At 68.3% G+C, this 56,680-nt stretch carries 53 protein-coding genes, 7 tRNA genes and 1 pseudogene (1 of these 61 cut by a window edge); 39 read left to right on the top strand and 22 right to left on the bottom strand.

Going from position 1 to position 56,680, the window contains the following annotated elements; translation table 11 throughout:
* Window positions 1-834, top strand: an 834-nt coding sequence (locus tag B9Y70_RS11050; protein WP_085550334.1) for an HNH endonuclease signature motif containing protein, incomplete at its 5' end; no start/stop codon positions are given.
* On the opposite strand, the gene B9Y70_RS11055 is transcribed toward B9Y70_RS11050, so the two are convergent.
* Together B9Y70_RS11055 and B9Y70_RS11060 are read right to left on the bottom strand one after the other, a co-directional pair.
* The gene (locus tag B9Y70_RS11055) at window positions 831-2,033 is read right to left on the bottom strand and encodes an HRDC domain-containing protein (RefSeq protein WP_085550335.1); all 1,203 of its coding nucleotides are present in this window, start codon (window positions 2,031-2,033) and stop codon (window positions 831-833) included. The two genes, B9Y70_RS11050 and B9Y70_RS11055, sit on opposite strands and share 4 nt — an antisense overlap.
* A 22-nt stretch (window positions 2,034-2,055) precedes the next feature.
* Entirely contained in the window at window positions 2,056-2,655 is a 600-nt protein-coding gene (locus B9Y70_RS11060) for a DUF3000 domain-containing protein (RefSeq protein WP_240309249.1), read from the bottom strand.
* Between the two features lie 81 nt (window positions 2,656-2,736).
* On the opposite strand from B9Y70_RS11060, the gene hemQ reads away from it, so the two are divergent.
* Window positions 2,737-3,477, top strand: coding sequence for a hydrogen peroxide-dependent heme synthase (hemQ, locus tag B9Y70_RS11065; RefSeq protein WP_085550402.1), 741 nt, complete (start codon window positions 2,737-2,739; stop codon window positions 3,475-3,477).
* A gap of 35 nt (window positions 3,478-3,512) precedes the next feature.
* Here hemQ and msrB read toward each other — a convergent pair whose 3' ends face one another.
* From msrB to B9Y70_RS11080, 3 genes are read right to left on the bottom strand one after another with little or no spacing between them, the layout of a single operon-like run.
* Window positions 3,513-3,914 carry a peptide-methionine (R)-S-oxide reductase MsrB gene (gene msrB, locus B9Y70_RS11070; protein ID WP_085550336.1) on the bottom strand — a complete coding sequence of 134 codons (402 nt, stop codon included), beginning with the start codon at window positions 3,912-3,914 and terminating at the stop codon, window positions 3,513-3,515.
* Window positions 3,859-5,118 (bottom strand): glycosyltransferase family 87 protein, encoded by a 1,260-nt coding sequence (locus B9Y70_RS11075; protein WP_240309254.1) that lies wholly within the window; start codon window positions 5,116-5,118, stop codon window positions 3,859-3,861. The genes msrB and B9Y70_RS11075 overlap by 56 nt, the downstream gene beginning before the upstream one ends.
* 10 nt (window positions 5,119-5,128) lie before the next feature.
* Entirely contained in the window at window positions 5,129-5,863 is a 735-nt protein-coding gene (locus tag B9Y70_RS11080) for a pyrimidine reductase family protein (RefSeq protein ID WP_085550404.1), read from the bottom strand.
* A gap of 24 nt (window positions 5,864-5,887) precedes the next feature.
* Between B9Y70_RS11080 and B9Y70_RS11085 the strand changes: the two genes are divergently transcribed.
* Window positions 5,888-6,961 (top strand): tetratricopeptide repeat protein, encoded by a 1,074-nt coding sequence (locus tag B9Y70_RS11085; protein WP_143337625.1) that lies wholly within the window; start codon window positions 5,888-5,890, stop codon window positions 6,959-6,961.
* A gap of 4 nt (window positions 6,962-6,965) precedes the next feature.
* The gene (locus tag B9Y70_RS11090; protein ID WP_159449817.1) at window positions 6,966-7,907 is read left to right on the top strand and encodes an asparagine synthase C-terminal domain-containing protein; all 942 of its coding nucleotides are present in this window, start codon (window positions 6,966-6,968) and stop codon (window positions 7,905-7,907) included.
* Window positions 7,908-7,942: 35 nt separating this feature from the next.
* On the opposite strand, the gene B9Y70_RS11095 is transcribed toward B9Y70_RS11090, so the two are convergent.
* The 6 genes from B9Y70_RS11095 to B9Y70_RS11120 form a co-directional block, all read right to left on the bottom strand.
* Window positions 7,943-8,018 (bottom strand) — tRNA-Gly (locus B9Y70_RS11095).
* Between the two features lie 18 nt (window positions 8,019-8,036).
* Window positions 8,037-8,111, bottom strand: a tRNA-Val gene (locus tag B9Y70_RS11100).
* Window positions 8,112-8,135: 24 nt separating this feature from the next.
* Window positions 8,136-8,206 (bottom strand) — tRNA-Cys (locus tag B9Y70_RS11105).
* Between the two features lie 43 nt (window positions 8,207-8,249).
* A tRNA-Gly gene (locus B9Y70_RS11110) sits at window positions 8,250-8,322 on the bottom strand.
* A gap of 23 nt (window positions 8,323-8,345) precedes the next feature.
* Window positions 8,346-8,417, bottom strand: a tRNA-Val gene (locus B9Y70_RS11115).
* Window positions 8,418-8,453: 36 nt separating this feature from the next.
* A tRNA-Gly gene (locus B9Y70_RS11120) sits at window positions 8,454-8,526 on the bottom strand.
* A gap of 214 nt (window positions 8,527-8,740) precedes the next feature.
* On the opposite strand from B9Y70_RS11120, the gene B9Y70_RS11125 reads away from it, so the two are divergent.
* From B9Y70_RS11125 to pdxS, 12 genes are all read left to right on the top strand, one after another.
* Window positions 8,741-8,812 (top strand) — tRNA-Val (locus tag B9Y70_RS11125).
* 332 nt (window positions 8,813-9,144) lie between these two features.
* A complete protein-coding gene (locus tag B9Y70_RS11130) occupies window positions 9,145-9,729 on the top strand; it encodes a copper resistance CopC family protein (protein WP_085550339.1) in 585 nt (194 codons plus the stop codon).
* Between the two features lie 2 nt (window positions 9,730-9,731).
* Window positions 9,732-10,358, top strand: coding sequence for a copper chaperone PCu(A)C (locus B9Y70_RS11135; protein WP_085550340.1), 627 nt, complete (start codon window positions 9,732-9,734; stop codon window positions 10,356-10,358).
* 39 nt (window positions 10,359-10,397) lie between these two features.
* The gene (locus tag B9Y70_RS11140) at window positions 10,398-11,663 is read left to right on the top strand and encodes a Dyp-type peroxidase (protein ID WP_085550341.1); all 1,266 of its coding nucleotides are present in this window, start codon (window positions 10,398-10,400) and stop codon (window positions 11,661-11,663) included.
* A gap of 245 nt (window positions 11,664-11,908) precedes the next feature.
* On the top strand, window positions 11,909-13,966 hold the full coding sequence (thrS, locus tag B9Y70_RS11145; RefSeq protein WP_143337627.1) for a threonine--tRNA ligase: 2,058 nt from the start codon (window positions 11,909-11,911) through the stop codon (window positions 13,964-13,966).
* Entirely contained in the window at window positions 13,947-14,507 is a 561-nt protein-coding gene (locus B9Y70_RS11150; protein WP_240309250.1) for an ATP adenylyltransferase, read from the top strand. The genes thrS and B9Y70_RS11150 overlap by 20 nt, the downstream gene beginning before the upstream one ends.
* Window positions 14,500-15,168, top strand: coding sequence for a phosphatidylinositol phosphate synthase (gene pgsA, locus B9Y70_RS11155; RefSeq protein WP_085550342.1), 669 nt, complete (start codon window positions 14,500-14,502; stop codon window positions 15,166-15,168). Before B9Y70_RS11150 ends, pgsA begins: the two co-directional genes overlap by 8 nt.
* Window positions 15,165-16,031, top strand: a complete 867-nt coding sequence (locus B9Y70_RS11160) for a phosphatidylinositol mannoside acyltransferase (RefSeq protein WP_085550343.1) — start codon at window positions 15,165-15,167, stop codon at window positions 16,029-16,031. The genes pgsA and B9Y70_RS11160 overlap by 4 nt, the downstream gene beginning before the upstream one ends.
* Window positions 16,028-17,098, top strand: a complete 1,071-nt coding sequence (locus B9Y70_RS11165; RefSeq protein ID WP_085550407.1) for a glycosyltransferase family 4 protein — start codon at window positions 16,028-16,030, stop codon at window positions 17,096-17,098. The genes B9Y70_RS11160 and B9Y70_RS11165 overlap by 4 nt, the downstream gene beginning before the upstream one ends.
* Window positions 17,098-17,538, top strand: a complete 441-nt coding sequence (locus B9Y70_RS11170; protein ID WP_420838458.1) for a LemA family protein — start codon at window positions 17,098-17,100, stop codon at window positions 17,536-17,538. The genes B9Y70_RS11165 and B9Y70_RS11170 overlap by 1 nt, the downstream gene beginning before the upstream one ends.
* Before the next feature lie 39 nt (window positions 17,539-17,577).
* Window positions 17,578-18,084 carry a hypothetical protein gene (locus tag B9Y70_RS13095; protein ID WP_085550408.1) on the top strand — a complete coding sequence of 169 codons (507 nt, stop codon included), beginning with the start codon at window positions 17,578-17,580 and terminating at the stop codon, window positions 18,082-18,084.
* Between the two features lie 1,239 nt (window positions 18,085-19,323).
* Window positions 19,324-20,208: a pyridoxal 5'-phosphate synthase lyase subunit PdxS gene (pdxS, locus tag B9Y70_RS11180; RefSeq protein WP_085550345.1), complete on the top strand. Its 885-nt coding sequence runs from the start codon at window positions 19,324-19,326 to the stop codon at window positions 20,206-20,208.
* Between the two features lie 68 nt (window positions 20,209-20,276).
* On the opposite strand, the gene B9Y70_RS11185 is transcribed toward pdxS, so the two are convergent.
* Window positions 20,277-20,789, bottom strand: a complete 513-nt coding sequence (locus B9Y70_RS11185) for a DUF3817 domain-containing protein (RefSeq protein ID WP_085550346.1) — start codon at window positions 20,787-20,789, stop codon at window positions 20,277-20,279.
* An 88-nt stretch (window positions 20,790-20,877) separates the two neighbouring features.
* On the opposite strand from B9Y70_RS11185, the gene B9Y70_RS11190 reads away from it, so the two are divergent.
* Window positions 20,878-21,735, top strand: coding sequence for an acyl-CoA thioesterase (locus tag B9Y70_RS11190; RefSeq protein ID WP_085550347.1), 858 nt, complete (start codon window positions 20,878-20,880; stop codon window positions 21,733-21,735).
* 248 nt (window positions 21,736-21,983) lie between these two features.
* Here the strand turns inward: B9Y70_RS11190 and B9Y70_RS12685 are convergent, their stop codons facing one another.
* Window positions 21,984-22,328: a hypothetical protein gene (locus B9Y70_RS12685; protein ID WP_143337630.1), complete on the bottom strand. Its 345-nt coding sequence runs from the start codon at window positions 22,326-22,328 to the stop codon at window positions 21,984-21,986.
* A gap of 212 nt (window positions 22,329-22,540) precedes the next feature.
* Window positions 22,541-23,858: pseudogene (locus B9Y70_RS11195) on the bottom strand (ISL3 family transposase).
* A 362-nt stretch (window positions 23,859-24,220) separates the two neighbouring features.
* Here B9Y70_RS11195 and B9Y70_RS11200 point away from each other — a divergent pair.
* The 11 genes from B9Y70_RS11200 (at window position 24,221) to B9Y70_RS11250 (ending at window position 36,189) form a co-directional block, all read left to right on the top strand.
* Window positions 24,221-24,973 (top strand): YebC/PmpR family DNA-binding transcriptional regulator, encoded by a 753-nt coding sequence (locus B9Y70_RS11200; protein ID WP_085550348.1) that lies wholly within the window; start codon window positions 24,221-24,223, stop codon window positions 24,971-24,973.
* 55 nt (window positions 24,974-25,028) lie between these two features.
* On the top strand, window positions 25,029-25,562 hold the full coding sequence (ruvC, locus tag B9Y70_RS11205) for a crossover junction endodeoxyribonuclease RuvC (RefSeq protein WP_085550349.1): 534 nt from the start codon (window positions 25,029-25,031) through the stop codon (window positions 25,560-25,562).
* Window positions 25,559-26,170: a Holliday junction branch migration protein RuvA gene (ruvA, locus tag B9Y70_RS11210; protein ID WP_085550350.1), complete on the top strand. Its 612-nt coding sequence runs from the start codon at window positions 25,559-25,561 to the stop codon at window positions 26,168-26,170. Before ruvC ends, ruvA begins: the two co-directional genes overlap by 4 nt.
* Before the next feature lie 11 nt (window positions 26,171-26,181).
* Entirely contained in the window at window positions 26,182-27,243 is a 1,062-nt protein-coding gene (gene ruvB / locus B9Y70_RS11215) for a Holliday junction branch migration DNA helicase RuvB (protein WP_085550351.1), read from the top strand.
* 133 nt (window positions 27,244-27,376) lie between these two features.
* Window positions 27,377-27,820, top strand: coding sequence for a preprotein translocase subunit YajC (gene yajC / locus B9Y70_RS11220; RefSeq protein ID WP_085550352.1), 444 nt, complete (start codon window positions 27,377-27,379; stop codon window positions 27,818-27,820).
* 260 nt (window positions 27,821-28,080) lie between these two features.
* Window positions 28,081-29,934: a protein translocase subunit SecD gene (gene secD, locus B9Y70_RS11225; protein WP_085550353.1), complete on the top strand. Its 1,854-nt coding sequence runs from the start codon at window positions 28,081-28,083 to the stop codon at window positions 29,932-29,934.
* Window positions 29,935-31,044 carry a protein translocase subunit SecF gene (secF, locus tag B9Y70_RS11230; RefSeq protein ID WP_085550354.1) on the top strand — a complete coding sequence of 370 codons (1,110 nt, stop codon included), beginning with the start codon at window positions 29,935-29,937 and terminating at the stop codon, window positions 31,042-31,044. It begins immediately after the preceding gene.
* A 101-nt stretch (window positions 31,045-31,145) separates the two neighbouring features.
* Complete coding sequence (locus tag B9Y70_RS11235) at window positions 31,146-32,792, top strand: ABC transporter substrate-binding protein (RefSeq protein WP_085550355.1); 1,647 nt, start codon at window positions 31,146-31,148, stop codon at window positions 32,790-32,792.
* Window positions 32,785-33,321, top strand: a complete 537-nt coding sequence (locus tag B9Y70_RS11240; RefSeq protein WP_085550409.1) for an adenine phosphoribosyltransferase — start codon at window positions 32,785-32,787, stop codon at window positions 33,319-33,321. Before B9Y70_RS11235 ends, B9Y70_RS11240 begins: the two co-directional genes overlap by 8 nt.
* Complete coding sequence (locus B9Y70_RS11245) at window positions 33,318-35,603, top strand: RelA/SpoT family protein (protein WP_085550356.1); 2,286 nt, start codon at window positions 33,318-33,320, stop codon at window positions 35,601-35,603. The genes B9Y70_RS11240 and B9Y70_RS11245 overlap by 4 nt, the downstream gene beginning before the upstream one ends.
* Window positions 35,604-35,664: 61 nt before the next feature.
* A complete protein-coding gene (locus B9Y70_RS11250; RefSeq protein WP_240309251.1) occupies window positions 35,665-36,189 on the top strand; it encodes a DUF421 domain-containing protein in 525 nt (174 codons plus the stop codon).
* An 86-nt stretch (window positions 36,190-36,275) separates the two neighbouring features.
* On the opposite strand, the gene B9Y70_RS11255 is transcribed toward B9Y70_RS11250, so the two are convergent.
* The gene (locus tag B9Y70_RS11255) at window positions 36,276-36,575 is read right to left on the bottom strand and encodes a hypothetical protein (protein WP_085550357.1); all 300 of its coding nucleotides are present in this window, start codon (window positions 36,573-36,575) and stop codon (window positions 36,276-36,278) included.
* Between the two features lie 146 nt (window positions 36,576-36,721).
* On the bottom strand, window positions 36,722-37,567 hold the full coding sequence (locus tag B9Y70_RS11260) for a peptidylprolyl isomerase (protein ID WP_085550358.1): 846 nt from the start codon (window positions 37,565-37,567) through the stop codon (window positions 36,722-36,724).
* 121 nt (window positions 37,568-37,688) lie between these two features.
* Between B9Y70_RS11260 and tpx the strand changes: the two genes are divergently transcribed.
* The 8 genes from tpx (at window position 37,689) to B9Y70_RS11300 (ending at window position 45,408) form a co-directional block, all read left to right on the top strand.
* Window positions 37,689-38,186 carry a thiol peroxidase gene (tpx, locus tag B9Y70_RS11265; protein ID WP_085550359.1) on the top strand — a complete coding sequence of 166 codons (498 nt, stop codon included), beginning with the start codon at window positions 37,689-37,691 and terminating at the stop codon, window positions 38,184-38,186.
* A gap of 71 nt (window positions 38,187-38,257) precedes the next feature.
* Window positions 38,258-38,842 (top strand): hypothetical protein, encoded by a 585-nt coding sequence (locus B9Y70_RS11270; protein ID WP_085550360.1) that lies wholly within the window; start codon window positions 38,258-38,260, stop codon window positions 38,840-38,842.
* Between the two features lie 10 nt (window positions 38,843-38,852).
* Window positions 38,853-39,491 carry an MBL fold metallo-hydrolase gene (locus B9Y70_RS11275; protein WP_085550361.1) on the top strand — a complete coding sequence of 213 codons (639 nt, stop codon included), beginning with the start codon at window positions 38,853-38,855 and terminating at the stop codon, window positions 39,489-39,491.
* Between the two features lie 15 nt (window positions 39,492-39,506).
* Window positions 39,507-40,790, top strand: coding sequence for a histidine--tRNA ligase (gene hisS, locus B9Y70_RS11280; protein WP_085550362.1), 1,284 nt, complete (start codon window positions 39,507-39,509; stop codon window positions 40,788-40,790).
* Window positions 40,791-40,905: 115 nt separating this feature from the next.
* Entirely contained in the window at window positions 40,906-42,447 is a 1,542-nt protein-coding gene (locus B9Y70_RS11285) for a xylulokinase (protein WP_085550363.1), read from the top strand.
* A gap of 10 nt (window positions 42,448-42,457) precedes the next feature.
* Complete coding sequence (locus B9Y70_RS11290) at window positions 42,458-43,033, top strand: 1,2-dihydroxy-3-keto-5-methylthiopentene dioxygenase (RefSeq protein ID WP_085550364.1); 576 nt, start codon at window positions 42,458-42,460, stop codon at window positions 43,031-43,033.
* 6 nt (window positions 43,034-43,039) lie between these two features.
* Window positions 43,040-43,747 (top strand): acireductone synthase, encoded by a 708-nt coding sequence (mtnC, locus tag B9Y70_RS11295; protein WP_085550412.1) that lies wholly within the window; start codon window positions 43,040-43,042, stop codon window positions 43,745-43,747.
* Complete coding sequence (locus B9Y70_RS11300; RefSeq protein ID WP_240309252.1) at window positions 43,744-45,408, top strand: glycerol-3-phosphate dehydrogenase/oxidase; 1,665 nt, start codon at window positions 43,744-43,746, stop codon at window positions 45,406-45,408. The genes mtnC and B9Y70_RS11300 overlap by 4 nt, the downstream gene beginning before the upstream one ends.
* Here B9Y70_RS11300 and B9Y70_RS11305 read toward each other — a convergent pair.
* The 5 genes from B9Y70_RS11305 to B9Y70_RS11325 all read right to left on the bottom strand — a co-directional run bounded on the left by B9Y70_RS11305 (window position 45,405) and on the right by B9Y70_RS11325 (window position 50,008).
* Window positions 45,405-45,977: a transglutaminase-like domain-containing protein gene (locus B9Y70_RS11305; RefSeq protein ID WP_085550365.1), complete on the bottom strand. Its 573-nt coding sequence runs from the start codon at window positions 45,975-45,977 to the stop codon at window positions 45,405-45,407. The two genes, B9Y70_RS11300 and B9Y70_RS11305, sit on opposite strands and share 4 nt — an antisense overlap.
* A gap of 127 nt (window positions 45,978-46,104) precedes the next feature.
* Window positions 46,105-47,394 carry an L-serine ammonia-lyase gene (locus B9Y70_RS11310; RefSeq protein WP_085550366.1) on the bottom strand — a complete coding sequence of 430 codons (1,290 nt, stop codon included), beginning with the start codon at window positions 47,392-47,394 and terminating at the stop codon, window positions 46,105-46,107.
* 20 nt (window positions 47,395-47,414) lie between these two features.
* Window positions 47,415-48,077 carry an FMN reductase gene (locus B9Y70_RS11315; RefSeq protein WP_085550367.1) on the bottom strand — a complete coding sequence of 221 codons (663 nt, stop codon included), beginning with the start codon at window positions 48,075-48,077 and terminating at the stop codon, window positions 47,415-47,417.
* Window positions 48,077-49,195 (bottom strand): LLM class flavin-dependent oxidoreductase, encoded by a 1,119-nt coding sequence (locus tag B9Y70_RS11320; protein WP_085550368.1) that lies wholly within the window; start codon window positions 49,193-49,195, stop codon window positions 48,077-48,079. Before B9Y70_RS11320 ends, B9Y70_RS11315 begins: the two co-directional genes overlap by 1 nt.
* 78 nt (window positions 49,196-49,273) lie before the next feature.
* Window positions 49,274-50,008 carry a CBS domain-containing protein gene (locus B9Y70_RS11325; protein WP_085550369.1) on the bottom strand — a complete coding sequence of 245 codons (735 nt, stop codon included), beginning with the start codon at window positions 50,006-50,008 and terminating at the stop codon, window positions 49,274-49,276.
* 30 nt (window positions 50,009-50,038) lie between these two features.
* Between B9Y70_RS11325 and B9Y70_RS11330 the strand changes: the two genes are divergently transcribed.
* Together B9Y70_RS11330 and B9Y70_RS11335 are read left to right on the top strand one after the other, a co-directional pair.
* Complete coding sequence (locus B9Y70_RS11330) at window positions 50,039-52,657, top strand: DEAD/DEAH box helicase (RefSeq protein WP_085550370.1); 2,619 nt, start codon at window positions 50,039-50,041, stop codon at window positions 52,655-52,657.
* A gap of 281 nt (window positions 52,658-52,938) precedes the next feature.
* Window positions 52,939-53,931, top strand: coding sequence for a rhodanese-like domain-containing protein (locus B9Y70_RS11335; protein WP_085550371.1), 993 nt, complete (start codon window positions 52,939-52,941; stop codon window positions 53,929-53,931).
* A gap of 159 nt (window positions 53,932-54,090) precedes the next feature.
* Here B9Y70_RS11335 and ypfJ read toward each other — a convergent pair whose 3' ends face one another.
* On the bottom strand, window positions 54,091-54,966 hold the full coding sequence (gene ypfJ, locus B9Y70_RS11340) for a KPN_02809 family neutral zinc metallopeptidase (RefSeq protein ID WP_085550372.1): 876 nt from the start codon (window positions 54,964-54,966) through the stop codon (window positions 54,091-54,093).
* Between the two features lie 133 nt (window positions 54,967-55,099).
* Between ypfJ and aspS the strand changes: the two genes are divergently transcribed.
* Window positions 55,100-56,680: the 5' portion of an aspartate--tRNA ligase gene (aspS, locus tag B9Y70_RS11345; RefSeq protein ID WP_085550373.1), read on the top strand. The gene runs 231 nt beyond the window's last position; only the first 1,581 of its 1,812 coding nucleotides appear in the window; it begins with the start codon at window positions 55,100-55,102; its stop codon lies off the right edge, out of view.

Below are 56,680 nucleotides of genomic sequence, written 5' to 3' on the forward strand. Positions count from 1 at the left end.
GGCACGGTGGGTGAGATTGATCGGGCGGCCGCCGCCCGGGTGCGTGACCACAACCGCACGGTCAAGGATGCGGCGGCGAAGGCCTACGGCAAACGAGCCCTACGCGGGGGTAAGAACACCGACGCCCTCGGCATGCGCACCCTGACCCTCACTCTGCCGGAACGCCAGATCTCCCACATCATCGCCACCCTGCTGCCTGCCGCGGACCAGGCCCGGGCCGCGGATCCCCGCCTGGGGTACGAACCGGCGATGGCTGATGCCGCCTACCAGCACCTCACAAGTGGTGTGGCAGGCGGTTCAACCCCGCCGGTGGTGCCGCTGGTGGTCATGGCACTACCCGACTACGCGGCTGTGCTGCGCCAGGAAGGCGATGAGACGGTGTTCGCCCTGACTGATGGCACCACGGTCACGGGCAAGGAGCTGGTGGAGCATGAGATGGCCTCCCACGGCCTGGTCGGTGTCTACGACCCGGTCGACGGTGGGGTCAACCTCTACCGGGATCAACGCTGCGCGAGCTTCAAGCAGCGGATGTTGTTGGCGGCGGAGACGATCCTGTGCCCCACACCGGGGTGTACGACACCGGCCGATCAGTGCCAGGTACACCACCTGACCCCCTGGAAACACGGCGGGGAAACGAACCTGGACAACCTCACGATGGCGTGTCGGGTACACAACGCCCGCAACGACGACGATCCCGACACCCCACCGAGGCACGGCCGGCTGGCACGAGAACCCGGCGGAGTGGTCCACCACCCACCCGACGGCGGACCACCGAGAACCAACACCCACCCAATCCGGACACTCTCCGCGATGGGGCTGCTCGCCGACGCCTAGAAAAGGGTCTCGGTGAGGATCGGGGCGGTCAGCTCGATCTGCCAGTCGCGGGCCTCGTGCGCGCGGAGCAGATCCGGCACCTCCAGCGTGGAGCGGACCTCCCGGCCGGCGGTCGCCGCCCAGGCGACGGCGCGCAGGGTGGCGGGCCTGAGGATGTTCTCGGTGGGGATCTCCACCTCGGCGGAGAGGTCGTCGATGAGCTCGCGGGCCGTCGAGAAGCGTTCGTAGGACTCCGGGTACTCGTTGGCCCACGCCTGACGCGACGGCAGGCCCCGTGGGGGCCGCTCCCGCTTCGGCCACGTCCGGGGGTCGGATCCGAGCGCCCGGTCGATGACCTCGCCCCAGAACCGCACGGCCGAACGGCGGCGGGCCGGGAACCCCTTCACCCGGGCCAGGTCGCGGCTCGTGCGGGGCAAGGTGCGGGCCACCTCGATGAGGACCTTCGTCGGCAGGATGCGGGACACGGCGCGGTCATCGGCGACGGCGATCGACTCGCGGGTCATCCACAGTTCACGGGCGACGGCCAGCTGTTCGGGGCGGGTGAGCGATGACACGCCCTTCATCGCGCGCCACGTCGACTCCGTCGGCCCGGTGATGGAGGCGTGCCCGCGGCGAATGTACTCGAACTCCTGGGACGCCCAGTCGAGCTTGCCCTGCCCGTCGAGAATCTCGGCCATGGTGTCGCCGAGCTCCAAGAGCAGCTCCACGTCGAGGGCGGCGTAGGCGAGCCAGTCGGCGGGGAGGGGGCGCTGGGACCAGTCTTCGGCGCCGTGGCCTTTGGCGAGGTGGACGTCGAAAAGCATCTCGATCATCGCGGCGAGGTTGACGTGGTCGAATCCGGCGAGGCGCCCCGCCAGCTCCGTGTCGAAGAGGGTGCCGGGGTACAGGCCCAGCCAGGCGAGCGACGGCAGGTCGGAGGGGGCGGCGTGGATGATCCAGTCCTGCCCGTTGAGGACGGGGGCGAGGGCGGCGGTGAACTCGGGGCGGGCGCCTTCGGGGTCGAGGAGGAAGGTGCCGACGTCGCGGCGGCGGATCTGGACGAGGAAGGCGCGGTCGTCGTAACGGAAGCCGGAGGCGCGTTCGGTGTCGATGGCCAGCGGGCCCTGACCGGATGCCAGTGCGGAGGCGGCCGCGGTGAAATCGGCGGGCGTCGACAGGACGCGGGGGATTCCCTCACGGGGCGTGGTCAGGGCCGTCATGGCTACCCAGCTTAAACCAGCCTCAGGTGAGACGGGAGACACCCTCCGGGGGCAGGCCGGCGACGTTGGCGAGGACGCGGGAGAAGGCGACGACGTGCGGCGCGAGGTCGAGGTCGGAGGCGGTCCAGGAGGCGCGCATCTCCAGCTGGTGGGCGCGCGGGGGGCCGCCGATCTCGCCGAAGCGGACGGAGGCGGTGGCGGTGACGGTGCCGCCGAGGTTGGTGTGCGCGGCGCCGGTGCCGGCGAGTCCTTCGGTGAGCCATTCCCAGGCGACGTCGGGGAGCAGCGGGTCGGAGGCGACCTCGTGGTCCATGTCGGCCTGGATGTAGGCGACGAGGCGCATGGCACCCTCCCAGGCCTCTTCGGCGCCGGGGTCGTGGAGGAGGATGAGGCGGCCGAAGGCGTCGCCGTCGGTTTCGGCCTCGTCCCAGGTGCGTTCGACCTCGAGGCCGATGGCGTGGCTGAACGGTGCCAGGCGCTGCGGCGGGCGGATCGTGCCGAGGGTGATCTCGTCGCGGAGCTGCGCGGTGTGCATCGACTCGACGGCCTGTGTGAAGGCGGCCGGGGTTCCGGCGTCGGGGTTCAGCGGCGTCGGGGTCTCGGAAGCGTCTGGGGTGAACACGCTCTCAAAACTAACCAGGCGGGTGCGTGCGGCGGGGGAGGCGCGCCGTGGGTTGCCCCGGGCAGGGGCGTCCAACTTATGATGGATGGCATCGCCTCCCCACTGAAGAAAGAGGATTCCGTGAGCAAACTGAACTTCGATGAGCTCAACAGCATGCAGCGCTACACCCAGTTCGTCACCTTCCGCGCCATTCCGGGTGCGCTGGGTACCGAACGTGAGGAGATCATCACCGAGGCCCGCGCCTTCTTCGACGCGCTCGCGGCCGAGGAGAAGGTTGTGGTCCGTGGCATCTACGACGTGTCGGGCATCAATGCCGAGGCGGATCTGATGATCTGGTGGCATGCGGAGGAGTTCGAGGATCTGCAGGCCGCGTACCAGGGTTTCCGTCGGACGACGGTGCTGGGTCAGCTGCTGGAGTCGACGTGGATCGGCACGGGTCTGCACCGCCCGGCGGAGTTCAACCGTTCGCATCTGCCGTCGTTCATCATGGGTGAGGAGGCGGAGGCGTGGATCACGGTGTACCCGTTCGTCCGTTCCTACGAGTGGTACCTGCTGGATCCGAAGGAGCGTCGTCGTATCCTCGCGGAGCACGGCCAGGCGGCGCGCGATTTCCCGGATGTGCGGGCGAACACGGTGCCGGCCTTCGCGCTGGGTGACTACGAGTGGATGCTGGCCTTCGAGGGCCCGCGCCTGGACCGCATCGTCGATCTGATGCATCAGATGCGCTACACGGACGCCCGCCTGCACGTGCGTGAGGAGACCCCGTTCTTCTCCGGTCGCCGCGTGGCGGACATCGGCGAGGTCGCCGCGATCCTGCCCTAGAATCCCGCTTATCGACGCCCCGTTGTCCCCCGTGGTCAGCGGGGCGTCAGCGTCAGCGAGATCGAGTTGATGCAGTAGCGCAGGTCGGTGGGGGTGTCGTAGCCCTCGCCCTCGAAGACGTGGCCGAGGTGGGATTCGCAGGCGGCGCAGAGGACCTCGACGCGGATCATGCCGTGGGAGGTGTCGCGCCTTTCGATGATGCGGTCGGCGGCGAGGGGGGAGAAGAAGGAGGGCCAGCCGCAGTGGCTGTCGAACTTCTCGGTGGAGCGGAAGAGTTCGGTGCCGCAGGCGCGGCAGGAGTAGACGCCTTCGGTGGTGGTGTCGGTGTATTCACCGACGTGGGGTGGTTCGGTGCCGGCGCGGCGGAGGACGTGGAATTCCTCAGGGGTGAGGCGCTCGCGCCACTGGTCGTCGCTGATCAGCTTGAAGTCGGTCATGCGAGAAGTCTACAGATTCGGTGCGCCACCAGACGACTGTGCAGGTGGTGATGACGACGAGCATGAGGGCCCAGCCGAGGGTGGGGTGGAAGAAGTCGAGCCAGCGGGTGAGGTCGACGGCGCGCCAGGAGTGGAAGGACTCGGGGGTGAGGAAGAGGAAGGCGGCGACCCAGGCGGGCCAGGTGTGGAAGACGCTGGTGCGCTGCAGGACGGTGAACATCATGGGGAACAGCATCATGGAGTAGTACATCTGGCCGAGGGAGGACAGGAAGAACACTCCGGTCATGAGCAGTCCGGTGGTGGTCGTGGCCCACAGGAGGGGGTCGGTGTAGCGCCAGCGGAGGAGGACGATGACGCCGACGGCGACGATGGCGGCGAAGAGCAGCCACAGGGCGTTCTCGAGCAGCGGCGGCATGCCGAAGTAGACGGCGGCACCGGCGAGGGAGGAGTTGGCGTAGTCGCGGACCTCGGAGAGGTAGGGGACGAGCCGGGTGAGATAGTCGGAGGCCCCGGGGACGAGCGGCCAGGCCACCAGGTTGGACACCACGGGGACGGCCAGGCCGCCGGTGACGGCCCGCCAGTCGAGTTTGACGGCGGGGAGGAACAGCAGCGGTGCGAACTGGGGCTTGATGAGGATAGCCAGGCCGATCACCACGCCCGCCGCCCAGCTGCTCCCGCGCAGCAGCAGCCACAGGTAGCCGACGAGGGCGAGCAGCAGCAGGCCGTTGATGTTGGAGAAGATGAGCGTGTTGCGTACGGACTCGGTGAGGAAGGCCAGGGCGATGGACGCCGGCCACACCACCCCGCGCAGGGAGTAACCGAACATCTTCGTAAGCAGCCCGAGGGCGGCGATGACGGCCAGCGCGTTGGCGACGATGAAGGCGGTGCGCGCGGAGTCGTGGTCTGTCAGCCACCCGAGGGGGCTAAGCAGCAAGGTGGCGCCCGGGTTGTAGAGGTAATGCGGGTCGACGTGGTGGTAGATCTCGTTGTAGACGGGCACCCCGTCGAGGGAGCGGCGCACGGCGGACCACACGGTGGTGAAGTCGTCGGTGACGGAGCCGTTGAGCGCGAGGACGAACACGCGGTGGAGGACGAGCACGATGGCGAGGGGCCACGCGACGGCGCGGCCGATGATGTCGACGCGCGTGAGTGGTCGCTCGGTGGGCTCGGTCAGGGGGGTCCGGGCGACCCACAGGCTCGTCACATTCACGCGATCACCGTACCGCACGGTAGCGGAGGAAAAGGGTACCGTCGTCGGTCGCCGCGTGGTGTTCCAGCTGCAGGCGGTGTCGGACGGCGACGTCCCCGGCGAAGAGTGGTTTCTCGACGGGAACCTGCAGCAGCGGGTCCACCGTCAGGTGGAGCAGGTCGACCAGGCCCGCGGCGAACATGAGGGAGTAGATCCCGGGACCGCCCTCGCAGACGATCCGGGTGAGGCCCCGTTGATGCAGTGCCTGCACGATCTCTTCCGCGGACCCGCTGCCGGTCGGGGTCAACTGCGCACCCGCCGCCTTGAGTTGCTCGCGACGCTCGGCCAGTGACGCGTCGGTGAGAGCGGCGTCGGGGACCAGCAGCAGCGGGGGAGTGAACGTGTTCCAGAACAACTGACTGGTGGGGTCGAGATCGAGGGTGCGGGTGACCACCGCGACGGGGGCGACGGGTGACTGTCCGCCGGCGCGGCGTCGAGAAGCGACGGTGTCGTCGGTGCGGACGCCGAAGTAGTTCTCCGTGACGGCCGTGCGACCACCGACCAGGACCACGTCCGCCCAGTTGCGCAGCGCCACGAGAAGGTGATGGTCGGTGGCATTGCCCAGGGGGCGGGAGCTGCCGTCGACCGTGCCGGAACCGGAGACCGTGGTGACCGCCAGGGCGCGGCATTCGGGGACGCCCACATCGAGTACCGGTCCGACGAGGTGGGGCAGGAGGGGTTCCTCGGCTCCATGACGCATGGTCGGCACTCTACACTGACTCCTGTGACTGACAGTGGAGACAAGCAGGCCAACGATCCCCTTGCGGAGCTGAGAACGAGTGCAGAAGCACGGGAGCGGCACGTGCGTGACCACGGTTCCCAATGGGCGCTGAAGGTGTCCCGGTGGGCGGGGGACACGGGCCTGTCGGTGGTGCGGGATTTCGACGTCCTCACCGACCTGGCGTGGGAGGCACGCTGCCAGGGCCTGGGGGCTCCGGTGGTCATCTCGAACGAGCAGTTGGTGGGCTCGGGGGATCCCCATCGCGACGCCGCCCTGGCGGTGCTGGCGCTGCAGGGCTCGCGTTTCGATTTCGATCACCGGAAGATACACCAGATCCTCAGCATCATCGGCCCCCATCTGCTGGAGGAGGGCAATATCGCCGACGCCTTCGAGCTGTTTGCACGACTGGCGGCGGGGGAGCAGGTGCCCGGGGAGGAGGTCCGTGTCGTCGCGGAGGCCACCTCCATCCGCAAGTTACAGCATCTGGTCCTCCACGGTCTGTGGCTCTCGCCGCACGCGTCTTACGGTTCGCTCATGGTGGACCTCGGCAGGCGGATCATCCGGCAGCATCCGAACGACTTCAACGCCTGGATGAGAAGGGCCGACGGACACCGCCGCCTCCACGACTACCAGGCGGCTCTCGACGCCATCGACACCGCCATCTACCACCTGCCCGCCGAACTCCTGTCCATCCACGGTGACTACGCACGTCAGCGCTTCTTCATCACGAACGAGTGGCAGATGCACGACATGATCACCCGCCTCGGGCAGGATCAGCAGAATCAGCTCCGGTCCACCGTGACCGCCTACGGAGACAAACTCCGATCGGAGTACCAGTCGATGCTTTTCCGGGTGATGGAGATCCTAGCGCTGTTCACCGCCCTCATCGGACTGTTGGCCGCCACGGTGGGTGCGACGGTGGCGGGCGACCTGTCCATGTGGGAGAGGATCGGTGTGATCTCCGCGGCCTCGATCTTCCTGATCTTCTTCTTCGTCATGGTCCGACTCCTGTCACGACCGGACCGCCGTACCTACATCGAACTCCCGGAGGTTGACCATGACCCGGCTGGACTGTGAATACGTGGCAGATGTCACGGACACGAGTGTGCCCGGAACCTACGACATCTCGGACCCCGGCGAGGCGTCGAGGATGATCGTCGCCTTCCTGCGGGACCGTCTCGAGGCGGTCTGCGCGGCGTACCCGGCCCCCCAGATCCTCCTGCTGTCCGGCGGGATCGACTCCATCCTCATCGCGGCGGTGGCGGCGACCCTCAATCGCGGTGACGGGGACTTCGTCGCCCTCACCCTGGCACATCCGGGCCACGGTTCGGCGACGGAGGAACTGGAGACCGCCCGGCGGGTGGCGGAGCACCTCGGTATCCCCCATGACGTGGTGGCACCCGATGCCGAGCGGTGGCTCGGGATCACGCGGGACACGGTGCGTCGACTCGACAGTTCCGACCCGTGGGAGGTGCTGGCGGGGGCCACCCTGCTGGCCATTGACCAGCATGCCGCGTCCCGGGGTCTGCGGGGTGCCCTCATCACCGGTGCCGGCGCAGACGCTCTCTTCCTCGGCGGGGCGGACGGCCGGATCGACGTGGAAGCATGGGACGAGGCGGTCCGGTCGAAGGTCGCCGCCAACTTCACCCGGGACCGATTCATCCCCGACTTCTATGAACGGCTCATCGACGATCCCTCGCGGCACATTCAGGTCTGGCAGACCCGTCGGGCCTACGAGCTTGCGTTGCGGATTCACCCAGATGTGGTGCGGGGGCCGAGGGGCGTCGATAAGCATCTGCACCGGCTGACCGCCCGGTCGCTCGGGATACCCCGGGAGCTCGTGCAGGCGAAGAAGCATGCGATGCAGATGTCGAGCGGGGGAGTGGACACCCTCGTCGCGCAGGCGCGGGACGCGCTGAGCCGCGAGGTGCTGGGTACGACCTACAGTGACCCGGCGGAGGAGTCGCTGGAATTCCTCGTTGCCCGCCTGTGGCTGCGCGAACTGGAGCGCGAGCGGAAATGAACAATCCCCCCGGGCGTGAACCCGGGGGGATGTGGTGGAGCGGATGACGAGACTCGAACTCGCGACCCTCACCTTGGCAAGGTGATGCGCTACCAACTGCGCTACATCCGCTTGAAGACCCGAGGGTCTTGGTGCGCGATACTGGGATTGAACCAGTGACCTCTTCCGTGTCAGGGAAGCGCTCTCCCGCTGAGCTAAACGCGCTTGGGTCAGAAAGATCCTGACCAGAGGTGGAAACGGGAATCGAACCCGTGTGCACGGTTTTGCAGACCGTTGCCTCACCACTCGGCCATTCCACCGTGGCGTCTCCGCCTCGAAGGTACCTTGGTGAGAAGGTACCAGAGCGGATGACGAGACTCGAACTCGCGACCCTCACCTTGGCAAGGTGATGCGCTACCAACTGCGCTACATCCGCAAACGAGACCTTGTGGGTCTCTGTGCGCGATACTGGGATTGAACCAGTGACCTCTTCCGTGTCAGGGAAGCGCTCTCCCGCTGAGCTAATCGCGCGGGTTCATTTCATACCGATTGGCCCGGTGAAATGAGAGCGGATGACGAGACTCGAACTCGCGACCCTCACCTTGGCAAGGTGATGCGCTACCAACTGCGCTACATCCGCATCGCACCGTGGCTGTTGCCGTGGTGCGAGTCAAAACTTTATCCTCAACGACGTTCAGAACACAAATCGCCAGGTGGGGGCGGGAAAACGGCGCACTTCCCCGGCCCTGAATGACATCCCTGTCATTCACTGGACCGCGGCCCGGTGGAAGGGGTGGCTGACCTGCGGATTAGGTCGAATCGGGCGGCTGTGTGTAAGGTTTCTTAACGCACACGGTCCTATGGCTCAGTGGAAGAGCGTTCCGTTCACACCGGAAAGGTCGCTGGTTCGAACCCAGCTAGGACCACAACCAGGCCCCATCCCACGTTCGGGATGGGGCCTTCCGCATTTCCGGTCCATCGAAGGATTGAGATGTCAATCATACCCACGTAGGGTATAGGTATCCGTCAGAAGTTGGAGCAACGTGCCTCGGATCACAGTTTCCGCTGGTGGGGAATGAACTCGCTGGCCGCAGCCTTGTATGACGCAGCAACGTTCTGTGGAATTGAATGAAATTCCCGGCCCCGGGAACGGGCCCGGGAACTATGTCCCCCACCACAGCGACAGCTCTATTGATGCCCGCACGGTGCGGGTATCGTATGTCCCTGACAACATTCCCGGATCCGAAGAGAAGCGAAGGTGAATCTCCCCGTGTCGCAGCCCCGCACCCGTGTCACGGCGATCGTAGCAGCGGTCGCCGCCCTGGCGCTGGCGTCCCCGGTGGCCTCGGCCCACGACGTCGTCATCGGCGGTAACCCCGCTAACGAGGAGGTCGTGCAGGAGTTCCCGGAGATCATCGAGCTGGAGTTCTCCGGCTACGTGAAGGAAGACTTCAACACGTTCGCCATCTCGGACATCGACTCCGGGGAGATCCTCTTCTCCGGCCCGCCGACCATCGACGGTCGCATGGTGAGTATCGAGGTCCCGGAGGACGTCGACCCGGGCGCCGGTGATTACCGCATCGGCTTCCAGATCACGTCCTCCGACGGTCACTCCACCCGCGGAATGACCACCTTCACGGTGGCCGGCGAGCGGGAGTCCGGTGCCACCGACTCCGCGCCTGAAACGACGACCGTCGACGACGGGACGTCGCAAAGCGCGGACACGGAGGCCGGAATGCTGCAGGGTCCGCTCGTGTGGATCCTGGCAGGCGTGGGCATACTCGCCATCCTCGGCGTCATCGTCATGATGCTCGCCCGGGGACGACACAACACACAGGAGTAGAAATGTTCACCCGAGGCCGTATCGCACTGTCCGTTCTCGCCGTCTCCGCCCTCACCCTCGTGGGCTGCACCGACAACGGTGATGACGCCACCACCACCGGCACGGCAACCGCCACCGCGACCACCGCCGCAGCCGACGCCACCGACGCCACCGCCGAGGGCGAGAACGCTGAATGGGTCACCTTCACCGAGGGCTTCGTCAAGGCCAAGCCCGCCGAGAAGGACATGACCGGCATCTTCGGCATCTTCACCAACAACAGCGACGAGGACATCAACATCGTCGGCTTCACCTCCAACCTCGACGTCCCGACCTACGAGCTGCACGAGGTCGTCGACGGTGTCATGCAGATGAAGCCGGGCGGCTTCGTCCTGCCCGCCGGCGAGGAGTACGAGCTCAAGCCGGGCGGCGATCACATGATGCTCATGGACTACACCGAGCCGATCGAGGCCGGCGACACCATCGACATTGTCCTCGAGTTCGGTGACGGCTCCACGCAGGAGGTCAAGGACCTGCCGGTCCGCACCATCGCCTCCGGCGAGGAGAGCTACGGTGCCGACGGCTCCCTCCAGGGCCACCAGATGGGTGAGAACCACGGTGGCGCCGACGAGTCCGCCGAGATGCCCCACTAAGCACCCCCGCACCACCCTGAAGGAAGTGACACCAGCGCAATGTTCCCTCTGACCCGCCGTGGATTCCTCACCGGACTGTCGGTGACCGCCGGTGGCGCGGCCCTCGCGGCCTGCTCCACCGGGGAATCCGATCCCGCCGCGACCACCAACCCCATGGCGCAGCAGGAGTCACCGGACCCGGCGGGCGACACCCCCCGGCTCTATGACGCCATCGTCCCCTTCGACGGTGAGCATCAGGCGGGTATCGCCACCCCGGCCCAGGCCAACCTCAACCTCATCGGCTTCAACTTCGTCGACGGGGTGGACCGGGGGGCGGTCTCCCGTCTCATGACGTCCTGGTCGGAGGACTCTCGGCGCCTGTGCACCGGTGAGACCCCGCTGGGCAGCCTGGAGCCGGAGCTGGTGGTCGCGCCCGCGAACCTCACCGTCACGTGCGGCTTCGGGCCGCGCGTGTTCGAGGTGATCGACGCCGTCGACAAGCGGCCGGACTGGCTGCGCCCGCTTCCCGAGTACAAGCTGGACCAGCTCGACGAGAAGTGGGGGCAGACCGACCTGGTCATCCAGGTCTGCTCCGACGACCCGACGATGCTCTCCCATGCCACGCGCCACCTCGTGCGGTCCGGCATGGACTACGCGCGGGTGCACTGGATGCAGCAGGGCTTCCTGCGCGCCGACGGTGCCCACACCCCGGGCGAGACCCCGCGCAACCTCTTCGGCCAGGTCGACGGAACCGTCAACCCCCGCGAGGAGGAGCAATTCGACGAGCAGGTGTGGATCGGGGACGACACCCCGGAGTGGATGCAGGGCTCCACCTCGATGGTCCTGCGCCGCATCAACATGAACATGGACACGTGGGAGATGCTCGACCGTCCCTCCCGCGAGGAGGCCCTGGGCCGCACCCTCGACAACGGTGCCCCGCTGACCGGTGAGAACGAGTTCGACGAGCCCGACTTCGAGGCCACCGACAAGTTCGGCCTGCCGGTCATCGACCACCAGAGCCACGTCTTCCGCGCCAAGCCGGCCGACGGTCACCCGGAGCAGCGCATCCTCCGCCGCCCCTACAACTACGACATCGCCCCAGAGCCGGGCAGCGAGCAGCTGTCCAACTCGGGCCTGGTGTTCATCTGCTACCAGAAGGACCCGGTCACGCAGTACGACCCGATCCAGCAGCGTCTCGACGAGGCCGACCGCATGAACGAGTGGATCACCCACATCGGTTCCGCGGTGTACTGGATGCCGCCGGGCACCAGCGCCGACGGTTCCACCGGCGACGCCTACTGGGGGCAGCGCCTGCTGGAGGCGTGACGACGCCGCGCACACCGGACGCGGCACGGGCACTGTGGTGGTCCCCGTGCCGCGTCGCCCGTCCTCCGACGCTTCCCCGCACCGCCACTGCGGGCCGCGGCCACCCCGCGGGGTAGTATGTTGCGCGAAGCGTCTGCGCCCTGCACACCGGTGGGGGATCGCAGCCGTGCCCGTCAGAGACAAGCAGGCAGCGGCCAGGTATGCCGCCGCCTGCGCGAGCGCAAGTTAAGGAGCGCAGCACACTCATGGTGAACACCACCGCCCCCGCTTTCCCGTCCTTCACGGTCCCGGCCGGCACTCCCGTCGGCACCGCGATGCGGGAGCTGGATCTGCCGAACAAGGGCCCGGACGCGATCGTCGTGGTCCAGGACGCCGAGGGCAACCTCCGCGACCTGTCCCACACCCCGGAGACCGACGCCGAGTTCACGCCCGTCCCGGCCAGCTCCGAGGCCGGCCGCTCCGTGATCCGCCACTCCTGCGCCCACGTGCTGGCCCAGGCCGTCCAGGCCGAGTTCCCGGGCACGAAGCTGGGCATCGGCCCGGCCATCGACAACGGCTTCTACTACGACTTCCAGGTCGCCGAGCCCTTCACCCCGGAGGATCTCAGGAGGATCGAGAAGCGGATGAAGAAGATCATCAAGTCGGGCCAGAAGTTCGAGCGCCGCACCTACGCCTCCACCGAGGCTGCCGCCGAGGAGCTGGCGAACGAGCCCTTCAAGCTGGAGCTCGTCGCCGACAAGGGCAACATCGACCCCGACTCGGACGAGGCCACGGAGATCGGCGCCGGTGCACTGACCGCATACGACAACCTCAACCCGCGCACCGGCGAGGTCGAGTGGTCGGACATGTGCCGTGGCCCGCACGTGCCCACCACCCGCTACATCCCGGCGTTCGCCATCACCCGTTCCTCCGCCGCCTACTGGCGCGGCGACCAGGACAACGCCGGCCTGCAGCGCATCTACGGCACCGCCTGGGAGGACAAGGAGTCCCTCGAGGAGTACCAGCACATGCTGGCCGAGGCGGAGAAGCGCGACCACCGTCGCCTGGGCTCCGAACTCGACCTGTTCTCCTTCCCGGACGAGATCGGCTCCGGTTTCCCGGTGTTCCACCCCAACGGCGGCATCATCCGCCTGGAGATGGAGGAGCACTCCCGCCGCCGCCACATCGAGGCGGGCTACTCCTTCGTCAACACCCCGCACATCACCAAGGGTGACCTGTTCCAGAAGTCCGGCCACCTGGACTTCTACAAGGACGGCATGTTCCCGCCGCTGCAGCTCGACGCTGAGTACGACGAGGACGGCAACGAGACCAAGCCGGGCCAGGACTACTACGCCAAGCCGATGAACTGCCCGATGCACAACCTCATCTTCGCGTCGCGCGGGCGTTCCTACCGTGAGCTGCCGCTGCGTCTGTTCGAGTTCGGCACGGTCTACCGCTACGAGAAGTCCGGCGTCATCCACGGCCTCACCCGCGCCCGCGGCTTCACGCAGGACGACGCCCACATCTACTGCACCGAGGACCAGCTCGAGGTCGAGCTGACCTCCGTCCTGGAGTTCATCATCTCCCTGCTCAAGGACTACGGCCTCGACGACTTCTACCTCGAGCTGTCGACCCGGGATCCGAAGAAGTCGGTCGGTTCGGACGAGATCTGGGAGCGTTCCACCGAGATCCTGCAGCGCGTGGCCGACAACTCCGGCCTGCATCTCGTGCCGGACCCGGAGGGTGCCGCCTTCTACGGCCCGAAGATCTCCGTCCAGGCCCGCGACGCCATCGGCCGCACCTGGCAGATGTCGACCGTCCAGCTGGACTTCAACCTGCCGGAGCGTTTCGACCTCGAGTACACCGCGAACGACGGCACCAAGAAGCGCCCCATCATGATCCACCGCGCGCTCTTCGGCTCCATCGAGCGATTCTTCGGCGTCCTCCTCGAGCACTACGCCGGCGCGTTCCCGGTGTGGCTGGCCCCGCACCAGGTCATGGGTATCCCGGTGGCGGAGGACTTCTCCCCCCACCTGGAGGAGATCACCGCGGAGCTGCGTAAGCGCGGCATCCGCGCCGACGTCGACACCTCGGACGACCGCATGCAGAAGAAGATCCGCAACCACACCACCGGCAAGGTGCCCTTCATGCTGCTGGCCGGTGCGCGCGACGTGGAGGCGGACGCCGTGAGCTTCCGTTTCCTCGACGGCACCCAGGTCAACGGCGTGCCGGTGGCCGAGGCGATCGAGCTCATCGACGCCTGGGTCTCCGACCGTGTCAACGAGCAGCCGAGCGAGGAAGCCCTTGCAGCCCGCCGCAGCTAACACCTGGACCGACACCGGCGTCGGCGAGGAGGACGCGCTCACCCGCCTGTGGGCGCCGTACCGGATGGGCTACATCAGGAATCGCCCGGCCGCCGGTGCGGAGAAGCCCTCCGACCCGTTCGTCGAGGCGCCGAAGATGTCCGACGAGGACGCCCTCATCGTCGCCCGCGGTGAGCTGGTGTACGCGATCCTCAACCTGTACCCGTACAACGCCGGGCACATGATGGTCATCCCGTACCGCCAGACGGCCGACCTCGAGGACCTCTCGCCGGAGGAGATGACGGAGCTCATGGGTTTCGTCACCACCGCGGTGAAGGTGCTCAAGAAGGTGTCCAACCCGGAGGGCATCAACGTCGGGTTCAACCTGGGCAAGGCCTCGGGCGGGTCGGTGGGTGACCACATCCACATGCACATCGTGCCGCGCTGGTCGGGGGACGCGAACTTCCTGACCATCCTCGGGGGCACGAAGGTGCTGCCGCAGCTGCTGCGGGATACCCGTGCGCTGCTCGCCGAGGCCTGGGTGGAGGTCGAGCGTGCTTAGCACCCGCGGACGACGGCACGCGTCGGTGGTCGTGGAGCCGGTGGCGCGGGGTCTCCTGCGCCTCGGTCTGACCCCCAACGTGGTCACCGTCATCGGAGCGGTCATCACGTGCGCCATCGCGGTGCTGCTCATCCCGCAGGGCCACCTGTTCACCGCGGCGGTGGCCTCGGGGCTGTTCGCCGCCTTCGACCTCGTCGACGGCACTATGGCCCGGCTGCGGGGCGGCGGCACGCGTTTCGGCGCGACGCTCGACGCCACGTGCGACCGCATCACCGACGGCGCGCTCTTCGCCGCGATCACGTGGTGGCTCATCTTCTCCTACGACGCCTACCCGGCGCTCGTCGTCGCCTCCTTCGTCGTGCTCATCGCCTCGCAGGTGACCTCGTACGTCAAGGCGCGTGGCGAGGCGAGCGGCTTCACCATCCTCGGCGGTCTCGTCGAACGCCCGGAGCGCCTCATCGTCGGCCTCGTGGGCGTCGGCCTGCAGGGCCTCGGCGTGCCGTACGCCATCGACGTCGCCCTCTGGGCGCTTGCGGCCGGGTCCGTGTACACCGTCGTCCAGCGGCTCCTCACGGCCTCCCGTAACCCGGAGGCGCTCGAGCGCATCGCCCCGCCGCCGGGCACCCGTGACGCCGACCCGCAGGGGGCCGCCAGCCGATGAGCGTCGATCCGGTGGCCCTGGGCTATCTCGCCGGGTGGAAGGTGGTGCGGCACCTGCCGCAACCGGTCGTCGAGAAGCTCTTCGACGCCGCCGCCGACCGCGCCTGCGATGACGGCCGCGGCATGGACATGCTGCGCCGCAACCTCACGCGCGTCGTCGGCGCGGAGAACGTCACGCGCGATCTGGTGCGCGCGTCGATGCGTTCCTACGCGCGGTACTGGCGGGAGGCGTTCCGCCTCCCGTCGATGCTCGACGACCCGCTTCTCGACGCCCGCCTCGCCGCCGGAGTCACCGGCCGCGAGCACCTCGACGCCTCCCTGGCGCGCGGTCGGGGAGTGATCCTCACCCTGCCGCACTCGGGCAACTGGGACATGGCCGGGCTCTACCTCACGCGCATCCACGGGCAGTTCACCACCGTGGCGGAGCGGCTGAGGCCGGAGGTGCTTTACCGGGCGTTCGTCGACTACCGCGAGACCCTCGGCTTCGAGGTGCTGCCGCTCACCGGTGGGCAGCCGCCCTACCCGCGGCTGCAGGAGGTCCTGGAGGCGGGTGGTGTCGTCGCCCTCATGGGGGAGCGCGACCTGCGCGGCACCGGCGTCCCGGTCGAGTTCTTCGGGGAGGAGACCACCTTCCCGCGGGGGTCCGCGCAGCTGGCCCTCGACACCGGCGCGGCGCTGCACGCGGTGCACTGCTGGTTCACCGCCGACGGTTGGGGGCTCAGCGCCTCCCCGGCGCTGGAGGTGGACACTCTCGAGGCGACCACACAGCGCATCGCCGACCAGTTCGCCGCCAACATCGCCGCGCACCCGGAGGACTGGCACATGCTGCAGCCCCAGTGGCCGGCGGACCGGAGGCGCCGATGAGGATCGGCGTCGTCTGCCCCTACTCCTTCGACGAACCCGGCGGGGTTCAAGCCCACATCCTTGATCTTGCGCATGTGCTGCGCGGTCGGGGACACCATGTGGAGGTCCTCGGCCCGGCGTCGGAGGACACGGAGGTGCCGGAGTTCGTCACCCGCGGTGGGCGCAGCGTGCCGATCCGCTACAACGGTTCCGTGGCGCGCCTGAGCTTCGGCCCGGCGGTCCGCGCCAAGGTGCGCGACTTCCTCACCCGGGGGCGTTTCGACGTCCTCCACATCCACGAGCCGAACTCCCCGAGCTACTCCATGGTGGCGCTGTGGATGGCCACCGGGCCCGTCGTGGCCACGTACCACGCCTCCAGCTCCGGGTCCTTCATGCTGCAGCTGGCCCGGCCGCTGCTGCGCCCGGCGCTGGAGAAGATCCGCGGGGGCATCGCCGTCTCCGAGATGGCGCGGCGTTGGCAGGTCGAGCAGCTGGGCGGGGACCCGGTGCTCATCCCCAACGGCGTGGACACCGCGCGGTTCGCCGCCGCCCGCCGCGAGCCGGGGGCGAGGCCGGAGATCGTCTTCCTCGGCCGCCTCGACGAGCCCCGCAAGGGCCTCGACATCCTGCTCGCCGCGCTGGAACAGCTCGACCGGGACGTCCGGGTCACCGTCATCGGCGGCGGCCGCGAGAGGGAGGTCCCCGGCGTCGACTTCGTGGGGCGCGTCTCCGATGAGGAGAAGGCCGCCATCCTCGGCCGCGCCGACATCTACGTCGCCCCCAACACCGGCGGGGAGAGCTTCGGCATCGTCCTCGTCGAGGCGATGGCCGCCGGCTGCGCCGTGGTGGCCAGCGACATCGAGGCCTTCGCCGCCGTCGCCGACGACGCCGCCCTGCTCTTCGAGACCGGGTCGGCGTCCGCCCTCGCCGCGCAGCTGCGCCTGCTTCTCGACGACCCCGCCCTCCGCACCCGCCTCATCGCGGCGGGGGAGCGGCGGGCTGAGCGCTTCGACTGGGACACCGTCGCCTCCGACGTCCTCACCGTCTACGAGACCGTGGCCGACGGCACGACCGTGGGGGTGGAGTGATGATGTGGTGGATCCTGCTCGCCGTCGCGGTCACGGCCGTCCTGCTGTGGGCGTACTTCACGGCCCAGCGCCTCAACCGCCTGCACATCCGCACCGACGCCGCTCTCGCCTCCCTCCAGGCGGCGCTCGACCGGCGGGCCGCGGTGGTGGCGGCCCTGCTGCCGGAGGTGCGCGGCCTGGCGACGGCGGCGGAGGAGGTGCCGCTGGTGCACGGGGGCGTCGAGAAGCGCATCGCGCGGGAGCGCGACCTCTCGCAGGCCCTGGCCCCGTTGGACCTGCCGGCCCAGCTCATCGACGCCGAGGTGCGCGTGCAACTGGCGCACCGCTTCTACAACGACGCCGTCGCCGACACCCGGGCCCTGCGCCTGCGGCCCCTGGTGCGCGCGTTCCGCCTGGGCGGCACCGCGCCGCTGCCGGAGTTCTTCGAGTACCGGGTGTGACCCTTGCATACCCGTACGGGTATTGGCAGGATGGCGGGCATGATGACGTGGCGCGGACGCAGGATTCTCCCCCTCTACGGCCTCCTGGCGGCGGTGGGGACACTGCTGCTCATCGGCATCCCCTCCGACATCATCCCCAACCCGATCTTCGGCCGCGAGGTGCCGGTGCGCTGGTGGGAGTACCCGGTGCTCGGGGCGACGGCCCTGCTCACGGGCGCGTGGTTCAGCATCGGCAAGGTGCACGACCACCCGGAGGACAAACCTGAACGCAGTGCCCTCATGTCGGTGTCCGTCTTCGCCGCCTGGTTCGCCGTCGCGTGCCCGGTGTGCAACAAGCTCATCCTGCTCGTGCTCGGCACCTCCGGGGCGATGGGCCTGTGGGCCCCGGCGCAGCCCTATCTGGCCGTGATCTCCCTGGTGGCGCTCACGGCGTCGGTGGTGTGGAAGTGGCGGACGAAGCTCGACGGCTGCGCGGACGGTTCGTGTGCTGCGCCCGGGTCTCATGCACGAGCCACAACGCCGCCAGCACTGTCAACACGACGATGACCACGTTGCGCAGCGCCAGCACCGCGATGGCCGTGGTGGCGTTGACGGGGTCCTCCCAGATCGGGGTGTAGTGGAAGGGGAAGACGTAGAGTCCCAGCGCCGCCGCCACCACCGCAAGTACCGCCATCGCGGACACCAGGCGGGAGCGGGTCATCGTCAGGCACACCGCCAGCAGCGGGCCGATCCACACGATGTACTGCGGGGAGAACACCTTGTTGGTCACCATGAGCAGCAGGATCACCAGCAGCATGAACGCCACCGTCGGTCGCGGGTGCCACCGGTCGTCCAACAGCTGCCACACCGCCCAGTACACGGCGAAGGCGAGCACCACGAGCATCGCCCAGTCGGCCACCTGCACGGCCATGTCGGTACCGGGGCCGTGGATCTCGAAGCTCTTGGACGCCGCGTAGCCCCGCCAGTAGGCCTCCGGGTCCTCGTGCGCCGCGATGAGGAACGGGGTGGCCGCCAGTGACTCGATCTGGATCCCGCGGTCACCCTGGTAGGTGAGCGGGCTGAGCAGTCGGTCGAACCCCGAGGTCGCCCACGTGATGCCGGCCAGGACGAGGAGCGACCCGAAGAACGCCCCCACCCGCAGCCACGTGCCCGCCCGCCGCAGGCCACCGACGAGCCCGGCCGCCAGCACCGCCGGCCACAGCTTCACCGCCGCCGCCCCGGCGAGCACCGCCGCGCCGAGGACCGGCCGGGTGAGCAGCAGCGCCGCCGCCCCCGCCACCAGGACGCCGGGGAACAGGTCGAGACGCAGCCACAGGACATGGCCCGTCGCCACCCCGAAGAACACCCAGAACCAGCCCGCCACGAAGCGGCGCTCTCGGCGGTACCGGAGCAGGAGGGCGAGGACGGCGGCGTCGATAAGCAGACACATCACCATGAAACCGGCGAGGAACGCCGTGATCTCCGGGGTGGTCAACCACGCCAGCAGGCGCACCGGCCACACGCCCGCGTCCGGATACTCCGTCATCGCGGTCGGATCCGGGCCGAACAGACCGAAATGGTAGTAGTGGACGTCGCCGAAAGGCGTGGGGTCGGCGATGATGAGACGGGCCAGAACCAGCCGCGAGAGGATCCACCCGAGCCATACCGCGGGTACCGACATCAACTTGTGCACCGCCACATCCTAGCCCCGGGCGCATGAAAACCCCGGGTGATTGGCCCGCGTCACATGACACGGCCTAGTGTTTCGGTGGCAACACTTCATTTTCGTGAACCAAGGAGCACCAAGTGACCACGAACATCACGGGCCGGGCCAAGCGCGGCGTCGCGGAGCAGTTCAAGGGCGGCGTCATCATGGATGTCGTCAACCCGGAGCAGGCGACGATCGCCCAGGAGGCCGGCGCCGTTGCCGTCATGGCCCTCGAGCGCGTCCCCGCTGACATCCGCGCCCAGGGCGGCGTGTCCCGCATGTCCGACCCGGACATGATCGACGGCATCATCGCCGCCGTGGACATCCCCGTCATGGCCAAGGCCCGTATCGGCCACTTCGTCGAGGCCCAGGTCCTGCAGTCCCTCGGCGTCGACTTCATCGACGAGTCCGAGGTGCTCACCCCGGCCGACTACGCCAACCACATCGACAAGTTCGCCTTCGACACCCCCTTCGTCTGCGGCGCCACCAACCTCGGCGAGGCCCTGCGCCGCATCAACGAGGGTGCGGCCATGATCCGCTCCAAGGGTGAGGCCGGCACCGGCGACGTCTCCAACGCCGTCACCCACATGCGCACCATCCGCGCCGAGATCGCCCGCCTCACCTCCCTGGCCGAGGACGAGCTCTATGTCGCCGCCAAGGAACTGCAGGCCCCCTACGAGCTCGTCGCCGAGGTCGCCCGCGAAGGCAGGCTCCCGGTGCCGCTGCTCACCGCCGGCGGCATCGCCACCCCGGCCGACGCCGCCATGATGATGCAGCTCGGCGCCGACGGCGTCTTCGTCGGCTCCGGCATCTTCAAGTCCGGCAACCCGGAGCAGCGCGCCCGGGCCATCGTCAAGGCCACCGAGAACTACGCCGACGCCGCGATCGTCGCCGACGTCTCCCGCGGCCTCGGCGAGGCCATGGTCGGCATCAACGTCGACGACCTGCCCGTCTCCCACCGCCTGGCCGAGCGCGGCTGGTAACACCCCGGCATGCACGAGGGGCCCCGACCGCACAGTTGGCAGTGCGGTCGGGGCCCCTGCTGCGTCGACTAGCTGACGGAACCGGCGATGGCGTCGGGATCGTACGGCGGGCCCATCATGACGAGGATGGTGAACACCACCGCGATGACCGCGAGCAGAATGGCGATCGAGCGGCCCGGGTGGCGGACGAACTGCGCCAGCACCTTCTCCGGTAGGGTGCGCGGCTCATCGGCCGGATCCGAGAAGCGCCAGCCGCCCTCGAGGAGACCCTTGCGGTCGGCCCACATGGTGAACGGCCAGGCGGCGAACGGGATGACGGACACGCCCATGCCGACGATGCCCTGCGCCACGGTCCAGCGGTTGTTGACCCACAGCAGGATCGTGATGGCGATGAAGGTGAGGAAGCCGAAACCGTGGATACCACCGGCAATGGGCATGAGCGCCTCGGTGGTGCCGGAGTACTTGAGGATCATGCCGAGGATGAGCAGGACCCAGGTGAACATCTCCAGGGCGGCGGCGAAACGGTGGAACGTGGCGGGGGTGAGCCCCCGCGCGGTGGTGGGGCGAGCGGTTGTCGTCATAATTGTCCAGCCTACCGGGGACAGGCCGAAACTCCATGGTCGCAGGCTCCACCATCCGGTTGATTTCCGGGGGGTAAGGTAATCGCCCATGGACATCGAGTACATCCTCGGGCTGGAGAAGATCGACACCGACATCTACCGCGGCCCGGCCGTGGAGTCGGAGCTGATCCGCACCTTCGGCGGCCAGGTGGCGGCCCAGGCGCTGGTGGCGGCCACGGAGACCGTCGAGGCGGGCAAGGCCGTGCACTCCCTGCACGGCTACTTCCTGGCGGCCGGCAAGGCGGCCGACCCGACCGTGTTCCTCGTCGACCGGCTGCGCGACGGCCGCAGCTTCTCCTCCCGCCAGGTCCGCGCGGTCCAGAACGGAGAGACGATCTTCTCCATGCAGGCCAGCTTCCACGTCCGCGACGACATCGGCCCCGAGCACTCCGACGTCATGCGCAGGGTGCCCATGCCGGAGGACTTCGCCGAGGGCGACTTCACCATGCCCGTGTCCTCCCGCGCGCTGCTCGAGGAGTGGGGCGACTGGGAGATCCACGTCGTGCCCCCGGAGAAGTACGAGCACAACAAGTACACCCCCTCCCAGCAGGTGGTGTGGTTCCGCTCCAAACGGCCCCTGCCCGACGACGAGCGCTTCCACGTCTGCACCCTCGCCTACATGTCCGACATGACGCTGCTGCACTCCTCCCTCGTGCCGCACCCGGGGCACAAGGTCCAGATGGCCAGCCTCGACCACGCCATGTGGTTCCTGCGTCCCTTCCGCGCCGACGACTGGCTCATGTACGACCAGGTCTCGCCCTCCGCGCACGCGGGGCGCGCGCTCACCCACGGCCGCATCTTCGACCGCGCCGGGAACCTCGTCGCCATGGTCACCCAGGAGGGGCTCACCCGCACGCTGCGGCCGGGGTCGCAGTCCATCCCGGTGAAGACGCCGGGTTCGGATTAGGGCGTTGCACTTTCACCCTGACTGAGGACATGTCACCAGGGCCCTGTCGATGTGACGGTGAAGAGCCATTTAACTAGTCCAACCATCTAGCCTTTAACATAACTGCACTAATAATCCGAGTTGCCACTGTGGTTGTAGCGAGAGCCCATCTCTCGCAACATATTTACAGGTTTACAGCATCAATAAATATGTCGTCCCCAACCGCAGTGAGACGCTTAGAACAATGGAATACTCTTCCAAACGCATTTTCAATTAACAATAGTAGAAGATTTTTCTCTATGGGATTCAAGGACATTCGCAATCTCTTGCCCACGTTTCAGAGAAGAAACTCCAATACGAATTACCTTGCTGTCAATAAGATAAAAAGCCAGGCAGCTCGTTGATTGCCCAGCATCGATAAAGATCTCTCCGCCACGCTTCAAGGATCCCCGATTTCCCCACTCCCGTTCGAGGGGTTTTATTGGCTCCACAGCAATCGACCGGATCTCTTCGAACTGGATTGTTTTTCTCCACAACGGTGGCAACTGCAACTGCACCGAATTTGAATTTGCAGACACTATGGTGCCAGCTCTCCAGTAAATGATCACGAACACTAAGCAAATAATAGTAAAAATTACCGATGGCAATGGGTTTACTAGGCCACTAAAAGTAACTGTTACCAAAAAAATAAGGGACATTGCCACTAGTAATCCTACTGTCCACCGGTGAGCGGACGGGATTCTATTGCCATATACTTTTTCCACAATTGATACTCTAACAGGAATTTATCTATACGGTGAAACAATCATAACGGGCTCTTCACGATTTAGAGTGCGTTGATCCTGGCCTGCAGCTGTCCGGAGTGGATCAGTGACCGCAAGATGTAGTGGTCGAGGTTCCGGAATCCGAGTGCGATGCCGCGTAGGTGCTCAAGCCGTCCGTCGATGGCTTCGACCGGGCCGTTGGACGCCCCAATGTCGAAGTAGGCGAGCACGTCCTCACGCCGGCGCCACAAGGTCCGTCCCAGTTGGGCGAGCTCCTCCAAGCCTTTCGGTAAGCCCTTGCGCAGGGTGTTGATGATCCGGTCCATCAGCTTCTTCCCCTCCTTTTTCTTCGGATGCCCGTACGCCTGGATCAGGTCCTGGTAGAACATCCAGGTGACTTCGAGTGCGACGTACTCATCGTCGGTGGCCCACAACAGGTCCAGCCGCCTGTTCTGCCGCGTCGTGAGGTAGTTCCTCCTGGTCAGCAAGGTGCGTCGGTACTTGTATAACGGATCATCCTTACGCCCACGCCGCCCCGAGGTTTCACGTTGCAGGCGTTGCCGACAGCAGGTCGAGCTTGTCCGCGGCCAGGTGCACGACATGGAAGGGATCCATGACCTTTCTCGCCTGAGGGAGCGCCTGGTCCACCGCGGTGGCGTAGCCGGCGAAGCCATTCATGGTCACCACCTGCACTTGTCTCCTGAACTCAGGGCTGCGTTCCTGCAGCCAGGTTCGCAGGACTTCTGCACTGCGTCCCGGGCGCATGTCCAGCAACCGGGCAGGACCTGCCCCGGTGACCAGGGGTGTGAGGTCCACCAGGACCGTCACAAACGACGATGGCTGGCCCGGGCGGCGGGTGTGCTTCCACACATGCTCGTCGACCCCGAGGATGCGTACGCCGTCCAGGTGGGAGGGGTTGTCGTAGACAAGCTTGCGGCAGGCGTCGACGGCAACCTGGTTGACCAGCTCCCAGCCCACCCCGAGTGCTTTCGCCGTGGCGGACACACTCATGCGGTCGACTGCCAGGCGCTGGAGGACCCAGCGGGTGACCCGGTGGGTCAGCTTCGCACCATCATCGGCACACGTCAGGGAGGCCTGGAAGATCTTCCTGTCGCAGGTGGTGTCCGTGCAGGTGACACGGGGGACGCGCACGTGCAGACGGGTGGGGAACCCCACGACGGGAAGGTCGACCAGGGTCCGGACGATGTGGTCCCGTAGCTTTCCGGGATTTCCGCACTCGGGGCAGAGGCCAGACACGGTCACGGGTGCGGCGTCGATAATGGTGAGGGTGCCGGCGTCGGCGGCACCGGTGATCGTCAGGCCGATTTCCGCGGTACGGCAGATGGTGTCGGCCACGAGGTTGCCAGTAGTAGGCTGCACAGCAGGGTCCTGGTTCGGTCAGATGGAAGCTTCGCAACTCTCATCTTGTACCGGCCAGGACCCCTATATGTTGTGCCACCCCGAACTCCACCCTGGGCTCACCTACGCACTCCGAAACGCGAAGAGCCGGTATAGGTGCACGGGAGGCGGAGTCGCCGGCCGGGAGTCGCGGATCGGCGCGACTTTCCGCACTCGGACTGGCGTTCGGCACGGGCGGGCTGCGTATACTTGGTCAAGTCAAATCACGTGACGTCCCTGTTCGCCCGGTGTTGCCCGCTCCCGCGGGGTGGTTGATCCACGCCCCCGCGGTCGAGCGTCGGCACCCGCCACGGCGGTGAGCAGGGCAGGAAGAAAGGGAACCGATGGCAGGCCATTCAAAGTGGGCGACCACCAAGCACAAGAAGGCGGCGAACGATGCCAAGCGCTCCAAGGAGTGGGCCAAGGCGATCAAGGCCATTGAGGTCGCGGCCCGCATGGGCGGTGGCGATCCGGCCGGTAACCCGACGCTGGACGACATGATCAAGAAGGCCAAGAAGGCCTCCGTCCCCAACGACAACATCGAGCGTGCCCGCAAGCGCGGCGCCGGCGAGGAGGCCGGTGGCTCCGACTGGGAGAACATCACCTACGAGGGTTACGGCCCCAACGGTGTCGCCGTCCTCATCGAGTGCCTCACCGACAACCGCAACCGCGCCGCCACCGAGGTCCGCACCGCCATGTCCAAGAACGGCGGCAACCTCGGCGAGTCCGGTTCCGTCGCGTACCTGTTCACCCGCACCGGCATCGTGCTGGTGGAGAAGGGTGAGCTGAGCGAGGACGACGTCCTCATGGCGGTCCTCGACGCCGGCGCCGAGGAGGTCAATGACCTCGGGGAGAAGTTCGAGGTCGTCTGCGCCCCGACCGATCTGCAGGCCGTCAAGGAGGCCCTCGAGGCCGCCGACATCGCCGTCGATGAAGCCGACCAGGACTTCCGTGCCTCCGTCGAGGTGCCCCTGGACGTCGAGGGGGCGAAGAAGATGTTCAAGCTCATCGACGCCCTCGAGGACTCCGACGACGTCCAGGACGTCTACACCAACATGGACCTCTCCGACGAGGTCCTCGCCGCCCTCGACGACTAGTTCGGACGTGTGTGCTATAACTGGGGGAACACTGGCACACAGGAGGGTGTAACGCGTGAGTCTGGCTGGACTGCGGGTGATGGGCATTGACCCGGGTTTGACCCGGTGCGGTCTGTCCGTCGTCCAGGCAGGTCGGGGGCGGGAGGTGCTGCCCGTGGCCGTCGGGGTGGTGCGCACCCCGGCTGGCGCCGAGCTCGCCGAACGCCTGCTGCGGCTGTCGACGGCCGTCAACGAGTGGATGGACGACTATCGTCCGGACGTCGTGGCGGTCGAGCGCGTGTTTGAACGCGGCAACGTCTCCACCGTCATGCACACCGCCCACGCCTCCGGGGTGCTGGTTCTGGCGGCCGCGCAGCGGGGGATCCCGGTGCACATGTACACGCCCTCGGAGGTCAAGAAGGCGATCTCCGGCAACGGGCGGGCCGACAAGAAGCAGATGACCTCCATGATCACCCGCATCCTGGGGTTGTCCGCGCCGCCGAAACCGGCCGACGCCGCCGATGCCCTGGCCCTGGCCGTCTGCCACTGCTGGCGCGCCCCGCTGCTCGCCCGCACCACCGCCCTGCTCAACCCTGGAGGAACATCGTGATCGCATCGGTTCGTGGCACCGTCATCGCCCTCGGCCTGGACCATGTGGTCATCGAGTGCGCGGGCGTGGGCTACCGGGTGGAGGCCACCCCGGCGACCCTGGCCACCCTGCGCCGCGGGGAGGAGGCGGTCCTGCTCACCAGCCTCATCGTCCGCGAGGACGCACACATCCTCCACGGTTTCGCCTCCGACGAGGACCGCGGCATGTTCCACCTCCTGCAGACCGTCACCGGGCTGGGCCCGCGCCTGGCGGTGGCCTGCCTGTCGGTCTTCAACGCGGGGGAGATCTCCGCGGCGATCGCGGGGGAGGACGCGAAGGCGCTGCAGCGGATACCGGGCGTCGGTAAGCGGATGGCCGAGCGGCTGGTCCTGGAACTGAAGGACAAGGTCGCGGCCTACGCGCCGGCCCCCGCCGAGGGGGAGGCGGTCGTGCCCGACCTCACCCCGGCGGCGGAGTCCGTGGCGTTGCAGGTCACCGAGGCGCTCGTCGGACTCGGCTTCACCGACCGCGTGGCGGCCCCGGTGGTCGAGGGCGTGCTCGCCGAGAACCCCGAGCTCGACACCGCCGCCGCGCTGCGTGCCGCGCTGACCCAGCTCGGCCGGAAGTAGGCTGGGGCGTCGTGAGTGACATGGAGCGCACCGAGTTCAGGTTGCCGGACGGATTCGACATCGACCGGGACGTCGATACGCGGCTGCAGGCGGGGGAGCAGGAGTCGGAGACGACCCTGCGCCCGAAGAACCTCGACGAGTTCATCGGCCAGCAGAAGGTGCGTGACCAGCTCTCGCTCGTGCTCACCGGCGCGAAGAACCGCGGCGTCACCCCGGATCACGTGCTGCTGTCCGGCCCGCCCGGACTGGGCAAGACGACGATGGCGATGATCATCGCGCAGGAACTCAACACCAACCTCCGCATGACCTCCGGCCCGGCGCTCGAGCGCGCGGGCGATCTCGCGGCGATGCTGTCGAACCTCATGGAGGGTGACGTCCTGTTCATCGACGAGATCCACCGCATCGCCCGGCCTGCGGAGGAGATGCTGTACATGGCGATGGAGGACTTCCGGATCGACGTCATCGTCGGCAAGGGGCCCGGTGCCACGTCCATCCCGCTGGAACTCCCGCCGTTCACCCTGGTCGGAGCGACGACGCGGTCCGGCATGCTCACCGGCCCCCTGCGCGACCGTTTCGGTTTCACCGCGCAGATGGAGTTCTACGACGTCGCCGACCTCACCCGCGTGGTCACCCGCGCCGCGAAGATCCTCGACGTCACGATGGACCCGGATGCCGCAGTCGAGATCGCGTCCCGCTCGCGGGGGACGCCGCGTATCGCCAACCGGCTGCTGCGCCGGGTGCGTGACTTCGCGGAGGTCAACGCCGACGGCCACATCAACCTCGCCGCCGCCCAGGGTGCGCTCGAGATCTTCGACGTCGACGAGCTCGGCCTCGACCGGCTCGACCGCTCGGTGCTCTCCGCGCTCATCCGCGGGCATGGCGGCGGGCCCGTCGGTGTGAACACCCTGGCCATCGCCGTCGGCGAGGAACCCGGGACCGTCGAGGAGGTGTGCGAGCCCTACCTGGTGCGCGCCGGCCTCATCGCCCGCACCGGGCGGGGGCGCGTGGCCACGGCCAGCGCGTGGCGGCACCTGGGCCTCGAGCCGCCGGAGGGCGCGCTCGGCCTGTTCTGACCGCCGGCCCGCGGCACAGTAGCCCGCGATGGGCCTCCGGAAGCCGCTGGAAAAGGGCTTCGGGGTAGGAAAGGCCGCTCCCGCGGTGGTTCAGGTGGTATGCGACCGCAGCGATCTGGCACACTGACACATCATGGATATCCTTCTCCTCGTCCTCATTGTCGCGATCTTCATCCTGCCGTCGTTCCTCATGATGCGCAGCCAGCGTCGCCGCCAGACCGAGATGCAGAACATGCAGTCCGCACTCGGTGTCGGGGACCGCGTGGTCACCGTCGCCGGCATCCACGGCACCATCGTCAACGCGCGCGAGACCCAGGTGGAGATCGAGATCGCCCCGGGCGTCCAGGTCACCATGGACCGCATCGCCATCATGCGTAAGGCCACCCCGGAGGACCTCGGCGTCATCGGCGGTGCCACCGCAGCCGGTGCCGGCACCATCCCGGCCGCCGACGAGCAGGTCGGCTACCAGCACCCGGAGTACCCGGAGGCCACCGACCACACCGACTACACCGACCGCACCGACTACCCGGAGCACCCGGAGAACCGCCCCGACGGCGGCCACCCTGAGAACCGTTAGACGACGCTCGAGATGCCCTTCCCGCTCGTCGGGCCGGTCATGCCGCCGCCCGGGCGGTGTGAGCGGGGAACGTGACGTCGATAAGCAACCTGACCCGCCGCACCCGGGGTGCGGCGGGTCCGTCATTTCCCGGTTAACTTGCCGGGGCCGCGCACTGCCCGGCCAGCCGCCATGACGTAGCATGATCGGTTGTGCACCTGCCGCCGACCCCGGTCGCGCGGGTGGAAGTCAGAGACATAAAAACAGATGGAGACAGTTCATTGTCCGTCACAACCCGACGCGAGAAGGCGGGGTCCCAGCGGGCCTGGCCGAAGCGCGCGCTGGCGCTGTTCGCCCTGATCGTCGCCGTGGTGTGGGCGCTGGTGTTCTTCACCGGTGACCGCCAGGCCAGCCCGAAGCTGGGCATCGACCTGCAGGGCGGTACCCGCGTCACCCTCGTCCCGCAGGGCCAGGAGCCGACGCAGGACCAGCTGTCGCAGGCCCGCACCATCCTGGAGAACCGTGTCAACGGCATGGGCGTCTCGGGTGCGAGCGTGGTCACGGACGGTAACACGCTGGTCATCACGGTCCCGGGCGAGGACACCTCCGAGGCCCGCGCCGTCGGCCAGACGTCGCAGCTGCTGTTCCGCCCGGTGGCCACCCCGGCGAACCCGGACATGGCCGCCCTGGGCGACGCGCTGGGGGAGATGGCCAACCGCTGGGTGGAGCTGGGCATCATCACCACCGAGCAGGCCGAGGACTCCATCACCACGGTCATCGACGCAGTGAACAACCAGCAGCCGGAGGGCACCGACCCGGTCGAGGCACCGGAGGTCACCGCCACGCCGCTGCCGGAGCCGGCCAACTCGATCGAGTCGACGGAGCGTCGTCAGGAGATCACCGAGCAGCTGCGCACGGACCGTCAGTCGACGGACCCGACCGTGCAGGCGGCGGCCAGCACCCTGCTGCGTTGCGACGCCCCGACCGACCCGCTCGCCGGCACCGACGACGCGGCCCTGCCGCTGGTCACCTGCGAGCCGGGCACCGGTCAGGTCTACCTGCTGGACCCGGCACCGCTGCTGTCCGGCATCACCGACGAGGACGGCCCGCGCCTGACGGGCAACGAGATCGACACCGACCGCCCCATCACCGGCGGTTTCAACCCGGACTCGGGTCAGATGGAGATCAACTTCGCCTTCAAGACGGACGGCGCGAACTCCGGTTCCCAGACCTGGGCGGACCTCACCCGCGACTACCTGCAGCAGCAGGTGGCCATCACCCTGGACTCGCGCGTCATCTCCGCGCCGGTCATCCAGTCGGCGACTCCCTTCGGTTCGGCGACCTCCATCACGGGTAACTTCACCCAGGAGTCGGCGGCCGAGCTCGCCAACAATCTGCGCTACGGCGCGCTGCCGCTGTCGTTCGCCGGTGAGGACGGCGAGCCGGGCGGCACCGCCCAGTCGGTGCCCGCCTCCCTCGGTGTGGCCTCGCTGCAGGCGGGTCTCATCGCCGGTGTCGTCGGCCTCATCCTCGTGGCGATCTTCGTGTTCGCCTACTACCGACTCTTCGGTTTCATCTCGCTGATCACCCTGTTCACCGCGGGTCTGCTGGTCTACGGCTCGCTCATCCTGCTGGGTCGCTGGATCGGCTACTCGCTGGACCTGTCCGGCGTCGCCGGCCTCATCATCGGTATCGGCACCACCGCCGACTCCTTCGTCGTGTTCTACGAGCGCGTCAAGGACGAGGTCCGCGAGGGCCGCACCTTCCGCTCCGCGGCGCAGCACGGCTGGGAGCGCGCGAAGCGCACCATCGTCACGGGCAACATGGTCACCCTCATCGGTGCGGTGGTCATCTACTTCCTCGCCGTTGGCGAGGTCAAGGGCTTCGCGTTCACGCTGGGCCTGACCACCGTGTTCGACCTGCTGGTCACGTTCCTGGTCACGGCGCCGCTCATGCTGCTTGCCGCCCGCAAGCCGTTCTTCGCCAAGCCCTCCGTCAACGGCATGGGCAAGGTGTTCGAGCTGGCCGCGCGCAACCGTCGCGAAGCAGCGGCCGCCCCCACCAGCACAGGCAGCACCGCCAGCACTGCAGTCACCGCCAGCACTGCAGTCACCGCCACCCCGGAGGAGAAGTAGATGAGCAACGGCACTTTCAACCGTCTGTACACCGGTGAGGGCGGCGTCGACTTCATCGGCCGGTCGCGCCTGTGGTACTGGATCACCGCCGTGCTGCTGGTCATCTCGGTCGCGGCGATCGGCATCCGTGGTTTCGACCTCAGCATCGACTTCGAGGGCGGCACCAAGATGAACATGCCGGCCGGGGAGCTGGTCGTCGAGGAGGTCGAGGAGACCTTCGTCGAGGCCACCGGCGTCACCCCGGAGATCACGCAGATCGTCGGCGCCGGTGACTCCCGCACCCTGGAGATCAACTCGGAGCGTCTGACCACAGAGCAGATCGACAATGCCCGCGCCGCCATCTACGAGGAGCACCAGCCCCTCGACGCGCAGGGCCAGCCGTCCCCGGACGCGATCGGTGACTCCACGGTCTCCGAGTCGTGGGGTTCGACGATCACGCAGCGCATGCTCATCGCGATGGCCGTGTTCCTCGGCCTGGCGTTCCTCTACATCGCCTTCCGCCTGGAGAAGGAGATGGCGGCGGCGGCGATGATCGCCCTGCTGGTCGACGGCATCCTCATCGCCGGCATCTACGCGCTGTTCGGCTTCGAGGTGTCCCCGGCGTCGGTCATCGGTCTGCTCACGGTGCTGTCGTTCTCCATCTACGACACGGTCATCGTCTTCGACAAGGTGCGTGAGAACACCGCCGGCTACCTCAATTCCCGACGTTCGACGTACGGGGAGGAGGCGAACCTGGCGGTCAACCAGACGGTCATGCGTTCCATCTCCACGTCGGTGATCTCGGCACTGCCGATCATCGCCCTCATGATCGTCGCGGTGTGGCTCATGGGTGTGGGCACCCTCAAGGACCTGGCGCTCATCCAGCTCATCGGCGTCGTCGAGGGCATCTTCTCCTCGATCTTCCTGGCCACCCCGATCCTCGTGGGCCTGATGAACCGCCGCAAGGACACGAAGAAGCACAACCAGGAGGTAGCGGACTACCGCGCGGGCAAGCTCACCGACGAGAACCCGGTCGAGGGCGACGAGCTTGTCGACGCCGCCCCGAAGCGCACCGTCGCCGGACCGGACACCCCCGCTCCGGGCAGCACCTGGCGGCCGGGCCGCAGTTAGTGTTCTCCACCCCGGCGGACGGCATATACTGGGCAGATCATGATCCGGTGCTGGTATCTCCCGGGCCGGGGGACGGAGAAAGGCGAGACGTGTCGAATCGGATGAAGTCGGGGGCCCGGGGTGTGGCCGCCGCCGTGGCGTTCGCGGTGGGTGCCTCCCTGCTGGTCGCCTGCTCCGAGGAGGGTGCGCAGCCGGCTGCCCCCGAGGAGGGGGCCGTCGCCAGCACCGATTTCTTCGGGTACCTGCTCGACACGACGCTGCCCACCTCGAACGCGGCGTCCCGGGTGGGCGCGTCGTCGAACACGGAGGCCCTGTCGGGTCGCCTTTATCCGGCGGTGTTCGTGCCGGGGCCGTCGGGGCAGATGATCCCCAACACGGATCTCGTGCAGACGCAGGTGCTTCCCGGGGCGAACCGGCAGGTGGTCTACACGCTGGCGGAGGACGCCACGTACTCCGACGGTGTGCCGGTCACCTGCACGGATTTCCTGCTGCACTACAAGGCCGGTGTCCATGAGGGGCTCTTCGACTCCCACCTGCCGCAGACCGAGGAGGTTCTGCGGCTCGACTGCGAACCGGGGCAGAAGCGGTTCACCGTGGTGTTCAACGAGGAGGCGGGCGGCCGGTGGCGGCATCTCTTCGGCCCGGGTACCGTCCTGCCGGCGCATGCCGTGGCGGCGAAGGCGGGGCTGAGCGAGCAGGAGCTGCACACCGCGCTGCAGACCGATGACGTGGTCACCCTCGCGGAGGTGGCACCGATCTGGCGCGACGGTTTCGATCTCGCCTCCTTCGATCCGCAGCTGCAGGTCACGTCCGGCCCCTTCGTCATCGACCGGGTGGGGGAGAGCGGGGAGGTCGTTCTCGTCCCCAACGAGCACTACTACGGCGATCAGCCGAACCTCGACACCATCGTCGTGTGGCCGCGTGGCACGGACGCGGCCGGGCTGCTCGCGGAGGATGCGCTGCGTATCGCCGATGTTCGCACCGCGGAGCCGACGTGGGTCAACCGCGACGACCCGACGAACACCCTCGACATCTCCGAGGCGGTGGGCGACCTGACGGACACGCTCATGCTCGGCGACCAGGGTGTGTTCGGCAGCCCGTGGGCCCGGGAGTCCTTCGCCGCGTGTGTGGATCACCGGGCGGTGGCGGAGGCGTCGTCACGCATCAGTGGGGTGGAGGTCCCGGCCGTGGGGCTGCACACGCTGCCGCACCACGATCCGTTGGCCCCGCTGCTGGCGGAGGTCGGCGATGCGCACCTGGGCACCGACATCCCGCGCGCGCAGGCGATGGCCGGGGCCACGGTGCGCATCGGTTACTCAGGCCCGGACGAGCGTAAGGCCGCCATGGTGGAGGCGATCCGCGTGTCGTGCGAGGAGGCCGGGATCACGGTCGTCGATGCGTCCGCGGAGGCGTCGACGCTGGCGGATGTCACCCGCATGGGTACCGGTCAGTGGGGTGAGCAGGTCTTCGTGGAGGGGGAGCTCGACGCGGTGCTCATGGCCGTCGACCCCATGGCGGAGTTCGGTGCGGCCTCGGCCCGGGCGAACTCGCTGCCGTATCTGCGGGAGCGGGAGGAGGAACTGTGGGAGTCCGTCCCGAGTATCCCCTTGTCGGCTCAACCCCGCCGATTCGTGATCGACCGCACAGTGGGTAACGTAGTGATGTACACAGGACTGGCCGGTATCGGCTGGAACATGGACCGATGGCTGAGCGAGGACGACGGTGCTGGAGCAGACGCAGATGAATAAGTACGGAAGCGCCCGCGAGGCGCTCTCCGCCCGGATCCGTTACGTGCAGGACTGGCCGGAGGAGGGGATCCTCTTCGAGGATCTCACCCCGGTGCTGGCGGATGCGGATGCGTTCCAGATCGTCGTCGATGAGCTTGCCGACGCCTGCGTCCGCCTCGGTGCCCAGATGATCGGCGGCCTCGACGCCCGTGGTTTCCTACTCGGCTCGGCCGTGGCCTACAAGCTGGGCCTGGGCATCCTGGCGATCCGTAAGAAGGGCAAGCTGCCGCCCCCGGTGGTCACCGAGGAGTACTCGCTGGAGTACGGCACCGCCGCCCTGGAGGTCCCGGAGGACGGCCAGGAGCTGGAGGGGGTGCGGATCGTGCTGGTGGACGACGTCCTCGCGACCGGTGGCACCCTCGTCGCCGCCCGGAAGCTCATCGAGCACTGCGGCGGTGAGGTCGTGGGCAACGTCGTCGTCCTGGAGGTGGCGGAGCTCGGCGGGCGCGAGCGCCTGGCCGATCTGCCGCTGGTGGTGATCAACGAATGACCGACCGCAACCGGAACCGCTCCAACGTCGGCGTGCGCGGGATGTCGGCCCGCCTGGCGCGGTCGCTGACCGGCACCCGGGCGAAGACGAACCCGGTGCTCGACCCGTTGCTGTCGATCCACCGCCAGTTCCACCCGCGGGCCGACGCCGAGCTGCTGTCCCGGGCCTATGATCTGGCGGAGACCCTCCACGAGGGCGTGTTCCGTAAGTCGGGGGACCCCTACATCACGCACCCGCTGGCGGTGGCCACCATCGCCGCGGAGATCGGCATGGACACCACCACACTCGTCGCGGCGCTGCTGCACGACACGGTGGAGGACACCGACTACTCCCTCGAGCAGCTCACCGACGACTTCGGGGCCGAGGTCGCCCGCCTCGTCGACGGGGTGACCAAGCTGGACAAGGTCGCCCTGGGCGCGGCCGCCGAGGCGGAGACCATCCGCAAGATGATCGTCGCCATGGCGCAGGATCCGCGCGTCCTGGTGATCAAGGTGGCCGACCGCCTGCACAACATGCGCACCATGCGTTTCCTCCCGCCGGAGAAGCAGGCGAAGAAGGCCCGCCAGACCCTCGAGGTCATCGCCCCGCTGGCGCACCGCCTCGGAATGGCGAGTGTGAAGTGGGAGCTGGAGGACCTGTCGTTCGCCATCCTCTACCCGAAGAAGTACGACGAGATCGTCCGTCTCGTCGCCGACCGGGCCCCCTCGCGTGATCGCGCGCTCAAGGAGATCGTCACCCAGGTGACCACCGCCCTGCGCGACAACAACATCGAGGCCGAGGTCATGGGCCGCCCGAAGCACTACTGGTCGATCTACCAGAAGATGATCGTCCGGGGCCGCGACTTCGACGAGATCTTCGACCTGGTGGGTATCCGCATCCTCGTCGACAACGTCAACAACTGCTACGCCGCCATCGGAGTCGTCCACTCCCTGTACTCGGCGCTGCCGGGACGTTTCAAGGACTACATCTCGTCCCCGCGTTTCGGCGTGTACCAGTCGCTGCACACCACGGTCATGGCCCTGCAGGGTCGTCCCCTCGAGGTGCAGGTGCGCACGCACGAGATGCACTACAACGCCGAGTTCGGCGTCGCCGCGCACTGGCGCTACAAGGAGACGAAGGGCTCCCACAAGGGTGACCGCGAGGAGGTCGACCAGATGGCGTGGATGCGCCAGCTGCTCGACTGGCAGAAGGAGGCCGCGGACCCCAACGAGTTCCTTGACTCCCTGCGCTACGATCTCACGGCCAAGCAGATCTTCGTGTTCACCCCCAAAGGTGACGTGGTCAACCTACCGGCCGAATCCACCCCGGTGGACTTCGCGTACGCGGTGCACACCGAGGTCGGCCACCGCTGCATCGGAGCCAAGGTCAACGGCAAGCTCGTGGCCCTGGAGTCGGCGCTGAAGTCCGGCGACCGCGTCGAGGTGTTCACGTCCAAGGACCAGAATGCGGGTCCGTCGCGCGACTGGCAGAACTTCGTCGTGTCCCCGCGGGCCAAGGCGAAGATCCGCCAGTGGTTCGCCAAGGAGCGCCGCGAGGAGCATCTCGACGCCGGCCGCGACGCCCTCGCCGCCGAGGTGCAGCGCGGCGGCCTGCCCATGCACCGCCTGTTCACCGCGCAGTCGATGAAGACGGTGGCGACGCAGCTGCACTACCCGGACGTCGACGCCCTCTACACCGCCATCGGGGCGGGCAGCGTCTCCGCGCAGCACGTGGCCAACCAGCTCATGGCCGCGTTCGGCGACCAGGACGACGCCGTCGACGCCCTCGCCGCGCGCACCCCGATCTCCGAGATCATCAGTTCCCGCGCCCAGGCGAAGGACTCCGAGACGGGCACCGGCGTGCTCGTTGAGGGGAGCCCGGACGTCATGGCGAAGATGGCCAAGTGCTGCCAGCCGGTCCCGGGCGACGAGATCTTCGGTTTCGTCACCCGCGGCGGGGGAGTGTCCGTCCACCGGGCGGACTGCACGAACGCCGAGAAGCTGCGGCAGGAGCCGGAGCGGCTCATCGACGTCGCCTGGGCCACCACGGGTCTGTCCGGCGGGGCCTTCGCCGCGACGCTACAGGTCGAGGCGCTCGACCGCCAGGGCCTGCTCTTCGAAATCACCCGGGTATTCAGCGACCAGAAGCTCTCGGTCATGTCGATGAATTCGCAGGCGACCGACGACCACATCGCGACCATCCGGATGACGTTCTCGGTCTCCGACACCAAACAGCTCGGCCAGCTGCTCACGACGCTGCGCAACACCGAGGGAGTGTTCGACGTCTACCGCGTGACCGCCTGACCCGCGGGTTCCCCCGGAACCTGCCGGACCCGGCCCGCGGCGGTGACTAGGGTGGGGTGGCGTGGAACGATTCCTCGACGAACTGCTCATCGAACCGTGGCGCATCCCGGTCATCATCGCGACGGCCACGGGCATCTACCTCGGCTTCATGGTCCTGGCCAAGCTCTTCGGCTCCCGGATCCTGCTGGCGATGACCGCCTCCGACGCCGTGATCATCATCATGTTCGGCGCGGTCGCCGGCCGCGTCATCATCGGCCATCCGCCGACGCTCGCCGCGGGCCTGCTCGGCCTGGCCTCCCTCATGGTGCTCGAGGCCGCGTTCGGCACCCTGCGCCGCTTCACGGGCTGGGGGAGACTGCTCAACCGTCGCCCCGTGCTCGTCGTCTCCGAGGGGACGATGCTTCTCGACGCCATGCGTACCGCCCACCTCAGCCGCACTGACGTGCTCACCGCCGTGCGCCGCGCGGGCCTGGGCTCCCTGTCCCAGGTGCAGGCGATGGTGTTCGAGCCGACCGGCACGATGTCGGTCATCCGGACCGGCCAGCCGCTCGACCCGGAGGTCCTGCGCGGCGTGCGGGGCGCCTGAACACCCGGCGGAATCGACACAGGCCGCCGTCCCCGGTGAGCGGGGAGGGCGGCCTGGTGAACTGGCGGTGAACCGCAGCAGCCGTCTTAGCCGTTGATGCGCTGGATGAAGAGGAATGCGGCGGACAGGGCGCTGATGATGGCGGTGAAGACGCCGATCCAGCTCGTCATCTGGTCCGGATCGCTGGAGAGATCCTCAGTCTTCTCTTTGTCCTTCTTCTCGGTGGTGGTCGAAGAGCCCTCGGAGGACAGAGCCGGCGCCTGCGTAGTCGTGGTGGCGGTGGTGGTCTCGCTGCTCTGAGCGAAAGCCGGAGCGGAGAGGCCGGCGGTGGTCAGGGCGACGGAGGTGGCAACGGCGGCAATGGCCTTGCGGGAGAAGAGCTTCATGGGAATACCAGTTCCTTGGCGTGAAGGGAGTTTCTGAACAGACCACACCTTAACCCGTGGATTAAAGTTACGCAACAATTTCATCACAGAAAACGCCCCCGGTTCACAGGGAACCGGGAGCGTTGACAGCGTGCGTCGAGAAGCTCCTATCCGACGGTGGCGGTCTCGATGCGGACCTCCTCGGCGGGCGCGCCGTCGGCGGCACCGCCCTCGACACCCGCCTCGGCGATGGAGTCGAGGGTGGCCAGGCCCTCCTCGGAGATCTGGCCGAAGTAGGTGTAGTCCGGGGCCAGCGGGGAATCCTCGTAGTTGAGGAAGAACTGGGAACCGTTGGTGTCCGGGCCGGCGTTGGCCATGGCGATGGAGCCGCGCGGGTAGATCACCGGGGAGGTGGCGGGGCCGTCGAGCTCGTCGGTCGGGTACTCGTTGGCGAACTGGAAGCCCGGGCCGCCGGCACCGGAACCGGACGGGTCGCCGCACTGGAGGACGTGGATGCCGGAGGTGGTGAGGCGGTGGCAGACGGTGTCGTCGTAGTAGCCCTCGGAGGCGAGGTGCTCGATGACGTTGACGGTGCAGGGGGCGACGGAGCGGTCGAGCTCCATGCCGATCGGGCCCTGGGTGGTGTCGAGGGTGACGGTGACGGTGCCCTCGGTGGGAATGTTCTCGGTGGCCGGGGTGGAGACCTCGCGGGAGGCGTCGCCGGCTTCCGGGTACTCGCAGGTGACCGTGGCCGGGAGTGCCTCGGCGCGGGCCATGGTCAGCGGCTCCATCTCCGGGGTCTCGGCGGTGGTCGTGGTCTCCTCGTCCGCGGTGATCTGCTCCTCGCTGTCGCGGGTGGCGAGGAACCAGATGCCGGCGACGATGGCCAGGATCACGACGGCAGCCGCGACACCGATCTTCAGCGGGCGGGACTTCTCGGCGCGGTCGCGGGATTTCAGTTCGCGGTCAAGCTGGGCGAGAGCATCCTCGCCGCGTTTCCTGTTGTCGGTCACCGGGGACTCTTCCTGACGTAGTCGGACATGTACGGTCAGTCAGTCTAACCGGCGGGGTGCGGCGGTGGTGCGGCGGTGGTGCGTCGTGGCGCGGTGTGGTGGAGATCTCTATTGTGGGGGCATGGCTAACGTCACCTTCAAGAACGAGTCCACCTCCACCTCCGGCGAGCTGCCGGCCGTCGGCGACCAGCTCCCCGATTTCACCCTCGTCGGCACCGATCTGTCTGAGATCACCCCGGCCGACCTCGCGGGCAACCGGGTCGTGCTCAACATCTTCCCGTCCCTGGACACCGGCGTGTGCGCGGCGTCCGTCCGTGAGTTCAACAAGCGCGCCACCTCCCTGGACAACACCGTCGTCCTGGGCGTGTCCCAGGACCTGCCCTTCGCGCACGGCCGTTTCTGCTCCGCCGAGGGCATCGACAACGTGACCACCGGCTCCACCTTCCGCTCCTCCTTCGGTGAGGATTACGGCCTCACCCTGCAGGGTTCCCCGCTGCAGGGCCTCCTGGCCCGCGCGGTCGTCGTCGCCGACGAGAACGGCAAGGTCGTCCACACCCAGCTCGTCGACGAGATCACCGACGAGCCGGATTACGACGCTGCCGTCAACGCCCTGTCCTAGACTTTTACCCCTCCGCCCCGGTCACCTGCGTGGTTGGCCGGGGCTTCCGTCTGTCTGTCATGATGAGACGCATGACGCGTTCGGAGAGAAACAACCTGCTGGCCATTCTGGCGGCCATCATCCTCATCATCGGTGGCATCGCGGCCGCCGTCATCTTCGGTGTGAAGGACGCGGAGCCGCAGCTGGTGGCCGACGAGGTTGCGGTCACCGACGGGGCCACGCAGACGCCCTCCGCGGAGCCGGCACCCCCCGCTGACCCGCTCGCCGACGCGCAGGTCAACAGCATCCACTCCGGGGGCGCCCCCGAAGTCGGAGACACCTTCGGTGACGTCGCGCGCATGCGCAGCTGGGAGGGCGAGGTCGACGTGTGGCGGGGCGGCAACCCGCAGATCATCCTCGGCCCGGCCGGCAACTGGTTCCCGGCCGGGCAGCCCGGCTGCGGCGACGGCCGCTACGTGGTCGAGTTCTCCGCTACGGGCCAGCTCACCGCCTCGCTGCGCGACGAGCTGGGGGAGACCACCCGGGAGAAGGACGCCCGCACCGGCTGGATGCTCCTCGACGACTGCCACCTGCCGTACGTCACCCTGACCGGTGAGGCGGAGGATCCGCAGGACACCGTCGTGTTCGAGGTTCACGAGTTCCAGCCCGCGGGCTAGACTTCCCCTCATGCAGCTCCACGGATTCGCGGCAGGCCCGTACCAGACCAACACGTTCATCGTCGTCAACGACGGCCGGGCCGGGGTCGTCGACCCCGGCATGCACGCCGCGAAGCAGGTCATCGCGCTGCTCGAGGAGACCGGCGCCGAGCTCAGCGAGATCGTGTGCACCCACGGCCACATCGACCACGTCCGCGAGGCCGGGGACCTGGCCAAGCGCTACGGTGTGCCCGTCCACCTCCACCCGGCGGATGAGTTCATGCTGCATCCGGAGGGCATCATGCCGCAGTCGCGGGTGCTTTTCGACGTCGCGTCGATGGTGCCCATCGCCGATCTCCGCCCGCTGAACGACGGTGACACGGTGACGCTCGCCGGCATCGAGTTCCGCGTCGACTTCGCGCCCGGGCACTCCCCGGGGTCGTGCCTGCTCGTCCACGAGGACTTCTGCTTCACCGGCGACGTCCTGTTCAAGGGCTCCATCGGCCGCACCGACTTCCCGACGTCCTCCCCGGAGGACATGGACGCCTCCCTCCGCGGCCCCGTGTGGGCGCTGTCCGACACCCTCCAGCTGTTCCCCGGCCACGGCCCCGCCACCACCATGCGGGCCGAGCGCCAGACCAACCCGTTCCTGCTCCAGTTGGGCCTGTAGGTAAGGTATTTTCACGTGACTGACGCGAAGAAGAAGTTTGCCGCCCTGTCCGCACCCAAGGGTGTCCCGGACTACATCCCGCCGGTGTCCCCGGTGTTCCTCAAGGTGCGCGACACCTTCATCCACCAGGCGCATCTCGCCGGCTTCCAGCACATTGAGCTCCCCGTCTTCGAGGACACCACCCTGTTCGCCCGCGGCGTCGGCGAGTCCACCGACGTGGTGAGCAAGGAGATGTACACCTTCGCCGACCGCGGCGACCGCTCCGTCACGCTGCGCCCCGAGGGCACCGCCGGCGTCATGCGCGCCGTCATCGAGCACAACCTCGACCGCGGCCAGCTGCCGGTCAAGCTCAACTACGCCGGCCCCTTCTTCCGCTACGAGCGCCCCCAGGCCGGCCGCTACCGCCAGCTGCAGCAGGTCGGTGTCGAGGCCATCGGTGTCGACGACCCGGCCCTCGACGCCGAGGTCGTGGCCCTGGCCGACCGTTCCTACCGCTCCCTGGGTCTCAAGGACTTCCGCCTCGAGCTCACCTCGTTGGGCGACAACACCTGCCGCCCCGCCTACCGCGCCAAGCTGCAGGAGTTCCTCTTCGGCCTGCCCCTCGACGAGGAGACCCGCCAGCGCGCCGAGATCAACCCGCTGCGTGTCCTCGACGACAAGCGCCCCGAGGTCCAGGAGATGACCGCCGACGCCCCGCTGATGCTCGACCACCTCTCCACCGAGGCCCGGGAGCACTTCGAGACCGTCACCGGGCTGCTCGACGACATGGCCGTCCCCTACGTCATCAACCCGCGCATGGTCCGCGGCCTCGACTACTACACCAAGACCTGCTTCGAGTTCGTCCACGACGGCCTCGGCGCCCAGTCGGGCATCGGCGGCGGCGGGCGTTACGACGGCCTCATGGCCCAGCTCGGCGGCCAGGACCTCTCCGGCATCGGCTACGGCCTCGGCGTCGACCGCACCGTCCTGGCGCTGGAGGCCGAGGGCGTGACCCTCGACGGCGTGGAGCGTCGCGTCGACGTCTACGGCGTGGCCCTCGGTGCGGAGGCCAAGAAGGCGATGGCGCTGCTCATCAACGACCTGCGTGCCGCCGGCATCTCCGCCGACATGGCCTACGGTGACCGCGGTCTCAAGGGCGCCATGAAGGGCGCCGACCGGGCGGGCGCCCGCGTCGCCCTCGTCCTCGGTGAGAACGAGCTCGCCGCCGGCACCGTCGCCGTCAAGGACCTCGCAGCCCACACGCAGTCCGACGTGGCGCTCGACGCCATCGTCGGGCAGCTGCGCGCATCGCTGGGGTAGGTCTGGCCCCCGACGGTTGTTGCGGGCGCGAAAATAAATCGGCCCGCAACTTGCTGATATCACCATAGCTCCTGTTAACGTGTCAACATCTCAACTGTTGCACGGAGGAGGACGGATGACCGTCACCATCGGAGTCGATGTCGGCACCCAGGGAAGCAAGGCCGCGGTCTACACCGGTGACGGTGTCCAGGTCGGCCGCGCGTACACCCCGCACACCATCACCTACCTCGGCCCGGGCCGCGCGGAGATGGATCCGGAGCATCTCGTCGACGCGGCCTGCTCCGCCATCGCCGCCGCCCTCGACGACGCCGTCGCCACGGGAATCAACCGCCGCGAGGTCGCCGGCATCGCGCTATCGGGCATCCTCGTCGGACAGGTGCTTCTCGACGTCGACGGCACCGTCCTCCATCCCATCATCACCAGTCTGGACACCCGCGCCCAGGAGCATGCCGCCGCAGCCGGGCGCGACCTCGAACCCCTGTGGCTCACCGAGTCCGGCACCTCGACGCTCGACGCCTACGCCGCTCCGTTCCAGCTGCAGTGGATCCGCGACAATCGTCCGGAGATCTGGTCACGCGTCGTCCGCACGGTGTCCGTCGCCCCCTACGTCTCCGCCCGCCTCGCCGGCCTGACCCAGGAGGAGATGTACACCGACCCCACCCACGCCTCCGGGTGGATGGTCGGCTGGGATCATGAGAGTCGCACATTCTCCCCGCGCCAGCTGTCCGCCTTCGGGCTGCCGACCGGCATCCTCCCGCGTATGGTCGCCTCCGACGACATCATCGGCCATGTCACCGCGGAGTTCGCCGCGCGTACCGGCCTCCCGGCCGGCACTCCGGTCGTCGCCGGGGCCGGGGATGTCATGCAGTCGACACTGGCCACCGGCATGATCAACGTCGGCCAGGCCACCGACTCCGCCGGAACCACCAGCATCCTCACCGTCGGTGTCGACGGGGTGCTCCCCGAGGTTGCCGCCATGCCGGGCATGCTCTTCAGCCTCGGTACCCTCCCCGGGCAGGCCATTTACTGGGGGTACATCCGGGCGGGCGGGCTTTCTCTGCGCTGGTTCCGGGATCAGGTGGCCCGCCGCGAGCAGGACGACTCCATCTACGCCACCTTCGATGCGCTGGCCGCCGGGGTGACCCCCGGTTCCGACGGCGTCCTCTTCCTGCCCTACCTGGCCGGCGGCAACCCCGACAGCCCGCACGCCTCCGGGACGTGGTTGGGTATGGATTCCGGCACCGACACCGCCCGCCTGTGGCGCAGCGCCCTTGAGGCCGTCGCCTACGAGTACGCGACGACCCTCGACGTTGTGCAGCGCGGCGGTGTCGACCTCACCGAGGTGCTGGTCACCGGCGGGGGAGCGGCCAGCACGGTGTGGAACCAGATCAAGGCCGACGTCACCGGCGTGCCGTGGAACCGCCCGCACCGGGTGGACGGACCACCGCTGGCCAACGCCGCCCTGGCGAACCAGGCCCTCGGGTTGTCCGCCGGCCTGGCCGCCCAGCTCACGGAGTGGAACAGCGGCGGCACCGCTGTGCTTCCCGATGCCGACGCCCACCACTACTACCGGCAGGCCGCCGCCGAGCGCACCCGCCTGCTCACCGGGCCCATGCAGGAGGTCTTCGCCTCCGTCCGCCACCTTCGAGATCTCTAGGAGAAACAACATGACCCTGCTGTACAAGTGGAACGCCTCCGCCCCCGACACCGAGCTGCTGCGCACGGCACAGCCGGAGGAGATCGCCGCCGAGCTGTACACCCTCGGCGTGCGCTACGAGCAGTGGCCGACGCAGGAACTCGCCGACGATGCCGACCAGGAGGCCGTCCTCGCCGCCTACGCCGACGAGGTCGCCCGCATCAGCGCGGAGGAGAACTTCGTCACCGTCGACGTCGCCCGCCTGCGCAACACCGGCCAGCCCGATTTCGCGGAGACGGCCCGGGCCGCCCGCGAGAAGTTCCTCGACGAGCACACCCACGCCGATGACGAGGTGCGCTTCTTCGTCGAGGGATCCGGCACCTTCTACCTCCACATCGACGACACCGTCTATGCCGTCGTCTGTGAACGCGGTGACCTGCTGTCCGTTCCGGAGGGCTCCACCCACTGGTTCGACATGGGCGTCGCAGATCCGCAGTTCTGCGCCATCCGCTTCTTCCACGATGGCGAGGGCTGGGTCGGTGACTTCACCGGGGAGAAGATCTCCGCGCGGTTCCCGGGCCACGACGAGCTGCTGGCCGGGAAGTAGGACCCCATGATCAGCCTGCCGCGACCGGCCGCCATCGTCCTCGACATCGAGGGCACCACCTCCTCCACCTGGTTCGTCCACGACACCCTCTACCCCTACTCCCGCGCGCGCTTCGCCGACATCCTCTCCCGGGAGGGCCACCCGGACGTGGAACGGGCCCGGGGACAGATCATCCAGGAGGCGGGACTGGACCCGGAGGCGGGCGTCGATAAGCTCGTGGCCGCCCTGGAAGGGTGGCTCGACAGCGACGAGAAACGCACCCCCCTCAAGACCCTGCAGGGGCTGATCTGGGCGGAGGGATTCTCGGCCGGTGACCTCACCTCGCACTTCTACCCGGACGCAATCCCGGCGATGCGGTCCTGGCACGAGCAGGGGATCGATCTGACGATCTTCTCCTCCGGATCGGTCAACGCCCAGACCTCCTGGTTCGGCAACTCCCCGGAGGGGGACCTGCTGCCCATGTTCAACGGCCACTTCGACACGGAGAACGCCGGTCCGAAGAAGCTCCCGTCCTCGTACGCGACCATCCGTGAGGCCATCGGCGTGCCCGCCGGGCAGCTCCTGTTCTTCTCCGACCTCGTCGAGGAACTCGATGCCGCCCGAGCCGACGGGTGGGGAACCGTCGGAGTACGTCGCGAGGGCGACCAGTACTTCGACCGCGGAGTCGGCGACCACCCGGAGATCTCCTCCTTCGAGCAGGTGACCTGGCGGTGAGCGTGCTCGGCGGCCCGGTCGGCGGGCACTACGACGTCGCAGTCATCGGCGGCGGAATCTCCGGCGTCCAGATCGCGCGACATGCCGCAGGGCGCGGGCTGCGGACCGTCCTTCTCGAGCGCAACGACTTCGGCGCGGGGACCTCGGCGGCCACCACCAAGGCGATCCACGGTGGACTGCGCTACCTCGAGCAGTACGACTTCCGCGTCGTCGCCGAGTCGGTGAGTGAACGCCGCTACCTCGGACTGGCCGCCCCGCACCTCGTGCAGCCGCGTAGCTTCCTGCTCACCGCCTATGACTGGTCGGCACCGCGCGCCCCCGTCCTCGGCGCGGGAGTCGCCCTGTATGAGGCGATGGCGTGGCGTCGCAACGCCGGCGTGCCCAAGGACATCCGCTCGCCGCGCTTCCGGTGGATCGGGAAGAAGGCGCTGCTGACGCAGGTGCCCTGGCTGAGCCCCGACGGACTCACGGGTGCCTGGCGGCACGACGACACCCTCAACATCCACCCCGAGCGGCTCCTGCTGGCGATTCTCAAGTCCTACGTCGCCGACGGGGGCACCGCGCTCAACCACGCGGAGGTCACGGGCCTGCTGCGCGATGACGCGGGCGCGGTGCGGGGAGTCCGCGTCAACGGACACCGGGACATCGCGGCGACCGTGACGGTCAACGCAGCCGGCCCCTGGGTGGCCTCCGCCCTCGGCGACCTGGCGACGACGGCCGGCGTCCGGGTCCGGCAGGCCAAGGGTGTCCACCTGGTCACCCGCGACCTGGGCAACCGCGACGGCGTCTTCGTCCGCGGGCGCAACGGCCGCCACATCGTGGTCAACCCGTGGCAGGGAAAGACGCTCGTGGGTCCCACGGACACCCCCATGTCCGGCAGCGCCGATGAGGCCGCCACAGAGGTGGAGGACATCAACCTGCTGCGGGAGACCCTCGACTCGGTTTCCGCGACCCCGCTGGTCCGCGAGGACGTCGAATCGACCATCGTCGGCGTGCGCCCCCTTATCGACGACGGGTCGGACACCTACACCTCCTCCCGCCGCTTCGAGATCCGCGACCACGCACCCACCGGGCTGCCCGGCCTGTACTCCGTCACCGGTGGCAAGTGGACCACCGGCCGGGCCATGGGGCAGAAGGTCACCGACACCCTCATCCGCGCCCACCGCGGGTCACTGCCGCCGACGCGGGACTTCGACTCCCGCCACCTCGACCTGTCGACCTCCTTCGGCGACTATGACACGGTCACCGCCGCCTTCGAGGCCGCGGCAGCGCGCGTCCCCTCCGCCGACCTGCCGCGTGACACCCGCATCCACCTGGCGCGTCTCTACGGCACCGAACACGAGGCGGTGCTACGCCTCGTCGTCGAGGACCCGCGACTGGCGACCCCGGTTCCGGGCAGCTCCGACATACTCGCGCAGGCCGTCTATGCGGTGACCCACGAGGCGGCCGAGACCCTGCAGGATGTGCTCGACCGCCGTATGACCGTCGGCACCCTCGGCCTCGTACGGGAAACCGCGGCCCGCCTCGTGGCCGCGACCGTCGCCCCGCTCCTGGGATGGGAGGCGGAGCGGCGGGACGCGGAGGTCGCCGGGTACCTCGGGCTCCAGGCCGCGGAGACGGCGGTGCTCGATGAGGCGTTCGCCCCCGGTTCGTCCCGCTAGTTCAGCGTCCCCGGCAGGTCCCGCAGCAGCTCCTGCGCGTCGGTCGCCGACTCCAGGGTGTTGACCACCACCGGCAGCATGTCGGTGTGGATCATCGGCAGGTTGCGCTCGAAGGGGTGGCCCAGCGCCCGGGTCTGCCACTCGTGCCCGGAGTGACGGTGATCGTTCTCCGGGTAGCGGGGGTCGACGAGGATGAAGCCGCCGGTCTCCGAGAGGTACGGAGCCCACACCGTCGCGATGCCGTGGAGCACCTTCTGCCCGGTCTCCGTCTCCACCTCCTGGTAGCGCAGGGCCGCGGGGATGCCGGCGGCGCGGAACAGGGCCACGAGCAGGGCGGCCTGGTTGTGGCAGATGCCCTCACCGACGCGCAGCGTCTCGGAGGCCTTCACCGTGACGGTGCTGCTGCCGGTGTCGGCGGGGTGGGAGATCCTGTCGCGGACGTACGTGAAGACCGCGCGGACCGTCTCCGCCGGGTTGGGGCCACTCAGGGCGTGGGCGAGGGCGCTGATGTCCGGGTGGTCGGCGTCGATGACGGTGGTCGGGGCGAGGAACTCGGGCTCGAGATGCATGGCGTCATGATAGGCATATCGCCTGAGGCACAGCTCGCCATGGATGGATCGAGTGACGGGGTGTCCGCCCGGCGACCACACTCGACCTACTCATGGGGAGATATGCCTGGGGAGATATGCCTCAGGATCAGCACTCGGTCAGGGCGACCGGCAGACCGAGGTGCACGGCCAGGCCGCCGGTAGAGGTCTCCTTGTACTTGCTCATCATGTCGCGGCCGGTGTCGGCCATGGTCTGGATGACCTCGTCGAGGCTGACGCGGTTGGTGCCGGTGCCGCGCCAGGCGAGGCGGGCGGCGTTGATGGCCTTGACCGCGCCGATGGCGTTGCGTTCGATGCACGGGATCTGCACGAGCCCGCCGACGGGGTCGCAGGTGAGCCCGAGGTTGTGTTCGAGTGCGATTTCGGCGGCGTTCTCCACCTGGGAGGGGGTGCCGCCGAGGAACTCGCACAGGCCGGCGGCGGCCATGGCGGCGGCGGAACCGACCTCGCCCTGACAGCCGACCTCCGCCCCGGAGATCGAGGCGTTGTGTTTGATGATGATGCCGATCGCTCCCGCGGTGAGCAGGAAGTTCCGGGCGGCGGCCGCGTCGAAGCCGGGGAGGTGCTCCCGCGCGTAGTGCATGGTGGCGGGGATGATGCCGGCCGCGCCGTTGGTCGGGGCGGTGACGACGCGCCCGCCGGCGGCGTTCTCCTCGTTGACGGCCAGGGCCCACAGGTTGACCCACTCCATGGCCTCCAGCCCGGCGCCGTCCTGCTCCTGCTGGAGCGACTCGTGCAGACCGGGCGCGCGCCGCACCACGCCCAGCGGGCCGGGCAGCAGCCCGGTGGTGGCCAGGCCGCGCTCGACGCAGTCCTGCATCGTCGCCCACACCTCGTCGAGATGCTTGTCGACGTCCCCCTCGTTCGCCCGCATCACCTCCGCGACGGAGAGCCCCTCCCGGGCGCAGTGGGCGAGGAGTTCCGCGCCGGAGGAGAAGGGGTGCGGCACGGGCTGTTCAGGGGCGGGGGTGTCGAGCTCGTCGCGGGTGGCGATGAACCCGCCGCCCACGGAGAAGTACGCTTCCTCGGCCCCGTCGGCGGCGAAGACGACGCAGTTGGGGTGCTCGGGTGCGGGTTCCGGGTCGAAGGTGAAGTCGTAGGAGAGGCCGTCGATGGTGCCGGTGGGGTCGATGAGGGTGCCCAGCGGCGGGTCCTCGGGCGCGTCCGTGGGGGAGTGTCCGAGGAGGCCGAGGAGGATGGCCCGGTCGGTGCCGTGGCCGACACCGGTCGCGGCCAGCGATCCGCGCAGGGTGATGTCGACGTGCTCCGGGCGGCCGTGGGTGTCCACGAATGCCGCAGCGGCCCGCATCGGACCCACGGTGTGGGACGATGACGGGCCGATGCCGATGCTGAAGAGGTCACGCACGCTGGGGGACATGCGCCCCAGTGTAACCGTGGTCACATACCGTCGTGGCCGCGCAGCAGCTGCGAGAAGGGGACGAGGTCCTCGGAGGGGTCCACGCCGGTGCGGCGGTGGGCGGCCTGGCCGGCGGCGGTGACTCCGCCGAGGCCGCCGACGCTGGCGGAGGCGACCATCTGGTCGGCGAGCTCGGCGGCGGCGCGGTTGACGCGGGCGTCGAGAAGCGCTCCCTCGTCGGAGCCGAAGTCGTCCGTCGCGGCGAAGATGCCGGTGGGCACGACGAAGGCACGCATGTAGGTGAGCAGCGGGCGGATGGCGTAGTCGAGGACCAGGGAGTGCCGGGCCGTGCCGGCGGTGGCCGCGATGATGACGGGCATGCCGTTGAGGGCGTCGTTCTCCAGGACGTCGAAGAACGTCTTGAACAGGCCCGAGTAGCTCGCCTTGAACACCGGGGTGGCCACGACGAGGCCGTCGGAGGCGGAGACCAGCTCCTTGGCCTTGTCCAGCTCGGGGGAGGACATGCCGGTGGCCAGGGCGCGGCCGAGGTCATTGACCAGGTTCCGCAGCTCGATGACCTCGATGGTGAGGTTTTCACCGCGCGCGGAGACGGCGGCGGAGGTGGCGGCCGCGATCTGGTCAGCCACCTGGCGGGTCGTCGACGGGGTCGACAGGCCAGCGGAGATGACGGTGAGGGTGCGCATTACTTCTTCTCCTCACCCGGGTTGACCAGGAAGTGCGGGGAGGTGCGGTTCTCCTTGAGGGAGGCGTGGGTCGGCGGATCGGACGGCACGTGATCCGGGCGACGGGCCTCCATGCGGCGGCGCAGCTCCGGGACGACCTGGGTGCCCAGGATCTCGATCTGGTCGAGGACGACCTCCAGCGGCAGGCCGGCGTGGTCGATGAGGAAGAGCTGACGCTGGTAGTCGCCGACCCAGTCCGCGAACTCCATGGTGCGGTCGATGACCTGCTCCACGGTGCCGACGGTCAGCGGGGTCATGTCGGTGAACTCCTCCATGGACGGGCCGTGGCCGTACACAGGGGCGTTGTCGAAGTAGGGGCGGAAGAAGTCCTTCGCCTGCTGCTCCGTCTCACCGATGAACACCTGGCCGCCGAGGCCGACGATGGCCTGGTCCGCCTGGCCGTGGCCGTAGGCCTCGTAGCGACGACGGTAGATGTCGACCATCTTCGCCGTGTGCTCCTTGTTCCAGAAGATGTTGTTGTGGAAGAAGCCGTCGCCGTAGAAGGCGGCCTGCTCGGCGATCTGCACGGAACGGATGGAGCCGTGCCACACGAACGGCGGGACGTCGTCCAGCGGGGCCGGGGTGAGGGTGAAGCCCTGCAGCGGGGTGCGGTGCTCGCCCTGCCAGTTGACCACCGGCTCGCGCCACAGGCGGCGCAGGAGGTGGTAGTTCTCGATGGCCAGCGGGATGCCCTGGCGGATGTCCTTGCCGAACCACGGGTACACCGGGCCGGTGTTGCCGCGGCCCATCATGAGGTCGACGCGGCCGTCGGCGAGGTGCTGCAGGTAGGCGTAGTCCTCGGCGAGGCGGACCGGGTCGTTGGTGGTGATGAGGGTGGTGGCGGTGGAGAGCTGGAGCTTCTCGGTCTGGGCCGCGATGTGGGCCAGCAGCACCGGCGGGTTGGCCGGGGCGACGAAGGGCGGGTTGTGGTGCTCGCCGGTGGCGAAGACGTCGAGGCCGACCTCCTCGGCCTTCCTGGCGATCGCGACGGTGGCCTTGATCCGCTCGTTCTCGGTGGGGGTCTGGCCGGTGGTGGGATCGGTGGTGACGTCACCGATGGTGAAAATGCCGAACTGCATGGGGTTTCTCCTAAGGTAATCTGTTTGTGCCCCCACCGTAGGTGACATGTCAACATCGTGTCAAGAGGGCGCGCCGGATCAGGAGTCGACGGCCTCCATGAGCAGCGCGATGTCCGAACCACCGATGACACGGATCGGCCGCTGATCCTTCCGCCCGTGCTCCGTGATGATCGCCGCCCGGGGCATGGAACCGTCCTTCCGCGGCGTCGTCAACGCGTCGATGGCCTCCTGCGCCAGCACATCCCGGGCGAGGAACACCGCCCGGTCGTTGTCCTCCGCCCAGTCGAGGACCTCCGCGACGGAGCGGGCGTCGAGATGATCGTTGTCATCGAGATCCGCCGCCACCCAGCGTGCGATCGTGTTCGTCGTGAGGATGCCCGTGCACTTCCCGTTGTCGTAGATCGGCAGCTGCGAGATCGTCGTCGACCGGATGACACGCAGCGCCTCCCGGATGTCGTCGGCCGGGGCGACCGTGCGCACCTCGTGGTGGCCCAGCACTCCCAGCGCCGTCGGCGGATCGCGGAGGATGTCCCGGATACGCACGATGTCGGCCACCGTCTCCGGCAGCGGCTCCGCAATCGGCCGCATGTCCTCGGTGTACCGACCGTGGCTGATCGCGTTGCGCAGCTCGGCGAACTCCTTGAGATCCCCGGCGTGATCCTCGGAGATGAGATGGCGGCGCACCGCCTGATCCACCATCCAGCGGAAATTGTCGGATTTCTTCGCGCTCAGCAGGTCCCGGAGGAAGGCCTCGATGTCGTTGAAGGCCGCCAGGAACGGGATGGCGCGGTTGGGGGCAGTCTGCTCGGTCACACGCCCCAGGGTAATGAGAAGATGAGTGTCATGGCCGAGTTCACACGCCCTGAGCTGGACGCCCTGCTGCGCCACGCCGACGAGGTCCTCCGGCGGGCCGCCGGCGCCCGACAGCTTATCGACGCCCCCCGCACCCCGCCCACCGCCCCCGGCGCTGTGGCTCTCGGGTTCATCATGCTGCCCCCGGGCGCGGTGACGTGGCCGTCCGGCTTCTTCGCCGCGACCGAACTCGACGGGTTGCCCAACTCCTGGGGGAGGATCCGCCAGTACCTCTCCGCGGCGGCGGTGCTGGGGCCCCTGCGCCTGGAGGCCCGCAACGCCGCACCGTCGATCCTCGGCCGCATCTTCGCCGGCGGGAAGATCGCCCGGGCGCGGGCGGCGGCAGGTGACCTGCGCTCGCGTCTCGCCGACCCCTCCTTCGCGGCTCTCGACGCCGACGTCCGCCGCTACCTCGAACTCGCGGGGCTCGCCGACATGCTCCAGTCCCGCGGCGTCCCCCTGCACCCCGGGGCGCACGCCGTGCCCGACCACCTGGTCAGCGCCGCCCGCACGGCCGTGGAACAGGCCGTCGGCGCGCCGGGCTCGACGTTCGTCCAGCACGACGCCGGGGTCCAGGCGCGGGTGCTGGAACGGGCCCGGGCTCTGCAGCAGGATCCCCACTCCGAGCCGGCGATGCGTCGCGAAGCGGAGCGGCTTCTCGACGCCCTCACCGCCGAACGTGCCGACCTCCTCCTCCGGCAGCTGCCCGTCGACGCGCTCAAGACGGCCACCAACGAGCGGCTCCGCTTCACCGGCCTCGACACCATCGGCGTGCACACCGTCGCCGACGTGCTGGCCACTCCCACCGGACGACTCACCCAGGTCCAGGGCATCGGCGCGACGACGGCCCGTCGCCTGCGGGCGGCGGCCGAGACGCTGCGACAGGAGGCCGTCGGCACGCACACCACGGGCATCGGCGACACCCCGACCGCCTCCGCCATGGCGCTCGTGCGGCTGCTGGCGCAGTTCGACCAGATCAACACCCTCGACGAGATCCAACGCGCCCGACGCCGCCGCATCCTCGGATGGGCGGAGAAGGTACCCGCCACCGGCGGCCTGTGGGACGTGCTGGTGGGTGAGGGGCCGGAGTGGCGCGCCTACCTCGACGACATCGCGTGGGCCGACGTCCACCCCGAGGTGCTCGCGCCCGCACGCCCCGTCACGGTGTCGGGGGAGAGCTGGGCGGACTACCTCACCCGCCCCGCGCACTACCAGGCGCTGCTGTCGACGCTGCTCGACCTCGAGGTGGAGGGTGGCGACGACCTCGCGGCCGACATCCTCGAGCGCATCCGCTCCCTCCGCCTCGACACCACCCACCTCACGGATCTTCACCTGCGCGGCTACCAGTCCTTCGGCGCGCGCTTCACGCTGGTGCAGGAGAAGGTCATCCTCGGCGATGACATGGGCCTGGGCAAGACCGTCCAGGCGCTGGCTGCCGCGGCGCACCTCCACGCCACCGGCCGGCAGCACACGCTCGTCGTGTGCCCGGCCTCCGTGCTGACCAACTGGGAACGCGAATCCCGCCGCTTCACCGACCTGCCCGTCTACCGCGCCCACGGACCCGAGCGCGTCGAGGCGGTCCGCGCCTGGGAGTCGGACGGCGGGATCTGCCTGCTCACCTACGACGGGGCGCGCACCACGGAGCTCCGGGCCCCGGACTTCGTCATCGTCGACGAGGCGCACTTCATCAAGAACCCTGCCACCGGCCGGACCCGCGCCGTCCGCGCGCTCATCGACGCCGCCTCCCACGCCCTCCTGCTCTCCGGCACGCCGCTGGAGAACCGGGTCTCCGAGTTCGCCACCCTGGTCAGCTTCGTTGCGCCGGAGCTCATCTCGACGGGCATGTCCGAGATGGCGGCCGCGGACTTCCGCAAGCGCATCGCCCCGGCCTACCTGCGCCGCAATCAAGCTGACGTCCTTGACGAGCTCCCCGAGCGCCTCGACCAGACCGACTGGATCGATCTCACCCCAGCCGACGAGAAGCACTACGCCTCCGCCGTCCAGGAGGGCAACTTCATGGCCATGCGCCGCGCCGCCATGACCACCCCCGGGGCCGTCCCCGCCAAGCTCGAACGCATCCGGGAGATCGTCGAGGAGGCGGAGGAGGCCGGCCGCCGCGTCCTCATCTTCACCTACTTCCTCGACGTCCTCGACCGCCTCGAGGCCGAGCTGGGTAGGCGCGTCGTCGGCCGCCTGTCCGGCCGGGTGTCGGCGGCCACCCGCCAGACGCTCATCGACGACCTCGGCTCCGCCCCCGCCGGATCCGTCCTGCTGGCGCAGATCACCGCCGGCGGAACCGGCCTCAACATCCAGGCCGCCTCCGTGGTCATCCTCGTCGAACCCCAGGTCAAGCCCTCGATCGAGGCGCAGGCCGTGGCGCGGGCGCACCGCATGGGCCAGACCTCCACCGTGGTCGTCCACCGACTCATCGGCGACGACACCGTCGACGAGCGCATGCTGGAGATGCTCGCCGGCAAGACCCAGCTTTTCGACGCCTACGCCCGCCCCTCCGAATCCGCTCAGGTCGACGACGCCGTGGACGTCACCGAGGGCCAGCTCGCGGAGGCCATCATCAAGGCGGAACGGGAACGTCTGGGGTTCGACGCTTAAGCCGGCGTGGGCCCACCCCGCCCCCTCGGGGCTCGGGGCTCGGGGCTCGGGGCTCGCGCCCGTCCCCTCGGGTTCAGCCCAAATCGAGTCTGTTGGGCTCGGAATCGCGGCAATGCCGAGGTCACGGACGCGACGACATGATCCCGAGTCCCTACTCGCGGTCCTTCAAGCCTGCAACAGGAGTCCGCCCAGCCTGTGGACAACCACCGGTTATCCACAGAACAAGGGCCCCGGCACGATCGACCGGAGCCAGCCGGGCGCATCGCTGCCATCCTGCAGGCATGACGCCAGATTGGAAAGACAGACACCAGCTCCGGGACCTGCGGACAGAAACGTTGAGCTCCACCGAGATCAGTGAGGGGATACAGAGCGGCAGACTCGTCAAGCTGACCGCCGAGATCGCGATAGACAAGCAGTACTACCACGAACTTCCGCCCTGGAAGAAGGCCGAAGCACGGGCGGTGGCCGTGGGGATCTCCGCAGATAAAGCGGTGGTGTCGGGGATGGCCGCCGCCCGTCTGTGGGGTGTCATGTTGCTGGGAGTGGAGGACGTTGTTGATCTCCACCTTCCTGGCAGAGGACGACCGGGTGCCAAGGCGGGGTGGATAAACGGCGCCCGATATCGCTCAGCGATTCTCCCGGAGTCGGAGGCGACGACTCTAGGGGGCGTCAGGGTCACGGTTCTGCTCCGGGCGCTCGTCGATATCGCGCGACATGAAAGCCACTTTGAGGCGGTCGCTGCCATCGACTCGGTGCGAAGGAAATGGCCCGATGTGGACGAGGCCCGCCTGCGGAAAGAAGTCGCGGCGTACGGACGCTTTCCCGGAAAACGCAAGTTCCTCAGGGCTGTCGAGCTGTCCCGGCCGCAGATCGGCAGCCCGTGGGAGACGAAAGCACGGCTGCTGCTCGAGGAGTCCGGGATCACGGAGATCGTGTCGGTGGAGACACAGGTGGAGTTCAGGGACACGATCACCGGGAAGCCCTACTTCGTCGACATCCTCATCAACGGGTGGCTGGTTCTGGAGGTTGACGGGAAGTCGAAATACACCGGGGAGTACGGGGACGAGCCGGAGAAGGTGATCCTCAACGAGAGGGAGCGCGAGAAGGCGCTGCAGAACCTCGGCACCACAGTGCTTCGAACTGACAAGAGCGGTTTGGACGCCAAGCCCGGAGGTACGTGCGAGATGCTCCAGATGGTCCAGCGGGCGTTGCAGAACTTCAACCCGCCGAAGAGCCTGCCCCGTGTGGACGGACTGGACAAGATCGCCAGCTGACGTTGCCCTCGGGGTTCGGCATCGCACCCTCGCGCTCATCCCCTCGAGATCGCCCCGGAAACGCGCTCGTGGGCTCGGGATCACCGCGATCCCGAGCCCACGAGCGCGAGCCCCGAGCCCCGAGCCCCGAGTTCCGCGGCGGGGGCGTCGAGAAGCGTGCTAGACGTTGTACTCGCGGACGCCGAGGGTGTCGCAGGCGGCCATGTTGCCCTCGCGGTAGCCCGTGAGCAGGGCGTTCTGGCGCTGCTCGGAGGAACCGTGCGTCCACAGGTCGGGGCGGACCTCGCCGCCGGTACGGCGCTGGATGTTGTCGTCTCCGACGGCGCGGGCGGTGTCGATGGCGCCCTGCACCTGCTCCTCGGTGATGGGTTCGAGGAGGGCGTTATCGCCCTTGTCAGCGTGGGCGATCCAGATGCCGGCGTAGCAGTCGGCCTGGAGCTCGACCTTCACGGCGTCGGAATCCGCGCCCGGGTCGTTGTAGTTCGACATGGACAGCGTGCCCTCGAGCTGCTGGACGTGGTGGGCGAACTCGTGGGCGACGATGTACATCTGCGCCAGCGGGGCGTTGGTGCCGCCGAGCTGCTCGAGCTGCTCGAAGAAAGACACGTCGAAGTAGGCGCCCTGGTCAGCGGGGCAGTAGAAGGGGCCGGTCTGGGCGGAGGCCATGCCGCAGCCTGACTGGACGGTGTTCTGGAAGACCACGAGGAGCGGCTCGGTGTACTCGATGCCGGCCTGCTCGGGCAGCATGGTCTGCCACATCTGGTCGACGGAGACCGCGGCGGCCTCGACGCGGCAGTCGGTGTACTCGTTGGCGTCCTCGAGGGTCTCGCAGTGCTCGAGGGAGCCGGTGGCTTCACCCTGCCCGCCGCCGGTGATCTGGCCGAGGTCGCTGGGGTTGCCGCCGAAGAGGAGGAACAGACCGATGAGGAGGAGGGAACCGAGGCCGCCGCCGGCGGCGATGGTGCCGCCTCGGCCGCCGCCGCCGGTGCGGGCGCGGCGACCGCCCGTGTAGTTGGCGTCTTTACGGAATGTCATGTGTTGATAATGCCATAGATCACACATGCAGGTGGGGGAGTGAAACGATGAGTTTTCCGGCGGGGTAGACTCCACCGGAGAACAAGACTGACCTCCCACCTTTTGCCAATTCCTGGAAGGACGTAGAACGAACGTGCTGCGCACTCACCTCGCGGGCGACCTCCGCAAAGAAACCGCTGGCCAGACCGTGACCCTGACGGGCTGGGTGGCCCGTCGTCGCGATCATGGCGGCGTCATCTTCATCGACCTGCGCGACCGCTCCGGTCTGGCGCAGGTGGTGTTCCGTGAGTCCGAGGTCGCCGAGCGCGCCCACGACCTGCGTTCCGAGTACTGCATCCAGGTCACCGGCGTCGTCGAGCCGCGCCCGGAGGGGTCGGAGAACCCGAACCTGGCGTCGGGCGACATCGAGCTCAACGTCACCGAGCTCACCGTCCTCAACAAGGCCGCCGCGCTGCCGTTCCAGATCGACGACGCCTCCCAGGGCGGCGAGGTCGGCGAGGAGACCCGCCTGAAGTACCGCTACCTGGACCTGCGCCGCGAGCGTCAGGCGAAGGCCCTGCGTCTGCGTTCCCAGGCCAACCAGGCTGCCCGCCGCGTGCTGGACACCCACGACTTCACGGAGATCGAGACCCCGACGCTCACTCGCTCCACCCCGGAGGGCGCGCGTGACTTCCTGGTGCCGGCACGTCTGAAGCCGGGCTCCTTCTACGCTCTGCCGCAGTCCCCGCAGCTGTTCAAGCAGCTGCTCATGGTCGCCGGCATGGAGCGCTACTACCAGATCGCGCGCTGCTACCGCGACGAGGATTTCCGCGCGGACCGGCAGCCGGAGTTCACCCAGCTGGACGTCGAGATGAGCTTCGTCGACCAGGATGACGTCATCGCCCTGGCCGAGGAGATCCTCGTCGAGCTGTGGAAGCTCATCGGCTACGACGTGCCGACCCCGCTGCCGCGCATCACCTACGCCGAGGCCATGCGTCGCTTCGGCTCCGACAAGCCGGACCTGCGTTTCGATATCGAGATCACCGAGTGCACCGAGTTCTTCGCCGACACCACCTTCCGGGTGTTCAAGAACGACTACGTCGGTGCCGTCGTCATGGAGGGTGGTGCCTCCCAGCCGCGTCGTCAGCTCGACGCCTGGCAGGAGTGGGCCAAGCAGCGCGGTGCCAAGGGTCTCGCGTACATCCTCGTGGGTGAGGACGGCGAGCTGGGTGGCCCCGTCGCCAAGAACATCACCGACGCCGAGCGGGCCGGCATCGCCGAGCACGTCGGCGCGAAGCCGGGCGACGCCATCTTCTTCGCCGCCGGTGACGCGAAGTCCTCCCGTGCGCTGCTCGGTGCCGCCCGCGGGGAGATCGCCAACAAGCTGGGCCTGATCAAGGAAGGCGACTGGGCCTTCACCTGGGTCGTCGACGCCCCGCTGTTCGAGCCGGCCGCCGACGCCACCGCCTCCGGCGACGTGGCCCTGGGCTCCTCCGCCTGGACCGCCGTCCACCATGCCTTCACCTCCCCGAAGCCGGAGTGGAAGGACACCTTCGACCAGACCCCGGGTGAGGCCACCGCGTACGCCTACGACATCGTCTGCAACGGCAACGAGATCGGCGGCGGTTCCATCCGTATCCACGAGCGTGACGTGCAGGAGCGTGTCTTCGACGTCATGGGCATCGCCCCGGAGGAGGCGCAGGAGAAGTTCGGCTTCCTCCTCGACGCCTTCGCC

Origin of the sequence: Corynebacterium pollutisoli, from assembly GCF_900177745.1 — a bacterium.
Taxonomy (GTDB): Bacteria; Actinomycetota; Actinomycetes; order Mycobacteriales; family Mycobacteriaceae; genus Corynebacterium; species Corynebacterium pollutisoli.

What these genes read in the sequence shown, in the direction of transcription:
- B9Y70_RS11255 (WP_085550357.1), bottom strand. Translation starts at nt 36,575, where the DNA reads ATGAAGCTCTTCTCCCGCAAGGCCATTGCCGCCGTTGCCACCTCCGTC.
- thrS (WP_143337627.1), top strand. Translation starts at nt 11,909, where the DNA reads ATGGTGAACACCACCGCCCCCGCTTTCCCGTCCTTCACGGTCCCGGCC.
- B9Y70_RS11170 (WP_420838458.1), top strand. Translation starts at nt 17,098, where the DNA reads ATGATGTGGTGGATCCTGCTCGCCGTCGCGGTCACGGCCGTCCTGCTG.
- hemQ (WP_085550402.1), top strand. Translation starts at nt 2,737, where the DNA reads ATGGATGGCATCGCCTCCCCACTGAAGAAAGAGGATTCCGTGAGCAAA.
- secF (WP_085550354.1), top strand. Translation starts at nt 29,935, where the DNA reads ATGAGCAACGGCACTTTCAACCGTCTGTACACCGGTGAGGGCGGCGTC.
- B9Y70_RS11330 (WP_085550370.1), top strand. Translation starts at nt 50,039, where the DNA reads ATGGCCGAGTTCACACGCCCTGAGCTGGACGCCCTGCTGCGCCACGCC.
- B9Y70_RS11285 (WP_085550363.1), top strand. Translation starts at nt 40,906, where the DNA reads ATGACCGTCACCATCGGAGTCGATGTCGGCACCCAGGGAAGCAAGGCC.
- B9Y70_RS11190 (WP_085550347.1), top strand. Translation starts at nt 20,878, where the DNA reads ATGGACATCGAGTACATCCTCGGGCTGGAGAAGATCGACACCGACATC.
- B9Y70_RS11080 (WP_085550404.1), bottom strand. Translation starts at nt 5,863, where the DNA reads ATGCGTCATGGAGCCGAGGAACCCCTCCTGCCCCACCTCGTCGGACCG.
- B9Y70_RS11245 (WP_085550356.1), top strand. Translation starts at nt 33,318, where the DNA reads ATGACCGACCGCAACCGGAACCGCTCCAACGTCGGCGTGCGCGGGATG.
- B9Y70_RS11185 (WP_085550346.1), bottom strand. Translation starts at nt 20,789, where the DNA reads ATGACGACAACCGCTCGCCCCACCACCGCGCGGGGGCTCACCCCCGCC.
- B9Y70_RS11275 (WP_085550361.1), top strand. Translation starts at nt 38,853, where the DNA reads ATGCAGCTCCACGGATTCGCGGCAGGCCCGTACCAGACCAACACGTTC.
- B9Y70_RS11335 (WP_085550371.1), top strand. Translation starts at nt 52,939, where the DNA reads ATGACGCCAGATTGGAAAGACAGACACCAGCTCCGGGACCTGCGGACA.
- B9Y70_RS11290 (WP_085550364.1), top strand. Translation starts at nt 42,458, where the DNA reads ATGACCCTGCTGTACAAGTGGAACGCCTCCGCCCCCGACACCGAGCTG.
- B9Y70_RS11240 (WP_085550409.1), top strand. Translation starts at nt 32,785, where the DNA reads ATGAATAAGTACGGAAGCGCCCGCGAGGCGCTCTCCGCCCGGATCCGT.
- B9Y70_RS11305 (WP_085550365.1), bottom strand. Translation starts at nt 45,977, where the DNA reads ATGCATCTCGAGCCCGAGTTCCTCGCCCCGACCACCGTCATCGACGCC.
- B9Y70_RS11055 (WP_085550335.1), bottom strand. Translation starts at nt 2,033, where the DNA reads ATGACGGCCCTGACCACGCCCCGTGAGGGAATCCCCCGCGTCCTGTCG.
- B9Y70_RS11200 (WP_085550348.1), top strand. Translation starts at nt 24,221, where the DNA reads ATGGCAGGCCATTCAAAGTGGGCGACCACCAAGCACAAGAAGGCGGCG.
- B9Y70_RS11310 (WP_085550366.1), bottom strand. Translation starts at nt 47,394, where the DNA reads ATGTCCCCCAGCGTGCGTGACCTCTTCAGCATCGGCATCGGCCCGTCA.
- msrB (WP_085550336.1), bottom strand. Translation starts at nt 3,914, where the DNA reads ATGACCGACTTCAAGCTGATCAGCGACGACCAGTGGCGCGAGCGCCTC.
- B9Y70_RS11320 (WP_085550368.1), bottom strand. Translation starts at nt 49,195, where the DNA reads ATGCAGTTCGGCATTTTCACCATCGGTGACGTCACCACCGATCCCACC.
- tpx (WP_085550359.1), top strand. Translation starts at nt 37,689, where the DNA reads ATGGCTAACGTCACCTTCAAGAACGAGTCCACCTCCACCTCCGGCGAG.
- B9Y70_RS11140 (WP_085550341.1), top strand. Translation starts at nt 10,398, where the DNA reads ATGTTCCCTCTGACCCGCCGTGGATTCCTCACCGGACTGTCGGTGACC.
- B9Y70_RS13095 (WP_085550408.1), top strand. Translation starts at nt 17,578, where the DNA reads ATGATGACGTGGCGCGGACGCAGGATTCTCCCCCTCTACGGCCTCCTG.
- B9Y70_RS11235 (WP_085550355.1), top strand. Translation starts at nt 31,146, where the DNA reads ATGAAGTCGGGGGCCCGGGGTGTGGCCGCCGCCGTGGCGTTCGCGGTG.
- B9Y70_RS11135 (WP_085550340.1), top strand. Translation starts at nt 9,732, where the DNA reads ATGTTCACCCGAGGCCGTATCGCACTGTCCGTTCTCGCCGTCTCCGCC.
- ypfJ (WP_085550372.1), bottom strand. Translation starts at nt 54,966, where the DNA reads ATGACATTCCGTAAAGACGCCAACTACACGGGCGGTCGCCGCGCCCGC.
- B9Y70_RS11160 (WP_085550343.1), top strand. Translation starts at nt 15,165, where the DNA reads ATGAGCGTCGATCCGGTGGCCCTGGGCTATCTCGCCGGGTGGAAGGTG.
- mtnC (WP_085550412.1), top strand. Translation starts at nt 43,040, where the DNA reads ATGATCAGCCTGCCGCGACCGGCCGCCATCGTCCTCGACATCGAGGGC.
- B9Y70_RS11315 (WP_085550367.1), bottom strand. Translation starts at nt 48,077, where the DNA reads ATGCGCACCCTCACCGTCATCTCCGCTGGCCTGTCGACCCCGTCGACG.
- B9Y70_RS11165 (WP_085550407.1), top strand. Translation starts at nt 16,028, where the DNA reads ATGAGGATCGGCGTCGTCTGCCCCTACTCCTTCGACGAACCCGGCGGG.
- yajC (WP_085550352.1), top strand. Translation starts at nt 27,377, where the DNA reads ATGGATATCCTTCTCCTCGTCCTCATTGTCGCGATCTTCATCCTGCCG.
- B9Y70_RS11270 (WP_085550360.1), top strand. Translation starts at nt 38,258, where the DNA reads ATGACGCGTTCGGAGAGAAACAACCTGCTGGCCATTCTGGCGGCCATC.